Genomic DNA, 57,671 nt, shown 5'->3' with positions numbered 1-57,671 from the left:
ATGTTACAAAATGATTACATTCTAATATATTGCATAATACGCCTAAAAATTAACTTTTTATTTTCATAAATCTAAATTAATATATCAGAATGTATTAATTTGCCTTAAATTGCTTTTTTTCCAAATCTATATTAACTAATATATTGATAGGTTATTCACATTTTTACAGAACATCGAATGATTCATATTTGTAGAAGTTTTTTCCATGAGGAAGTCTCGAGGAAAGTGTGTAATATCGTATTCAGGTGATAGATCAAAAAGCTTGTAGAAAACTAAAGAGCATCTCGATACGTTGGGTTATGACAGAATTTTAGTTAAAATGAAGAGGGGGGACGAACAATAATTGTTCCTATCTAATCATTGTTCGCTTTTTGCCTCTTAATTACGTTTGTCGAAGCCTTTTTCTGCTGTAAACTTTGTTAGATTTCAAAAAATCTATTGTTTGTCTATACAGGCAAGTGTTTACGCTAATCCTATCCACTTTATGCTTCATGTCTTGCTACTCCGTTAAATAGTCCGTTACGGCACCAAGCGAGGAGCAAGAGACATTATGTGCATATTTACCTAACACACCCTTTTTATACAATGGGGGTGCTAACCACTCTTTCTTTCTTGCCTCCAATTCGCTCTCTGTAACCTTAAATGAAATCTCCTTTTTCTCAGAATCTATTGTTACCATATCGCCCTCTGCTAAGAAGGCAATTGGCCCCCCATCTTGCGCTTCTGGTGCGATATGTCCTACCACTAGCCCATGTGTTCCTCCAGAAAATCTCCCATCTGTTAGTAAAGCTACCTTTTCGCCCAAACCTTTTCCTACTAAAATTGCAGAGATTGATAGCATTTCTGGCATGCCTGGGCCACCCTTTGGACCAACGTAACGAATAACAAGTACATCCCCTTCATTAATTTGATTACTCATTACCGCTGCTGTTGCTTCTTTTTCAGTATTAAATACTCTTGCAGGACCACTATGCCGCTTTACTTTCACACCAGATACCTTCGCAACACCACCGCGTGGAGCTAGATTACCTTTTAATACAATTAATGGACCATCTTCACGTTTTGGCTTATTAATAGGCATAATAACATCCTGCCCTTCTGTTAATGAAGGTGTGTCAGCTAAATTCTCAGCAATCGTTTTTCCAGTTACTGTTAAGCAGTCTCCATGGAGATAACCAGCTTCATAAAGTAGCTTCATAACAGCCTGTACACCTCCTACCCGATGAAGATCCTGCATAACATATTTACCACTAGGCTTTAGATCTGCCAAATGAGGAGTTTTTTCTTGAATACGATTAAAATCATCAATTGTTAAATCTACTTCGATAGCATGTGCAATAGCTAATAGATGTAATATCGCATTTGTAGAACCTCCCAAAGCCATCACAACCGTTATAGCATTTTCAAATGCTTTTTTCGTCATAATATCCTTTGGAAATATTTCTTTTTCAAGCAAATGATAGACAGCTTTACCAGCTTCTTTGCAGTCTTTTGCTTTTTCGGCGGATTCGGCAGGATTAGACGAACTACCGGGCAAGCTCATACCAATAGCTTCCATTGCTGAAGCCATTGTATTTGCTGTATACATCCCTCCACACGCACCAGCTCCTGGGCAGGCATGACATTCAATGGAACGCAATTCCGTATCATCAATATCACCATTGTTATGCCTGCCAACACCTTCAAATACTGAAACGATATCAATATCTTTACCATTCACAGAACCGGGAGCAATGGTTCCACCATACACAAAAACTGCTGGTACTCCTGCATTTGCTATGGCAATCATACAACCCGGAATGTTCTTATCACAAGCTCCAATAGCAACCAATCCATCTAAATTCTCTGCGCCAACTACTGTTTCTATTGAATCACCAATCAAATCACGACTTGGCAATGAATATCTCATCCCTTGTGTCCCCATGGAGATTCCATCTGAAACCGTAATTGTATTAAAAATTAAAGGAACACCGCCTGCTTCACGTGCTCCTTTCTTGGCCTGTACAGCCAGATCATCTATATGTATGTTACACGGGGTGACCTCACTCCATGTACTGGCTACACCGATCATTGGCTTTTGAAAATCTTCATCTGATAATCCCACAGCCCTTAGCATAGCACGATTTGGAGCCTTCATTGCTCCCTCACTAAACACGTGGCTTTTAATGCGTAAATCTTTTTCCAATGGATTCCCCACCTTTCTTTCGAATTATTATATGACTAATTATCAAATAGTTCAATGAATTTTTTTAATTATGATGATTCAATGTCGTCATTCAAGTCGTTTTGTGAAAATCCGAAAAACCTGTATGCGAGTGATTATCACAACAGACGGATGCACATCAGTAACAGATTCTTTTTTCTTTTTGCGTACATGGGGATTTATTTTCGATCAGACATATTCTAGATAGGGGAGATAAGATTCTATTGCTTATGGTTGATTAAGTTGGTTGCAAATCTTTTATGTATGAAGCTCCTTTTATTTATAGTGGTTGGAGGACTTTTCTGGATATTATAAATAAATGGTACTGCGCGTTGGAACGGACTATTTCTTTAATTGATCTAACAAGATCGGATTGAGATAGCTTTAATCTATCTAGGAATAATTAAAAAACCTCTTGAAACGATGAATCAAGAGGTTGTTCCTATTATTATGCATCATAGCTATCAGGATTAGAGCCGCTTCGTTCGTTTTTATTTAAACTACTTATTTGCTTCATTTCACCTTCCGTTAACGAAAAATCGAATATTGCCGCATTCTCAATAATTCGCTCTTCTTTTGTAGATTTAGGGATAGTTATAACATCGTTTTGAAGATCCCACCGTAAAATAATCTGAGCCGTACTCTTTCCATATTTTTCACCAATTTCTGTCAATGTCGCATCCTCTATTAGTCCACCTCTTTTTAATGGTGACCATGCTTCAAGTTGAATACTCTTGCTCTTACAGTAATGATGTAATTCTTGTTGTGTCAAGTGTGGATGATATTCCACCTGATCAATTACTGGCTTTACGGTACTTCCTCTCATCAAATCTTCCAAATGATGCTGATGAAAATTACTTACACCAATTGCACGAACCCTACCATCTTTGTAGAGCTTTTCCATTGCCCTCCATGTTTCTTTATATAATCCTTTCACTGGCCAATGAATGAGATACAGATCAAGGTATTCCAATCCTAATTTTTCCATACTATCTTCAAAAGCCTGCATTGTGCGCTCATAACCTTGTTGGTCATTCCAAACCTTTGTCGTAATAAATAGTTCTTTACGAGCTACTCCAGATTCTCTAATTGCTTCACCAACACCAGTCTCATTGTCATAAAACGAAGCTGTGTCTATACTTCTATAACCATGTTTTATTGCAATCTTAACAGCTTCTTTAACCGTTCGTCCATCTTGCACTTTATATACACCTAATCCAAACCCAGGCATTTCCACACCATTATTTAACGTTACTGTATCTTGTAAGTGCTTTATCATCATTATTCCCCCATCCTTTTACTCATCTATCATACCGTATACAATGGGATAAAGTGAAACTTCAATCCGTGGGGAGTTTGTTTATCCCACGAATTTGGTAAGTATCACAAAGGTATAACCTAAAGGCCCTAGAACCAATCGGACATTTACTGGCAGTTGATACCCACTCCCCAAAAATAAGTTCTCTTCATTGCTTGAAGTGGGGGCTAACTGCCAGTTATATACGGGATAAATAATTGGTAAAAAACGGAATTACATTTATCATTACAATCCATTTTCATCTAATAAAGTCGAATGATCTATCTGTTTTTTTATTACTTGTGCAACCTTATCTATTGCAGTATGCTCTGTATCTATATAAATTGAAAAATCATTCTCCTGAAAAGACTCTATACACTTTTTCGTTTGCCGAAAACACCAGTTACCTTCAGCCTCTCCTCTTTTTCTTAACCGATTAAAAATTGTTTCTTCTTTAGCTGTTAAACAAAAATGTATAGTCTGCTCGTCAATCATTTTAAATCCGTTAAAGATATATCGAAAATATTCAGGCTCTCTTATTGTCATTGGTACAACAAGCGTTTTCTGATAAGTAGCAACGAGTAGCTTAGCAGTTTCAACTGTTAACACCTTCCACAAATGAAATTCTTGAAAATCCCCCGTTGTAGATTCAACTTGCTTGATGTTTTGCCGAAGAATATTCCGCAGCATAAACCCGACTTCTTCGGGATCAAAAATCATACTATTGTCCATTATCTTAATTAGTTCATTTGCTACACACGTTTTTCCAACTCCAAATGCTCCATTTATCATTAGTATCATTTTAATAACCCTTCCAACAACTTATTTCCCAGTACGAGAGAGAGAGGCAAATCATGAAAATAGATAGTGTTTGTCCTTTCCCTACTAATAAATATAACATTTTCATAAAGTGAAACTTCAATCCGTGGGGAGTTTGTTTATCCCACGAATTGGTAGTACCACAAAGGTATAACCTAAAGGCCCTAGAACCAATCGGATATTTACTGGCAGTTGATCCCCACTCCCCAATAATAAGTTCTCTTTATTGCTTGAAGTGGGATCTTACTGCCAGTTATATGCGGGATAAATAATATTAAAGAGGCTTAGACAAAACAATGTAGAAACAGCAGAAAAACGAACGATAATTACTTGAAATTAATTATCGTTCGTTTTTAAAGCCTAGGGAATTATAAAATTTGATTCTGTGGATAAATAGGTGCGTGTTGAGCTGCGTCCAGATCCAACGCCCAGAAACGAAGAACTTCACGAATCGTCCTATGATAAGTAATCATCAGCTGGCAAGCTCACGTGATTCCGATAATACTCCTATTGATAAAAAAGATTATTCGTATTTTGTAAAGTAGCTGTGTTTTGTCTCCGCCTCCGTCACTGTTTAATCGTGTTTTTCACTGTGAACTGTTCCCTCATGAATTGTTTCAGATTTAGCATGATCATGCACATCACAATAATATACAATGGTTTTCAACTTCTGATATATCTCACATGTCCGTTTGTGGCGCATAAAATTTTTCCAATACTTATATTCATGTGTACCTGTTTTTATGAATGACGTTTCCGTATGATATTCTTGCCAGTTATGTTCTGTATGTTTGTCAATTACATCAGGTGCAGCGTTTACCTCTGTCAATTGTACAAACAGCATTAGAAACATTATAAAACAAATGCCTATAGCCCTGTTCCTCATAACATTTCACCACTTTTGTTAGAATAATTTTCCTTTCTTTTTAAGATGGACATATACGGGAAATTTATACCCAATTAAAACCCAACGTACATCTCAACAGACATACGGAGAAATAAAAATTTATTAGGAGAACGTTGGAAGGGCTCTCCTATGAATAAAAATCATATTTATTGTATTACAATTGGTACAGGAATCGGTGGAGCTTATTACCATCACGAACTAATGGACGGATATTATCAACAAGCCAATTCAGTTGGCTATTTATTATATGATTCGGTCACGAAAACCAATTTTGAATAGAGGGCGGCTACTTCTGCGCTTCGTTCAATGATTAAACAAGTATTTGGAGAAGCAACTACCCAGAGAATATTTTTCAACGTGCAAAATCTGGAGAGCAAGCATGTATTTCTATGATCAATGATTGGGCAAAGCAAATAGCTGCGGGTCTGGCACAAATAATTTTACTATTTGATCCTAAATGTTTACTTATAGGGGGCGGTTTATCACAGCAAGGTGACTACCTGCTTAATTACGTTAAAACTTCTTACCTTCTTGTTCGTCATAACGATAAGCGTTTAAGGTTATTATCTCCCTTTTTCAATTGCTAATGCAATTGCACCTTTAACCCCTTGTTCATCTTTTAATTTAGGTGAAGCTATAAATTGTTCGATATCACCAACGTCTATGTAATTATTCATAAGATTGGTAAAAGCTTTACGAATTAGTTGATATAAACGTTCCTGCTTCATAACTCCTCCACCAATAATCACTCGTTGTGGGGAAAGTATTAAAGAATAATTCATAATTGCTTGAGCCAGATAACTGGCCTCTATTTCCCAGACATCTATACGATTTGAAAGCAAATGACCTTTTTGACCATACCTTTTTTCAATTGCTGGTCCCGACGCCAATCCTTCTAAACAGGCACCATGAGAAGGGCAAACTCCCTGAAAGTCATCGTCTACATGTTTTTGTACCAGAATATGTCCCATTTCCGGATGGCTTTTCCCTTTATACGTTTTTCCATTATTTACGAAACCAGCACCTATCCCTGTCCCTACAGTAATATATAAACAGCTGCTCACGTCCTTTCCAGCCCCATACATATATTCACCTAATGCAGCTGCATTTACATCTGTATCCAGATGGACAGGAATCGAAAAGTGCTTTGTCAAATGCTCTAGTAGCTGAAATTCCTTCCACCTTAGTTTAGGCGTATTCAGTATCGTACCATAGGTAGAACTTGTTGTATCTAAATCGACTGGACCAAAGCTACCTACACCTAAAGAACTAATGTTGTAGGAAGAAAAAAAGTCATAAACATGCTGTAACGTTTCTTTCGGATCACTTGTAGGAAATGTTACTTTATCCAATACTTTTCCAGATTCATTTCCTACCGCACAGACAAACTTTGTCCCCCCTGCTTCAATCGCTCCAACCAACATAACCTCTCTCCCCCTTAACTGAATCAGTCTTATTACGTATGCGAAACGATTAACTGAGCATTTCCATTTAGTTTAACATTCTCTATTCCAAAAGGTATGATAAAGTGATCGCCTTTTACGATTTCAAATGAATTGTCATCAACAGTTAGCGTAGCAGTCCCACCAATCACACTACACTGAAGAAAGTCCTTATCCATTTGTTTAGTTACTTGCCCAACTAATTCCCAGTGATAAACAGTAAAGTACTGTTCACTAACTAGCTCTTTAATCGTCAGATCAGCTATTTTTTCTACCTGCTGTTTTAACTCAGGCTCATAATGAGGAACGGTCGTAACTTGTTTCGCTTGTGTAAGATGCAGTTCTCTTGTATTCCCGCTCTCATCTCTCCGATCATAATCGTACACGCGATATGTTATATCAGAGCTCTGTTGGGTTTCAAGAATCACAATTCCCTTACCAATCGCATGAATGGTTCCACTAGGTACATAGATAAAATCCCCTGCTGCTACTTTTTTGCTTTTTAAGAGACTATCCCATGCACCATTATCAACGCTAGCTTCAAAATCTTCTCTAGTGTCTGCATGGTGTCCTAAAATGATTTCAGAATTTGGCTCTGCCTGTAATACATACCAGCATTCCGTTTTACCATAAGGATGCGCTTCAACAGACCGTGCGTATGCATCATTAGGATGTACTTGAACAGATAAATCTTTCGCTGCGTCTAATATTTTTACCAATAGCGGATATGCTTCCTTATTCATAGGATCTTTATGAAATAACTCACCATGTTCTTGCCAAGCTTCCGCCAAAGTCTTTCCTTTTAAAGGACCATTCATAATTCTACTTGGTCCGTTAGGGTGAGCAGATATTCCCCAAGCCTCCCCTGTCTTATTGGTAGGGATATTATAGTTATATAGATCACGTAATTTTTCCCCACCCCAAATACGTTCCTGAAAAACAGGCTTTAAAAATAAGGGTTCTCTATATTGCACAATTATTCCTCCTAGAAGCTATTAATAGCTATCATTATAGCAAACTTAGAAGTAGCTTCGTTAATAATTTTCAATAGAATTTAATGAATAGTAAGAACGAGTTGTAACAGGTTACCCAAAACTGCGATTCAGCCTCCTAGTTGGCGAAAAACTCAGGTGTCCCACATATTCAAATTCATTCCTGTATCCTAACGAATAGTATGAGACACCCTTATAAAGTGAAACATCAATTAGTGGGGGTTTGTTTTTCCCCTACTAATTGTTAGTAACACAAAAGTATGACCTAAAAGCCTTGGAACTAATCGGACATTTGACTTGCAGTCGATCCCCTAAATGAGGGTCTTACTGCCAGTTAATTGAAGGATAAATACATACTTTATTGAATTTCATCTAGTAGCTGATATGCCTCTTCTTTATTTGCTACATCTAAAAGCTGTTTTCTGAATTGATCGTCCATAAGCTTACGTGAAAGCATTTGTAGTATTTTCAAATGTTCGTCTCCTGCATTCTTTTCAGGGACCGCAATCATAAAAATTATTTTTGCAGCAGTATGATCTAAACTATTCCAATCAACACCATCATGTTTCATTCCAAATGCTACAGCAGGTTTATTAACAGCTGAAGATTTTCCATGTGGGATCGCAATGTTCATTCCCATACCAGTTGTTCCTTCTTTCTCTCTAGCAATAACAGCCTGTCTATATATCTCTTTGTCGCTTAGAATACCAGCTCTATCCATTTTGTTAATCAATTCATCAATAACTTCATCTCTTGTTGCTCCTTTAAGGTCCGTATCCACTAGATCAACGGTTACAATATCGGTTAACTTACGTATATATAATTTTTTATCTTGTTCATTTCTAGTGTTCAGAGAACTTATTTGATCATTAACTGCTTCGGTTTGTTTGTTAGATTGGCTATCGAGTGTAGAACTAACTACATCCTTTTTTAGTAGATTAACTAAAATAGCTGTAACTAATGTACCAATAACGGCAGCTAAGAAGAACATTAGTACATTATCAACCGCCCCTAACACAGCTACAATCGGACCACCGTGGGCTACACGATCACCTACATTACCTAACATTGCTAGCATAGATCCTGTCATCGATCCGACCACGATACTAGGTATAACACGTAATGGATCTTGGGCAGCAAATGGTATAGCCCCCTCTGTTATACCGAATAATCCCATTGTAAAGCTTGCCTTTCCTGCTTGTTGCTCAGCAGGTTGATACTTTCTTTTATTAATAAAAGTAGCTAGTCCCATTCCAAGTGGTGGTATACAAATGGCTACCGCAATTGGTCCCATGATTTCATAATTTCCTTCTGCAATCATTGCAGAACCGAATAAAAATGCCACTTTATTAAAAGGTCCCCCCATATCAACTGCAATCATCGCACCAAGAATTAGCGCTAATAAAATGGAGCTGGCACCTTGCATGCCCTCAAGCCATGCTGTTAACGATTCAAACACCTGTGAAACCGGCGCACCAATGACATACACAAATAATAAGCCAACAATTAACGTTGCTAAAATTGGAATAAATATAATTGGCATAACAGGTTGAAGAGCTTGCGGCACTTTAATTTTTTTAATAGCTAGCGTAATATAACCAGCAAGAAAACCAGCGATGATCCCACCAATAAATCCAGCACCCGCTTCACTGCCATAAAAACTACCATTTGCAGCAATGAAACCTCCAATAATACCTGGTGTCAAGCCTGGACGATCTGCAATACTAACCGCAATAAAACCAGCTAATATCGGAACCATAAAACTAAAGGAGGCAGCACCAATATCTTCAATCTTTTTCCAGAATGAATCTTCTGGTATTACGATTCCTCCAGGTGTTTGTTCACCGCCAAGTGTTAAAGCAATAGCTATGAGTAATCCACCTACAACAATAAACGGAATCATGTAAGATACGCCACTCATTAAGTGCTTATAGATAGGATTCTCTTTTTCCTTTCGCTTCTTTTTAACGCCTTCAGCAGAAGCTAATTGTGCTTGATAAACGGAAACATCCCCTGTTTGAATTCGTTTAATTAATTGTTCCGGATTTCTAATACCTTCTTGTACTCCTGTTGCAATAAGCTTTTTACCAATAAATCTATCTTTGGAAACCTCCTTATCACTGGCGATGATAACTCCATCAGCTTCCTCAATATCTTTTTCGGTAAGTGCATTTTCTACACCAATGGACCCTTGAGTTTCAACTTTAATAGTAACACCGAGTGCTTCACCTGCTTTTTGTAAATTCTCAGCGGCCATATACGTATGGGCAATACCTACTGGACATGCAGTTACAGCAACTATCTTCATAATATATCCTCCTATATCTGAAAAGATTCGTAATCGCTTTCTTGAATATAGTATATATCAGATAAACAAAGGATAAATGTCTCTTTTCTTCCACAACTACGGTAAGATTGTATTTTATCCCACATATAGCTAGCAGTAAAACCCCCACTGATTGAAATTTCATTAGGGAGATCACCCTGATCTTTTACTGTTTAAAGTAGGCATAATAGCTTAACTAGATTACATCTAATTGTAACTTTTTATATTCGTGATAAAGGACTGCTTATCTGGTGCTTTCATTAATGCATTAAACGTAATCGGATCTTGAGAAATAGAAGATATTTGATTAATAATTGTTTTTATAGGATTGGATTTATCATTGGCTATAGCAAGCATAAAAACAATTGATACCCTTTCGCTTCCCCATTCTATTGGTGTATCAAGAACGGCCACCGCTATGGAGGTTTTTCGCACTAGACTAGGGTCTCCGTGTGGGATAGCCACACCACCCCCAATAGATGTAGCAGATTTTTTCTCACGTAATAGGGCATGATGAACATATTCTTGCTTAATATTACCTTTAGCTAATAATTGGTTGCCAAGCATTTCTACAACTTGGTAACGATGCTCTGCTTTAACATTTATGAATAAGAGTTCTTCACTCATTAAATCGGCTAGAAAAGAACCTGACGAATTCGAACTATCACTTATCGTACCTTGTTTAAAGAATTGAGCCAATTTATCTTGATCCTCCTGTTCAAGTAAAGGAGAAATAATAATGGTTGGAATACTACTATTACTTAGTGCTGTCGTAGAAATAATCAAGTTAACCTCATGATGCTGAATGAAACGAGGTACTTCTGATTTACCTATTGCACCAACGATTTGAATATCCTTATATTGTTGTTCTATTTTCACTTGCAACAAATGAGACATTCCTACACCCATATGACATACAATTAATACCTTCGGAACCTTCCTCCTCTTCTTTTGGATTCTTTCAAGCGAAGCTTGGAAATGAAGAACAAGGTAAGCAACTTCATCTTCTGGAAGATTCACATAAAATTGTCTCTTTACATTTTCTATTGCTAACGTCACCATACTAAACATATATGGATACATCTTTTTAATATTACCTAACAAAGGATTTGTGATTGGAAATCCATATTTAAGTCGATGAATGACTGCATCTAAATGAATAGCTAAGCCATTCAATAATTGCTCATCTTCTTCAAAGGATATCATCGTTAACCGTTTAATCTTACTGGTTATTGCAGAAGCTACCTGTACAGTTTTCGGATGCTGTTTATTCAAAGGAGTTGATTGATCTTCCCTTTTTTTACAACTACGTACATGCCATGTAAAGTAAATAATTTCTGCTTTAGAAATAGATATACAAAACTTCAATTCCAATTCTTCTAAAAACTTTTCAGAAGCTTTATATTCTCTTGTTTTAAAAAATGCTTCGTCAGGAGTATTTGAAATAACGATAGATGCATGTTGTTTTGTTCGTTTCACCAATATAAGTGCATGCATCAAAAGACCGTCCAACGCACTATCTGCAAAAGGGATGCCACTTGATAGCCTCATATTGTCCAACGCATTATTTATAGTAGAAATTTCAAATGGTAAAAATAAATCAAATAGGTAATTTCTTGTGTTATCAACGATAAATTCTTGTAAATGTGCTAAAGCAATACGTTTATTAATCTCTTCACCTTCTATAATATGCCCTAGTTTCTGCCTAGAAGTTAATAAGAGATCAAAGTTCTTTATCCACTCAGCTATTCGTTTCATGTCAGCTTTAATAGCTGCTTTATGAATGTGATGTTCATCTGCCAATGTTTGTAATGTAACTGGTCGTTTACTCTCCAATAAGCGATAGGCAATTTTCATTGCTCGCTCATCTTCAGATATTGTCTCCGCAAATAGTTCCTGGAATAATTTTTTTCGTTCGACATTATTTATGTCTAGATAGACGCCTGTACCAGGCTTACGAACTATTGAGGCGGATGAGAAAGTCCTTACATAATCTTCAATCTGTTTAAGATCATTACGCACTGTCTTCTCTGAACATTGAACATGTGTTGCAAGATCCTGTATAAGAAATGGCTTACTATCATTTGATAATAATATCTCAATTAGCTCTCTCTGTCTGTTATTCATTGCAGCACCAACTTCTTACAAAGCTTGTCCGTTAACCAAAACAAACTGGAGAAGCTTTGTTGTATTTTACTGATTTGCTAGAAATTTGATACGATCTTTATTCGTAGCAAAACAGCTATATACAACTAGAATAGCAAAAGGAAGGACTTTTTTCCTTATTCACATCGTTCTTACTTTTTTAACGTAAGGCAGACATGAATGAATCAAAGGTCGATGCCTTGATTAATTGGTGTATCATTGTTTCCGAGTTTACCATTCTCCCCAACAGATCATACATATGTTGCAAGTCTTCCTGACTATCTTTCTTGACATTTAAAAGGCAGACAAATTGGACAGGTTTATTTCCCCAGGTAATTGCTTTTTTCAAAGTACAAACAGTTAAGAACGTTTTATTTGTTTGTGGAGTTATCGGATGTGGAATGGCTACTAGGTTGCCGAACGAAGTAGGAGCTATTGCTTCTCTGTCATATAGATTATCTAGATAGCTCTTATTTACATGTCCTAACTGAAGTAGCTTTTGATGTAAAAAATGCAATACTTCCTTCTTTGTTTCAAAATCTTTCTGTAAGAATATAAGATTTTCTTGAAAATAACCAGATATATTTCGTTGATTACCAATGAATTGCCCAATTTTTTTCATATCATTATTTCCAAGAATAGCATTTACTTCGATAACTGGAACTGATAAATTCTCTATAATAGGAACTGAACTAATAATCAAGTCAACGTTGTTTAAATTATAAGCTTTTAATTTATACAATTCTGTAATACCTACTACATCAAGACTCTGTCTGAATTGTGTTTTTACTCGATAGTAGATCAATTGTGCAGTCCCAAACCCAGAAGCACAGACAATTAAACATCGTTTAGGTCCGGAATTTAAGTTCCTTCTTTCGATAGCTGCACCAATATGCAAGGCAATATAGCCAATTTCATTTTCATCAATTTTGGTATCTGTTATTTTTTCAATCATTAAACCACCAAGAATAGCCGTTTCAAATGCTAATGGATACTTCTTTTTAATGTCCTCCAATAATGGATTTCTAATATTCATACCATATTTATAGCGATTAATTGCAGGTTTTAAATGCAAGCTTAGTGCAATAATTAGTTCCTTATCATGCTCAATACCTAAGCGATACTCTTCCTCAATTTTAGCTAACATTTTTTTACTAATAGCCAGAATAGTATCGTCAATCATTTGTTCGTTAAGCACGTCTACTTTTGTAGGCTGCGAAAGCATTTTCGTTCCCAATAAATGAATAGCAATATAAGCGGTCTCCTCCTTTGGGAAAACAACGTTAAAATGTTCTTCTACATCCTTTACAATTTTTAAAGCTACTTGATATTCACTCTGCTTTTCTATTTGGCTACGTTCACTTGGTTGTAAATTAACATGATTTCCACTACGAATTCTTTTGTAAGCGATCGCAATATGAATGAGAAGGTTATTAATAGCAATATCTGACATACTAATTTGATGTTGACTAATTTGCTGCATAATAATTGCTGATATGGCATGGAAATCTGTTGGCATCAAACTAGAAGATAAGCCTTTCATCCCATTTTCGGTACAATCACTACTTCGATCAACAACATATTCTGCCATACAAAAACGTAATTTAAGCTCGTCTCCTCTAAGCTCAAGTCCGTAATTAGGTCTGGAATGTAATTGAATAGAGTAATGATTTAAGATGGACTTTACCTGTTTTAAATCATTTTGAACAGTCGATTTACTCACGTACAATTCGTCAGCCAATTGCTCGATCTTTACATAATCATCACTAACTAATAGCTTTCGAATAATATAAGCTTCTCTTTCTTCAGGCGATTGAGGTTGTAGATAATCCTTTGACAATTCTGGATATGCAATATGGTGAAGAAATTGGCGAAATTTCTTTTCCTGAAAAACAACCAATTTATAACCTTTTCCCATAAGGGTTTGGATTTGTGCACCATGATTCATAACCAACGCATCTAGCTTTTTTATATCCTCCCTCGTTGTTCTAGATGTAACGTTATTTATATCAGCCAAAAATTCACCTGTAACAGGTGCATCTATAGTCATTAACTTTTTTAAAATTACTCTCATTCTCGAGGTAAGCATACCCATTTGCTCCTTACTCGGATCGATGTAATAAAGTGAAACCTCAATCAGTGGGAGTTTTGTTTATCCCCCACAGGATGGTTAGTACCACAAGGGTATGACCTAAAGTCCTCTAAACCAATCGGACATTACTGGCAGTCGCTCCCCACTTATCCATATTGGTTTCACTTTTTCACTTGAAGTTTGGGGCTTACTGCCAGTTATATGAGGGATAAAGGGCGTTCTGACTCGTTCAAAATCAAAACTCCTTAATCGATATTTTCATTAAAATCATTATCGGATAGCTAGCAGCTTTGCTGTCTAAAAACCATTATTTTCTGCTACATGCTTTATCCAATGCGCACTTTTCTTCGGTGTTCGTTTCATTGTCTTTAGGTCTACAGCAAAAAAACCATAGCGATTTTTATAAGCATTCATCCACGACCAATTATCCATGAAAGCCCATAAATGATAGCCTTTTACATTACAATTTTCTTGTATAGCCTGATGCACCCATTTCAAATGCTCTTTTATAAATTCTATTCGATAATCATCCTGAATTTCTCCATTTCTTAGAAATCGTTCTTCATTCTGAACTCCCATGCCATTTTCCGAAATAAAAGATTCAATATTTCCATAGTTATCTTTTAAATTTTTCAAAATATCATAGATTCCTTTTTCATATATCTCCCACCCACGATACTTATTCATTTTTCTACCTGGCATTTCATAGCTATCAAAATACATATCGGGCATAAACGGAGCATACGGGTTTGGTAAATACTCTTTTGCTTTCACACGACGAGGCTGATAATAATTCACACCGAGAATATCAACCTTGTTCTCCCTTAATAATTCTTTATCTCCGACTTCTGTATTCGGTAATAGTCCATGTTCATTTAAAATCTCTATTAGCTCGCTCGGATACTCCCCAAGGACCGCCGGATCCAAGAAGCTACGATTGAAAAATAAGTCTGCTATTCTAGAAGCTCTTAAATCAGCTGGATTATTACTTCTAGGATAGGACGGTGTTAGATTTAAAATGATTCCAATTTTACTTCCATTGTCATTGTATGTACGAAATGCTTCTACTGCCTTTGCATGTGCAATCATTGTATGATAAGCAACTTGAGTGGCCTTTTTAGCATCAACGATATTCGGATAATGAAAATCATACAAGTATCCACCTTCAACTGGAACAATTGGTTCATTAAATGTAAACCATTTTGTCACACGGTCGCCGAATAATTGAAAACAAGTCTTCGCATAGTCTACATATTTCTCAACTACTTCTCTACTTTCCCATCCGCCTTGCTGTTGCAGATCAAAAGGCATATCAAAGTGAAACAGATTTACAAACGGCTCAATGTCTTGAGCAATCAATTCATCAATTACATGATTGTAAAAGTCTGCCGCTTTTTGGTTTACTTCACCATAAGGCATAAACCTTGACCATGATATAGATAAACGAAAGGTATTATGACCAATTTCTTTCATTAATTTTATATCTTCTTTATATGTGTGATAAAAATTAGAGGTAGTATCAGGGCCAACTTCATCAAAAAATCGGTTTGGCTCCTTCTCATACCAATAATCCCAGATGTTTTTCGCTTTACCATCTTCTTTCGCAGCACCTTCTATTTGTGTTGCTGACGTTGCACTTCCCCACCAAAAATCTTCAGGAAACTGAAAGTTGATTGTCACCGCTAGTTCCTCCTCTTAACTTACTATTTATTTCTGTATATTTCGATAATCTCTATCGCAAGGTCCCTTACTGTCATTGATGTCATTAAATGATCTTGTGAATGAATAAGCATGACATTAATAACATTTTCTTCACCCTTTGCTTCCTGTTGTAATAGCTGGGTTTGGTATTCATGCGCCTTTCCTAGTTCTTCTCCAGCCTGTTCAACTAGTTCATCGGCTAATGTAAAATTACCGATCTTTGCCTCTTGAATGGCTTCCATTACGTTTGATTTTCCATTACCGGCGTGCAATATTATTTGAAATGCAATATTTGTTGTTTGATCCACGCTTTTCACCTCTTAAGACTGCTTAAAATACTGTTATTATGATTAGCTTTTCTTTACCTTCGTTTCTTTTTCATAGTAACTCTTGTCCATAATCTTTAAGAATGGCCACCAAATCGCAATTACTATAACTAAATTTACTGCCTGTAGTACCCCTCCTTGCCATGCATTACCTGTTGCTAAAAATCCATTTAAAATAACTGGTGTTGTCCATGGGACAATTACCCCAGCAGGTGGCGGAACTAATCCAGTCGACATAGCAAAATATGTAATAATGGTAACTACAACTGGAGCAACAAGCCATGGAATAATAATTAATGGATTCATGATAATCGGTAAGCCAAAGATAATAGGCTCGTTTACATTAAATACCCCGGCAGGTGCACCAAGCTTACCTAATTCCTTCAATTGTCTACTTCTACCAATTAGAAATATTAGAATGATAACAGCTAACGTCATGCCTGATCCTCCCATACCAACAAGGAAAGAGTCGACAAATTGCTTCGTCACAATGTTTGGTAATTCAGTCCCCGCCTGAAACGCTGATAAATTTTGATCATTTAATGCATACCAGATTGGATCAAATACTGAATTCACAATGATTTGGCCATGTAATCCAAAGAACCAGAAAACCTGAATCAACAGTACCGCAACAATAGTTGCTGGCAATCCACTACCAAGTTCAGTTAATGGTTGTTGGATTATAGTATAAATAAAATTCTGTACTGTCTCAAAATTGGTGTAACTAAATAGAATGCGGACTATTAAAAAAATGGATAATGTTAGGGTAATCGGAATTAATGCACTAAATGATTTTGACACTGCCCCCGGAACCCCAGCTGGCATTTTAATTGTCCAATCTTTTTGTACGAAGAAACGATATAACTCAGCTGAAATAAATGCAGTAAAGATACCAAGAAACATTCCTTGGGCTCCTAGACTTGCTGTAGGAATAACTCCAGATACTCCTTCTAATACCTGTGGCGTTAATATCAAGAAAGCTGCTAGTGCAACTACACCGCCATAAATAGCCTCCCCTTCGTAATGCTCTGTTAACTTATAACCAATCCCAACGATTACAAATAATCCCATTATGCTTAAGGTGGCAGCTGAAGCTGGTCCTAATGCATTTTGGTATGCCTTATAGGCTTCCTCACTAATCATACTATCGAGGAAGGGAAAATTTGCAATAACAACAAATATAGAACCAAAAATAATAAGTGGTAACGCAACCATAAATCCGTCACGTAAAGCGGATAAGTAACGGTTATTGTTTAACTTATCAGCAATCGGTAATAAGAAGTTCTCCAACATTTCCATAAACTTCCCATTCATCTAAATCTCCTCCTTTAACTATTTTCATTAAGCAATTCCAATGCCTTATTTAACACTGCTTCTCCGTCGATTCTTCCATAAGCAATTGGATCAATTACATCAATCGGTACATTCCATTCACTCGCCGCTTTAGAAAGTTTCTTTTTTAAAAAACGCATTTGTGGACCGATAAGTAGTACATCCGCTTTTTCCATTTCCTGCGTTATCTTATCTTGTGCCACAGCCCATATCTGAACCTCCATTTCCGTTTCAGATGCTATTTCTTCCATTTTTGCTACTAATAAACTCGTAGACATACCAGCTGAACATGCTAGAACAATATTTTTCATGGAAAATCCCTCCTATGTTGATGTTTGTTAACTTATCTATAAGTTTATACGAATACAAACAGCAACTACACCTATACTTTTTCCGTCATGAAACGGAAATAATTAAGCGCTTACACGTGATTACATAGCACCTCACCAGCTGTTTACCTCCCTTAATATAAGAATAACCTCCGTGTTTTCACGAATTTTGGAACGATATTACGTTATGAAATGGTTTTATGGACGTCTTGATCGCTTAAGAAGAGAACTAGAACGAAAAGGAAAAAGCGGTGCTTAAACATGGGTGATTATGATCGCATGGAACATTGAATACACGTAAAAAAGGGGGGTGAAGCGATTCAAAGACTCATCCGAGCCAATGAAAATGTTAATTTCAATAGTGTTGCAGAGGAAGCAGGTGCAGCAAAAGCAACATTGTACAACAATCCTGAAATTCGTGAGAAAATTGGATTATTAAGGAAGCGGAACTCGCAAATGCCAACACCAAACAATTAAAACGAGTAATGAATGGAAGCAATAAAAATGCCATTATAGATTCACTAAACGGAAAATCGAGAAACTAGAAGATGATAACCAACAACTACAAAAGCAGTTAAATGTAGCTTATGGGAAGGTGTAAGTTCTACTTTTTTAAAACTATTTAGGTTGAAGTAACGATACCAACAAAACATTCTCATACTATTTGGCAAACAGGCCAGATTGTAAATGATAGACATATTGAATACTGGATAAATTAATTTAATGCTAAGATCAATTTAAGCCCAAGATTATAGTGAGTGACTTTCTGATTGGGTAGGTACAAATAACAAAAACACTAAAACATATTTAAACCGCTTAGGTAAATAGGATTATTTAGATTTTTTAATGGTACCTATTACTAACGGATTTATTCGACATAGTTGGATAGTAAAATGTCACCCTTTGCTAGTTACAATGCTAGATTGAATAGGTATTATAATATCTGTCCCGTTAACTAGGCAGAACACAATCACAAGCAAAACTAGTGAATGTTTAGATAGCTAAAGGAGGACCCATTATGAAGTCTTATACTCGTATTAAAATCCCGGCAGGATTTTGGGCAGGCATACATCAATTAGGGATTGCCCCCCACGACGTGGCTCGAAAAGCACGACTACCGCTCACCATTATTACTGACCCAGTTGTCACTACCGATCAATATTTCGCGATTTGGCAGGCTTATTCGGATCTCATTGATGACACTGCCAAAGGAATTATCAAGCTTATGACCGTCTTTGAAACAGCGCATTATCCACCCACAGTATTAGCGACTTACCATGCTCGTGACTACCGTGACGCTCTAAAACGAATGGCACGGTACAAACAGATGTGTCCCCCTGAAAGCTTACATATCACCGAGGGAGGTGAGAAATGTACAATTGAACTAGATTGGTTGTATACCGAGCAACCAGGTCCACCGATGCTGGTGGGAATCACTCTGGCATTTCTTTTGGAGCTTGGACGTCGGGGCACAGGCCAACCGTTGATGGCGAAATTTGTCGAATTTACGCACTCAATGGGCGACCTACAGGCACTTGAAGCTTACTTCGGCTGCCATATCCGGATTGGCGCAAATTGTAACAGGTTGACGCTACATCGAAGAGATCTAGACCTCCCTTTTGTCTCGTACAACGAAGAGTTGCTGGAGATTCTGACACCCGTATTAGACAAATCGTTGGATGAGCAGCAACGCAGTCGCTCAATCACCGAAATGGTCAAGTGGATTATGAAACGTAACCTAACAGGAGGGCGCCCTGACATTCAGACTGTCGCAAGCGAGTTTGGGATGAGCGATCGTACCTTGCAGCGACGTCTTACTGACGAAGGCACGAACTTCAAGCATCTTTTGACACAAGTCCGACATGAGTTAGCTCGAGAGTACCTCGCAGATCCCTCGTTCGATATTAAAGAAGTAGCCTTCATGATTGGATATGAAGACCAGAACTCGTTTTACCGCGCCTTCCGCATTTGGGAAGGTGATACTCCCTTAAATTGGCGTACTGAACAATTAGGTACAAACTCAAGAAATTAACTTTGTCTTAAAAGTAAATTTTTTAACACTATATTAAAAAAGAATAACCTAATTATTACCCAAAGTGTAGAAGCGCGTTTATTTTAACTTATTATCATAAAAGATAAATGAAATGGAGAAATGTATTATGGATATGGGATTAAACAATAAAACAGCTTTAGTTACAGGATCAACGAAAGGTATAGGTAAAGCAATTGCCATTGAACTTGCCAAAGAAGGTGTCAATGTGCTAATTAATGGACGAAATTATGAAGAGGTAGAACGAATCGTAAATGAAATTAAATCGAATTTCCCGGCTACCTCTCCTCAAAATGCTACAGCCGATATTGTCGATATTCTACAAAGAGAAGCCTTATTCAAAAAATACCCCACTATTGATATTTTAGTTAACAATATGGGTATTTATGAGATTATGCAATATGAGGACATTGACGATGAAGCATGGGAAAAATACTTCCGTACTAATGTTCTTGCTGCAAATGGATTATCTAAGTTTTATTTACCTAAAATGTTAAAAAACGATTATGGTCGCATTATTTTTATTGCCAGTGAAGAAGCAATTATGCCTTCAGGACAAATGCCTCAGTATTGTATGACAAAATCCATGCTATTATCATTGTCAAAAAGCTTATCTAAATTAACAGTAGGAGCAGAAGTTACAGTTAATACAATCATGCCAGGACCAACACTCTCTGAAAATGTTCATCAAATAATTGAGGGTATATACTCTCATGCTGATATGACTTTTTCAGAAAAAGAGAAAGAATTTATGACTACAAACCTACCTCAATCTGAAATACAACGATTTATCAAGCCAATTGAAATAGGTAGATTAACTACATTTTTGTGTAGTCCTTATGCATCCGCATTTAAAGGTTCTCCAATCCGCATGGATGGGGGAATGGTACCGACTATTTTTTAGTATTTTTCTATTTCAAATATTGTATATAAGTTTAACAAAACGTAAAAGAATAGGATGCTCTAATACTATAGAAGGGCGCGATTGAAACAAAAGGAGGCTGAGGCCGCGACCGCGGAAAGCAAGTATATTTTCACGGTGCGGCGATGATACTCCTATTGATAACATGATTATTCGTATGTTGAGTAAAGAAGTTGTGTTTCGTCCCAGCCTCCTTATTTTATAAATTTTTCAATTTAGGTTTTGATAATCGTGGAACTGTTGAGACAGCTATTTCGATCGAATGGTTCCTAATTTTGGGCTAATTATCTCATTAGTGCTGTTCGATGATCATTTAAGAAAAACATTGATTTTTGCATTCCTAAGCTCGGAATTATCGAAGAAACAGCGTCATATGCGTTCACTAATCCATAACCATATCCATTATTCGGTGAATTTGGAAATTCGTTATCAGTTAATGGTGTGGCAGTAGCTAGTAGAGCTTCTTCTATTTCATTAACAGTTAAGCTACTATCAGCTTGTTTCATCAAAGCCACAACTGCTGAAACAGCAGGACCTGCCATTGATGTACCATTCCACCCGCCTTCATAACCATTGCCTGGAACACTAGAACGAATATTTACACCTGGTGCTGAAATATCGGGTTTAATTTCATCATAAGGGGACGGACCTTGTAATGAAAAGCTTCCTAGCGAATCATTAGAATCGGTTGCACCAGTAGCAAATGACTCTGGATAGTTTGCTGGTACCGCAATCGACTCTGGACCACCTGGATTATAGATCGACGTATTCCCTGCAGAGAATTCCGGGAATATTTCTGCTGCTCTCCAATTTCTTACAACGTCTCGATACCATTCATTAAGACCCGGACCACCTCCCCACGAATTATTTACAACATCGGGCGCCATATCAACGCGTGAATTTCCTTGTGCATCTGTAGGAGCTAAAACCCACTCCGCTGCTTCGAGAAGATCAGTATCGGTACCTCCAGTTGCTGAAAAGGCTTTTACAGCGATCCAATTTGCTCCTGGAGCAACACCTACTTGGTTTGAGCCATCTGGCTCACTACCTACCATTGTTCCAGTAACGTGTGTGCCATGACCTTGATCATCATAAGGAGCCGATTCCCCTGCTGTCGCATCAAACCAATTAAAATCATGATTCACTTCTCCGGAAGTATTATCATAGCCTCGATATTTTTCTTGTAGCGCTGGATGATCCCATTGAACACCTGTATCTATACTAGCAACGGTTACACCTGATCCATCAAATCCCATATCCCATACTGTGGGGGCTCCAACACGTTCAACATTCCATTCGACATTCGCGATTTTTGAAGCAGGTGCTTCTGCATCTTTTGTAATTGTAGTAAACAATTGTCTTCTTTCATTTGGCAGTATCTTTTCTACCTCCGTAAAAGCTGCAAGCTTATTGGCAACTTTCTTCGTTGCTGTGACAGCCATTCCGTTTACAATATGATACGACTTAAATGTGTCTACATTTCCTTTTTCGACTTCTGCTTCAAGGAACTTCCTAACTTTCTGTTGAGAATTTAAGGATGTTTCCTTTAATTCTGTTAAAACGGCAGTTCGTTGGGTTAATTCAGCCTTCTTTGCAGATAACTGCGCTTTCTGACTAGAGGCTTTCGCCCGTTCAGCTATTTTCATAGTATCTGCTTTTTCTTTAAATTTGACTAGGAAGGTTAACTTATCATCGCCCTTAAACTCTTTAATCAACCGCTTACTGACTTTTTCTTTTACCATTTGGTTCGACATACCGTTCGACTCTGCATTCGTTACTCCAGGTACAATTAATGAAAATGTCAATAGTACTGTTGCGGCAAAGCTAAATGCTGTTCTCATTTGACGTCTACGTTTAGCTTTCATGACCATTCCTCCCATCAATTTTTGACACATTTCCAATGCAGATAAGAATCAAATCCATATAGAACACTTTGCCTCCTTTCTTCACTCATTTCGTTCTTATCTGACTATGATGCTTTTCTATCGTATCTAGGTTGTTACTCAATTATAGAAGATGAAAAAGGGAGAAATATGTCAAACAACGTCGAAAAAAATTCTCATTTTGAAGATTGATAGATTAGTCATAAATTTTCTTAAAATATTTCTAGGTATTTTTAAATAGATTTGCATCATAGATATCCAAATAAAGCTAGCATATTATTTGATTTTAACGTAATTACAAATTTATATCTAAATAATAATAATTTTCTATTTTTTAAGAAAAATGATAAAATAAACCTATACATCCTTCTTCATTTACCATTTCACTTTCTTAGCGAAAGAAAATAAAGACTTTGTAAGTAAATGTATAGGATTTATTATTTTAATTTATAGTTCATATGTTTTTATCGATGAATAACTAGGGAATATAATAAATATAATAGAACGTTATATTAATGAGCAAAGGAGTTTTATAATGGCTAAATCGATTATTGTTACAAACCCAGCTACTGGAGAAACTATTAAAGAAATTAAGAAACATAGCAAAGAAGAAATTCAAGCAGCGCTAAAAAAAGGACATGACTATTTCCCAAAATGGTCAAAGGTTAATGCCCATAAAAGAGCCGAATTATTAAATACGTGGGCGAAAAAAATTCGTGATGCCAAAGATGACATTGCCGAGCTGATGACACTTGAAAATGGAAAACCATTAAAAGAATCCTCTGGTGAAGTAGAATATGCTGCAAGCTATATTGATTGGTACGCAGAAGAAGCAAAGCGAATATATGGTAGGACCATTCCAGCAAATACGGAGTCCAAACGCATTATTATTAGTAAACAACCCGTTGGTTTAGTCGCCGCGATCACTCCTTGGAATTTTCCAGCAGCCATGATGACTCGTAAAGCTGCGCCAGCACTTGCTGCAGGTTGTACATTCATTGTTAAGCCAGCCTCTGAAACACCATTGACTGGCATACGAATTATTGAATTAGCTCATGAAGCTGGCATCCCAGAAGAAGCAATTCAATACGTTTCTGGTTCTGGTAGTATAATTGGTGACCTATTTACCAACAGCGACTATGTACGAAAAATAACATTTACTGGATCTACATCTGTTGGAAAAGAATTAATAAAAAACAGTGCCGATACAGTAAAGCATGTAACGATGGAGCTTGGTGGACATGCACCATTGATTGTAGCCAAGGATGCTGATATCGAGCTAGCAGCCAAACAAACAGTAGCTACGAAATTCCGTAATGCTGGTCAGACCTGTGTTTGTGCAAACAGAATCATTGTTCATGAAGATGTCGTTGACAAATTCGCTGAAAAGTTTGTTGCAGAAGTAAAGCAGCTTCAAGTAGGAAATGGATTACATGAAGGTGTTGATATCGGCCCAATCATTAATCAAGGTGGCTATGAAAAAATCATTTCTCACATTACTGATGCCAAAGAAAAGGGTGCACAAGTACTGTTAGGAGATCAATTTGATGCAAATGACGACAAAGGATACTACTTTGTTCATCCAACTGTACTTAAAAATGTAACTGAAGAAATGGATATTATGCACGAAGAAACATTTGGTCCTGTTGCTCCAATAACCACGTTTACAGAAATAGATGAAGCTGTAGCGATGGCGAATCACACACCGTTTGGTCTTGCTGCCTACTTCTTTACTAATGACTATCGCACTGGCACATATCTTCATGAACATTTAGACTATGGAATTATTGGCTGGAATGATGGTGGACCATCAGCGGCACATGCCCCATTTGGTGGAATGAAAGAGAGTGGACTAGGACGTGAAGGCGGCTTAGAAGGAATCGAACCTTATTTAGAAACTAAATACCTGTCTATTGGAAACTTAAATTAAAGCTTTCGCTTGAACAGCCGCTTATCAATTATGTTGCTCCATCTGTAAAGCATCTCTAGATACTAGCTGATTCTCATTATATGTAAGGCTCTCTCACTTAGCAGCAGTTGCTAAACGGAAGAGAGCCTTTGCTTATCTGATAAACGTAAACAAGATAACGAAGGAATCATCCAAAGACTGAGAACCAACTGCAAATCTCTCTGATTATTTGTTGTATCTATATTGATAACCCTTTTTAGATCGTGGAGATAACTTCCTCGCTCTAATAGCCTTGTGACATCAGAACAATTATGATGACTGTTTAATTTAGTCACTTCACCCCCCTATTTTCACTCAGAATATTTAGTTATTATAGCCGCTATTCTTTCCTTTTCCTTTCGATACCAACTTATAATACTATTAAGGTAAAGAAGGGGGACATGTTACATGAAGCGTCATTGGCTGTTTTTGATTATCATTGGATTATTTTGCTTCGTAACGGCTTGTGGTAAATCACCCACACAATCAGATAGTGTTGCACACTCAACGTCTTCAAATGGGCAACTGGATGTTCATTACATAGATGCTGGCCAAGCAGATGCGACGCTATTTCGCTATTCAGAGGATCAACAAACCTATACGATTTTATATGACACTGGTGATTGGAAAAGTAATGATGTAAACGAATATTTAGCGTCCCAAGCTATTAATAACATTGATTTAATCATTATTAGTCATCCAGATGCTGATCATATTGGACAATTAGCAGAAATCCTTCAAACATACGAAACAGAGGAAGTATGGATGAGTGGTAATGAAAGCTCTTCTCAAACCTTTCAAAAAGCTTTAGAAGCAGTAATTGATAGTGGCGCTAACTATGAAGAACCTCGAGTAGGAGAGCAGTTTGTAATCGGGCCATTGGAAATCGACATCCTCTATCCTAAAGAAATCACAGGTGAAGCAAATAAAGAGTCTCTTTCCGTTCGATTATCATATGATCAAATGCGTTTTTTGTTTACAGGGGATGCAGGTAAAGCAGAGGAAAGAGAAATGCTTACGATGAATGATTCGATCGATGCGGATTTTCTCCAGCTTGGACACCACGGTTCCAATACATCTACCGCAGCTGAATTTGTAGAAGCAGTTAATCCACAAGTAGCTATTTATAGTGCAGGAAAGGATAATAATTATGGACACCCACATAAAGAAACAATAAAAAAAATCAAAAATGCTGGAATTGACTTATATGGTACAGATAATGATGGTACCATTATCATAACTACAAATGGAACAGAATATCAAATTTCTACGGAAAAAGGGAAAGATGAATGTATTGCCATTAACCAAGCTTCACATGATGACTTACAAAATATTATTCATATTGGCTCAGAGCGGGCAACTGCATTAATTGACTTACGACCGTATCAATCACTAAATGATTTGACAAAGATAAAAGGTATCAGTACTGCAACATTAGATGATATAAAAAAACAAGGATTAGCTTGTATGAAAGGAGCCGACAAATGAAAGGTGTCTTAGATCGCTTTGAAGATAATGAAAAAGCAGTCATCTTAGTGGAAGATAAACAAAAGGAAATTCTTATCGCTAAAAACCTGCTTCCAAAGGGAAGTGAAGTAGATACCTGTTTTGACATTACTGCTAAAGATGGAAAATATCAATTAGAAATAGACAAGGAATGTACAAAACACCAAGCAGAGAAGATATCAGAGCGCTTGGGAAAACTTCGCCAACAAAGGTCAGATAGTAAATTTAGAAAGAAATAGCGACCACAAAAACAGGGATTTAATTATCCCTGTTTTTACATGCCAATATGTTATTTGTAGCAGTATTTTATGAATCAAAACAGAAGTATCTGCTACTCTATCTATAAAGTGAAACTTTAGTAGGGATTTTGTTTATCCTCCACTGATTGTTCGTACCCCAAGGATATGACCTAACGGCCTTGGAACCAATCGGACATTTACTGGCAGTCGATCTCCTACTTATCCATATTGGTTTCACTTTATTCCTTGAAGTGGGAATCTTACTGCCAGTTATGTGCATGATAGATATGCACGGCTAATTTTCTCCATCATGCTGCAAATCTAATACGATTCGCGAAGCATATGTTGGTGTTTCTACGTTTACAGCCGTTTGTTTTACATGCAATTCTGCTGAAAAGTTTTCTCCCTCTATTTGATAATCGATGCGCTCGATCACTGGACTATTCCCAATTAAAATGCTCCCTCCTCCCTTTTCTAACTCTCCAGCTATTTCTCCATAGGGGATAGAAAATAACAGGCGGTGATCTTCTTCTTCAACAGCATAATTGCTGACTGTCTTATTTAAATCAAACACAACACGTGTATAGGAATCATGTACTCCAAAGCGAATATTTTGAACTAAAATTGCTGATATATCTATAGAACGTTCTGCTTTTTGCTTTTGGTAGATTGCAATAATTTTACCAACACCATCTTTTAGCGCATGAAATTGGCTATCCTCAACATACCCTAATCCATCTGTAACTTTCCAGTTAATATCATCCGAATTTATTTCTAATTTTTCTCCATTCTTATCAAAGCCTTGTAACGATAAAGGAATGCTTTGTCCAATTGCCGCGGATAAATCTAACGGTAAGATACCAAGTACTGTTTTCCCTTTATAAGGCTTTGCACCCTTCGGATAGGGTCCATAAAGTAAGTAGTGATTTCGTACCTCAAGCTTCCATTTCATTAATTTCCTTTGCCAACTATCTATAATTTTCTCTATCGATTCATTATTTCGAATCATCGCTGGCACTTCTGGGTCACCAATAAGATTGGCGTATTTATCTGTCATCATAAATTGATCTGGGTCTTGATCACGCATCGCATCAAGAAGCTGTAATCCTAAATTTACTAAATCTATTTTCTGCCGATCAATTATGTGTACCTGTACACCACCAATGCGCTCCCCTTCATATTTACCAAACATTGGTGTGAAGTAAGCAGAACGAAAACGGACGCCATCTATGTTTCTATCATTCATTTCTTCTGCTAATTGATTCCCATTAATCCAGGGTGCACCTACAAGCTCAAATGGCTTTGTTGTTCCTAGACCAGTTGTTAATGTTGTATCATCCAATAGTTCTGTTCCTGCATATAAATAAGCTGTTTCTTGCGCTGGAATATTAGGAGAAGGTTGAATCCATGGTAACTGTGTGTCTTCAAAATGCATGAAGCGCTTCCAACCTTTCATTTTCGCTACTTTTAACGATACTCCCAAACTATATTCATGATTCCACATTGTTGCTAGTTCACCAACAGTCAGGCCGTGACGTACAGGCAAAAGAAATCTTCCCATAAAACTAACCGTGTCCGCTGAACGAAGAGGTCCCTCTACTCGTTCGCCACCAATTGGATTTGGCCGATCCAGAACAATAATCTCTTTCCCCTGTTCTGCGGCCGCTTCCATTGCAAAACCAAGTGTATAAATATAGGTATATACATTAGAACCGATATCTTGGATATCAAATAACAATACATCAATATCTTCAAGCATTTCTTCTGTCGGCTTCCATGTTGGTCCATACAGGCTGTAAACAGGTAAACCCGTCTTTTCATCTACATACGACTCAACATATTCACCCGCTTCACGGTTACCACGAATACCGTGTTCAGGACCAAAAAGTGCAGTTAGATTTACATCTGGATGTTCATACAATAAGTCAATTGAACTTTTTAAATTTCGATCAACGCCTGTTGGGTTTGTAATTAGACCTACTCGTTTTCCAGCTAACCAATTCAAATGTTCTTCTAATAAGACTTCAATACCTGGCTTTACTATTCGCTTTTCTTTACGACTCGCTTCTTTATCTGCATGAACGGTTTGCTGTTGAAATATGACAGCAAGCAATGCAATTGTCGATAAACATAATACCTTGATTTTCACCAAAACACTCCCATTTCATGAGTAATTTTTCAACCATGTAACAATACCTTGCACTATGTATCATCTGATCTAATTGATTCCTCTTCCTTTACAAGCTGGCGATCATACATTTTGAAAAACGGATAATAAATGACCATCGCTACAATAATATTTACAATCATCAATAGACCACCTCGGAAATCCCCCGTTGTTAAAACGCCTGCGAACGGGGGTGGTGTTGTCCATGGTATGATCACATATGGCTTCCCTACCAAACCAATTGACATAGAAAAATAGGTTAGGATTCCAACTGCAAGTGGTGCAAGAATAAAGGGGATAACAAGGATCGGATTCATCACGACTGGAGCACCAAAAATAACTGGTTCACTAATATTAAAGACACTTGCCCATACTGACCCTCTTCCCAAGCTTTTTAAATGCTTGGATCGCGCGCGCCAAATAAAGAGCAGCGTCAGGGCTAAGGCCATACCAGATCCACCAACAGCCCACCAAATTGCCATAAACGGCTGGCCAACAATATGAGGCAATGCCTCACCAGCTTGATGTGCCGCAACATTTTCTTCCGTTAAGCTGTACCAAATTGGTGCCATTACACTGGCAACGACGGAGATACCATGGATGCCAAACGACCATAGTAAATGAATAAGAATAATCGCTATAATAGCTCCCCAAAAGCTTCCTCCTAATAGCTGTAAAGGCTCTCTTAATACAGCACCTACGACCCCATGCAAGGACAGGTCCCAAGCGATTTTTAAAAACAAATCGACTCCCCAAACAATAGCAATAATAGCTGCACCTGGAATTAATGCTGTGAATGCCCGCCAAACAGACGGCGGGACTCCATCTGGCATACGGATGACAATATTTTTTTTCGTAAAAAAACGATACACTTCAACCGTAAATATAGCTAATAAAATTGCAATAAACAGCCCTTCACTGCCCATTAAATTTAGAGGAATATTCCCTTCTTCTGTTAGAGGTGTTGCTACAAAGAATGCTGCAACACTGAGCACACCTGCAGATAGACCGTCCAGGTTATAGCTTCTTGCTAAATGATAAGCAATCGCAAATACAGCAATCAATCCTAATAGCCCAAATGTTGCGTTTACAGGTATACTTAGAGTTGGTGTAAATGGCTTCATAAATTCTGTCCAGGATTTAACAGGCGGTGAAGAAATAATTAAAAAGATACTCCCAATGATTAGTAACGGCATCGTAGCAATAATTCCATCGCGAATTGCCCGTAAATGTCGCTGCTCAGCTAGTTTTCCAGCAACCGGCATAAAGTAATGCTCCATAAACGCTTGAAATCTCCTCATATACTCTCCCCTCCATTCTAGCGTAATAACTCCAAGGCTTGATTCAAAACCTTATCTCCATCCATACTCCCATATGCTTTCATATCAATTACTGCAAGTGGTACCCCAACAGCTTTTGCTTTTGCTGATAGTTCTCTTTGTTTATATCGAATTTGTGGTCCAAGTAAGATAAGATCCGAGGTTTCAAGCTGCCCCTCTAAGTCATTAACCGAATGTGCTTCAATTTGGATGCTCACCGATCTTGCTTTAGCCGCTTTTTTCATTCTCTCTACGAGCATACTTGTACTCATCCCTAATGCACATAACAGCGTAACTTTCATACATGATCGCCTCCGAAATATAGAATTGGCTGGAAATAGGCTTCATTTGCAATTAACATATCTTGTAATAATTCATGTGCTTTCTTTGCAGATGGAATTAACGGATGAATTGTCAATGCTTGTAAAGCAGTTCCTATTTTTCTTGTTACGGCAGCCTCCACGGTTAACTCTTCATATGCCTTAACAACTTGCAATAATCCCCTTATTTGTGGCGAAACATTTCCTGTTTGAATTGGTGTAATTTGCTGATTTTCAACTATGCAATTTACTTCAATGCAGACATCATTAGGTAAACAAGAAATGGCTCCATTATTTCTAACGTTTACTGTGTGAATTTGCTTATTATCTAAATGAATTGAGGTAAGGAGGTTTACAGCCGCCTCCGAATAATAGGCACCTCCACGTTGTTCTAATGCATCAGGTTTTTCCATAGTAGATGGATCTTCATAAATCGTAAATAGCTCTTTTTCGACTTGTTGGACTTGATCAGCTCTTGTGTAGCCTTTCTTGTAATTCTTTAACTGCTCAGCTAAAATTTGGTCTGTCTGATAATAGTATTTATGATAGCCGCAAGGGATGGCTCCGAGTGATTGAAGAAATATGGGATCCCATTCAAGTCCTGGAATATTCTTTGCTTCATAACTCGCAGATACACCAGCTAACACATCGTTTAATCTTGATTTTCCTTTAATATAGAAATCGGTTATCCAATTTAAATGGTTGATACCGACAAACTGGATACTTACATCCTTCATCGGAACTTGATAGTCCTTAGCAAATTTTTTATAGAAGTTTATTGGATTATTACAAAGCCCAACGACTTTAACATTGCTATGCTTCAAAATAGCTTCTGTTATAATACCTGCCGGATTAGTAAAATTGAGCAGCCATGCCTCTGGAGCTAGTTCTTCTATGTCTTCACAAATATCCAGCATTACCGGAATCGTACGCAATGCCTTCATAAAGCCGCCAGCTCCGGTTGTCTCCTGACCAATAACCCCGTGCTTGAGCGATAAATATTCATCTGATCTGCGCATGTCCAATTGCCCCACTCTAATTTGTGTAATCACATAATTAGCATCTTTTAGAGCTTCACGACGATCTAATGTTTCAACGATCTTGATAGAGCAATCAGCTTGTGCTATCATTCGTTTTGCTAAGCCTGCGATAATCATTAACTTTTCTCTTCCTTCTAAAATATCTACAAGCCAAATTTCTGAAACGGGCAATACATCGTAATTATTAATGATTCCTTCTATTAATTCCGGTGTATAAGAAGATCCTCCCCCAATGATGACAATTTTTAACGATTTCATATAATACTTCCTCTCTGTAGTAAAAGTCCTTGGTAAAGTTTATTAACGAGGGAAGTGATTTAGTAGAAGTTTCGATATTTGTTAGAGGATTGTGCGAATTGAGCAACAGCATGAAGTACGTTATCATTTTTATCATACCGTGTGCTTTTATTACAGGATTTGTGGATATGCTCATACTTGGAGTGCTCGTAATCGATTCTGACGTCGCAATCGGGAGGTAGTAAATAGAAAAATGGGCAAAATCATTCGTCGATGACTTTACCCACCACTAAACGTAGTATGTTTTTCTCTTATAGCTTCATTATATCTGTTTCTTCCTTCACTACATTTCCTGATTTTTGTAGGGTCACTTGCTCCCCTTCACTTAAATTTGTAAATACTATCGGAGTAATGATAGGCAATCCTTTACTTTGAATGAAAGAAAGATCTGCTTTTAAAATAGGTTGGCCTGCTTGAACAGCGTCACCTTCTGTAACAAGTGCTTCAAAGCCATCTCCCTTTAAATTTACTGTATCAATACCTACATGAATGAGTATTTCCTTTCCTCCTTCAGACATCATTCCAATTGCATGCTTGGTCGGAAAAACATTTACAATTTTTCCGTTCACTGGAGCAACGACGGTCCCATCTTTTGGCATAATAGCAAAGCCATCTCCCATCATTTTTCCAGAGAACACTTGGTCTGGCACTTCTGTAATTGGTAGAAGCTCACCAGTCATCGGAGAAACAATTGATTCATCCTTCAACTCATTTTGCATGGCAGCCGGATTCACTTCTTCTATTTGCTGTTTTATTTCAGCTTCTTGATTAACCTCTTCTTCCCGAGGTATTTTTCCTGAAATAATATCTTGCATTTGCCCCTTTATCGTTTCTGAACGTGGGCCAAAAATGGCTTGAATATTATTTCCAACCTCTAGTACTCCAGAAGCTCCTAGTTTTTTCAATTGCTCCTTGTCTACTTCATTGATTGAATTAACCGAGACACGCAAACGAGTAATGCAAGCATCCAGATGCGAAATGTTCTTTTCTCCACCCATTGCTGCTAATACATCATATGCAAACTCACCTGTTCTACCTTCCTTAGTTGCCGCCTCTTCTCCATCTTCCTCACGTCCTGGTGTCATTAGGTTAAATTTCTTAATGAAGAAACGGAAAATGACGTAATAGATAACTGCAAAGATCAATCCAAGTATAATCGTAATCCACCATGGTTCTTGACCTGGCAAAATTCCAAATAACGCGAAATCAATCGCCCCGCCGGAAAATGTATAACCGATATTCACACTAAATATGGTCATTAATACGAAGGATAGCCCATCTAATACGGCGTGTAAAAAGAATAGTAATGGTGATACAAACATAAATGAAAATTCAAGTGGTTCTGTTATACCTGTTAAGAATGACGTTAATGCTGCTGATCCTAATAAGCCTGCTACGAGCTTTTTCTTCTCTGGACGAGCAGCATGATACATCGCCAAAGCTGCAGCTGGCAAACCAAACATCATTATTGGAAATTCACCAGCCATGAAATTACCCGCTGTAATTTCTACACCATCTTTTAATTGGGCAAAAAATATCGTCATATCACCCCGCACCAAGTTTCCAGCCTCTGTGGTATACGAACCGAATTCATACCAGAAAGGTGCATGGAAAATATGATGTAGGCCAAACGGAATAAGTAAACGCTTTATAAAACCGAAAAAGAATACAGCGAGATAGGTTCCTTCTTCAATTAACCAATACGACGCGTCGTTCATTGCTTCTTGGACAGGTGGCCAGATGAACAGCAAAACAAACCCTGCTACAAATGACATAGCCGCGGTCGCAATCGGTACAAATCGCTTACCAGCAAAGAATCCTAAAAATGAAGGCATTTCAATATCATGATAGCGATTATAACAAAATGCGGCGATTAAACCGACAATAATTCCACCAAAAACACCAGTTTGCAATGTCGATATTCCTAAAACAGATGCGAAACTAGGGTCAGATTCAAGCATATCTGGGGTTACACCAATCCAAGACCCCATTACTTGATTCAGTACTAAATAACCAACAAGTGCAGCAAGTCCAGCAGCTCCATCACTTGCTAAACCTATTGCAACACCAATTGCAAAAATTAACGGTAAGTTATCAAAAATAATTCCACCAGCATCTTCCATCACTGTAGCAACGAGCTGTATCCAATCTGCTCCTAAAAATGGCAGATATTCAAGCATTGTTTCCTGCTGTGCTGCATTACCAAAACCTAAAAGCAGACCTGCTGCTGGTAATAATGCAACTGGAAGCATGAGTGCCTTACCAACTTTTTGTAATACACCGAAAGCCTTTTTAAACATGTTTATTCCTCCCTCTCTTCAATAAATACATAAAAAGTACAACATCCTATCTGCCAACTTAAACCACCATATCCTAGTAGTTACTTTATCTTTGCTTGTCCTCTAATACATCAACCATGTTGTGGTCTTCTTTCCATCCAAAATGAAGCTATAGGTATGAGAAGTATAAGTTGAAGCTAGATTATACAAACGTAAATTTTGTACTTTCCTGTTTTGAAAAAACCAACAAAAAAAGCATGAGCAGAGATCACCAATAAGGAGATAAGGAAAAACAATTCCTTACCCTCTTATTAGTAATCTTTCCACTCATGCCTGATCGTATCAGTAACACGTAAAAGTTTTATTCATATTTTTGATATAAGCGTTGCAAATGCATCGTTAAATACACAGCTTCCGCTTCATATACTGGTTTTTTCATTGTTTGCTGCATAATTTTAACAAGCTTCCAAGCAAGATTATAGCATGTAGGGTACTCTTTTTTCAATAGAGAAGCAATTTTTTCAGGCTCTTCGATGACCTCACCTTTTAAAACTCTCTCAATTGTATAGCGAATATGCCTTACAAGCCTAATATATTCTATACCTTCACGATCTATCGTAATCTTTAATTGATCTTCTATCATATCAATTAACTGGGTTACTAATTGCGAATATTTATTAACCTCGGATAGGTTCTTATCTGAAATGGCACTATGCACATGTAATGCAATAAAACCTATTTCACCTGCTGGCAAGTTAATTTGGAGACGGTGATTAATAAATTCAACTATTTCGGAAGCAATTTCATATTCAAAAGGATAAAGTACTTTCGTTTCAGATAGAAACGGATTTTTAATTTCTAATCCCTTCTTCAACCGATTTACTGCAAAAAGAATATGATCAGTTAGCGCAACATGTACAGCTTCATTCAGCATCTCATTCGCCCTATTCCGAATCATACCGATCGCTTGGATAATCGATTGCAGCAGATTCTCATCGATGTTTGGGAGTAGTTTTTTATATTGCTCCTGCTCTTTTTCATTTCGCAGGACAAATAACTTTTCAACTGCTTTTGCATCAATCTTTTGTTTCTTTTTATGGTGAAAACCGATACCATTTCCAATTAACACTACTTCTGATTGACGCTGGTCTAAGGCAATTAATACATTATTATTAAGAACTTTTTTCACGGTAAATGTATTCAAAGTTGTCCGTCCCCTTAAATCGGTATTTTTGCAGTGTGTTTGATTATAACATGTTTCATCTTTAGGAAAAACTATCTAGCAGGGGTATAAAAGATTATGAATGAAGTTTCCAATAAAAGGGTAGTAAATAACGATGTTAATTGGATCACACGTTAAAGTTTATGAATCATTAGCAAGGAAAAAAAAGCATCCAAATTCTAGCTGATAATCCGGATGCCTTTTTACACTTATTCCCAAAACCTGTCTTGGTAAAAATAGTTAGGTTTCTTTGTTGTATTATCGTATGGTTTATGAAAAATATGTGTAGTTGCAGGTGACAGTGGAGGAATAAGCCATGCCCATTTACCAGTCACGCTTCTTCCATGTTTAGCTTCTTGCTTCTCAAATATTTCAAATTGCTTCGCCGCTGTATGATGATCGACAATCGAAACACCTGCTTTTTTATAGGACGCAAGAACAGCAGCATTTAATTCTACCAGTGCACGATCTTTCCATAATGTACTTAAGTGCTTTGTATTTAACCCCAATTGACTTGCAACAAGCGGAAGAAAATTATAACGATCTTCATCTGCAAAATTTCTTGCACCAATTTCAGTACCCATATACCAACCATTGAAAGGTGAAGCCACATAGCTTAAACCACCGATCTCCAAACGCATATCAGAAATAATAGGAACTGCATACCATTTAACTTCTCTTCCAGCAAAGATGTCAATGGTTGGATGCTGGATAGGTACCTCAATAACTACATCATCTGGGATTTCCTGCCACTTTGGAGGTTGATCGTTCACTTGAACTACCAATGGTAACAAATCAAAATGTGTACCTTTCCCTTCCCAGCCTAGCTTTTGGCATACCTTGGTAAACTCTATTGAAGCAGGATCTCCAACAATTCCTTCATCCGTTTCATAGCCTGCATACCGCAGCAGCTGATGATTCCAAATCTTTACTGGACTAGCTCCGGATTGAATCACCTCGGGTTGAAAAATGGTAATCATTGGTTTAACTTTACCACCGTTCGTTGCTTTCTTTATATGGTCAATAAGATAAGCAAACACTTCTTCATTTGTTGTTGCCTTTCTTGCATCAATGACGTCCATTCGTTCCCAAAATAAGCGGCCAATACAACGATTGGAATTACGCCAAGCCAATTTAGCACCGTACATAAGCTCGTCATAAGTATGTTGGTACGTACCATACACATCTATTTCTCGTTTTACCGCCTCACACCTGTTTTTAAAATCGGTAAATGCTGTCTCTAATTCCTGATGATACTGTGTAAGATAAGCCTCTGCTTCTTCCCAAAGTTTTAGTTTATTCATTTCCGTATGCCTCCGACTTTTGTCTCTATTCAGTCTACCAAATCTCTATCTATTTTGTGTGACAAAGTAGGAACAATCCATTTAAAATGTGTATCATTTCTAATGTAAGCAAAACCTTTTCTCCATATATCTTTTAAGGGAAACAAGCGAAAGATTAATTTGACATGATATGAGAGGAAAGAACAAAAGCGCAAGCACCCGATTAGAAACGTAGCGTCTGAAGCGAGTCAACGGAGATAGAGGAGTCACGGTGAGTTTGAGTTTCTGGGCGCTAAAGCTGGACGTGGCTCAACACTCCCGGATTTGTCCACATGGGCTAATTTTTTAATTTCCTAAACTATGAAAAAAAGCAGCTAGGAAAGCTGATAGAGAGGATTCTTTGCAAATAACAGAAAGAAAATTTGAATTCCATATCAAAAGGAACCGGGAAAGACGACAGTAGGACCTTTCCCGATAATAATAAAGGAATCCTTAATGGACTTTTCTTAATCCTTAGGTAAAAAAATTTTTAGTCTTCTTTTTGATAATTTAGATCAATTATAATTTCGTTTTTATTGATTGAGAAATTCACATTCCAACTTGGATATATTTGAAATTCTTGATTTTCTTCTACTTCCAAAATAGCATGTATTTCTTCGTAATCGTTTGAAATGAATGCTATTTTTTTGTATCATTATTAATGAAAAACATTAATTTCAAAATTTATATTATTCATTTGCTTACCTCTTTCAATTTTGAGATTAACATAAAGCGCTAAGGCATTCAGGAAAAAAACATAGACTGGGACAAAACACCTTCTTTACTCAAAATACGAATAATCATGTTATCAATAGGAGTATCATCGCCGCACCGTGAAATTATACGCGCTTTCCGGGCACGGCCTCAGCTAACTTGGTAAAGAAAAACACGTTACCAAGTGGATCTTCGGACTCGTGCTGTTCCCGCCGGAGTCTCGCTTATTTCAGGTGCTAAATGAATGATTCTGATCAAAAAACGACAAGATAATTAATTTAAACTAATTATCTTGTCGTTTTTTATTGTTTCTTCATTCTTTTGTCTCAGTCTCTTTTTTATTCTACAGGGTTTGTACCCCTTTTTTGTAAATCTAGCTAAAAACCTTTTTTGCTACCGTATGCTTTTTCACTTCATTTCGATCCACTTCATAACCAATTCCTATAGCGTCCTGAACAGTCAAGACACCATTTTTTGCTACAACTTCTGGTTGGATAATATCCTTTTCCCAATACCTAGATGATGATGCTGTATCTCCAGGAAGTGTAAAATTAGCTAATGCTGCAACCGCTATATTATGCGCACGTCCGACACCTGATTCCAGCATTCCACCGCACCACAATGGGATTCCTGCATTTTCACATAAATCATGAATTCGTTTCGATGCTGTTAATCCACCTACACGACCTATTTTTAAATTAATTATTTTACAGCTGCCTAATTCAATTGCTTGGCGAGCATCCTCAAACGAATGGATACTTTCATCCAAACAAATTGGTGTATTAATTTGTTTTTGTAATTTTGCATGGTCAATTAGATCGCCAGCTGTTAGTGGCTGCTCAATCATCATTAAATTAAATTCATCCAGTGCTTTTAATAGGTTGATATCGTCTAACGTATATGCAGAGTTTGCATCTACCATTAATGGGATATTAGGGAAATGTTTTCTTACCTCTCGCAAAACCTCTATATCTTTTCCTGGTTTAATCTTTATTTTAATTCGCTTATAGCCTTCATCCACTTTCTCTTGAATTGCTTGAATTAGTTTTTCATAACTATCTTCAATCCCCAAACTAATTCCAACTTCAATACGTTTCTTCGTGCCTCCAAGACTTGTAGCTAATGATTCACCACATTGCTTCGCATATAAATCCCATACTGCCCCTTCTAACGCAGACTTGGCCATATGATTACGCTTATACGGCTTAAACAATTCTTGAAGATCATCCGGATGAGTAATTTCTTGATTAACAACAAGCGGAATAAGAAACTTCTCTAGCATATACCAACTTTGTAATGTGAATTCCTCGCTATATAAGGGCCGTTCAGATGTAACCCCTTCTCCCCAGCCTGATATTCCATCATCGCCTTTTACTTCAACCAACAAAAATTCTCTATTCTGCTCCGTTCCAAAACTAGTGGTAAATGGATTTTTCATTTGCATTTGCATCTTATATAAAACTACTTCATTTATTCTCATCTAAAATTCACTCCTTTTTATATTGGTCCCCATCCAATCATAACAGCTATGGTTAAATAAACAATTCCAATAACACACCAAATGACTACTAAAGGTAACACAAATTTAATCCATTTCACCCACGATACACCTGCAATTGCCAAGTTAGCCATTAAGATACCAGAAATTGGGGTGATCACATTTGAAAATCCATCCCCCATTTTATAAGCTTGAACAGCTACTTGTCGGGGTATTTCCATAATATCTGCAAGTGGCGTCATAATCGGCATAACAATAACGGCCTGTCCACTTCCAGATGATACGATAATATTAAAAAGAAAATTCGCGAAGAACATGACAATAGCACCGATGACGCTCGTAAATGGTTCCATAACTGTTGCCATTCCTTGAACAATAGTGTCTAAAATTTGTCCATTCTCTAGAATTACTACAATTGATCTTGCCATTCCAATAATTAATGCTCCGTATACCAGTCCTTTACAACCATTAAAAAACTGTACTACCAATTCATTTGGGTTAATTCTGGCAATAATTGCTGTACCAATCGCTATAATAATAAACATAGCGGCCATCTGATTCAACGACCAGGCATACTGAAACACTCCAAAAATATATATTCCAATCCCCAATGCGAGCCATAATAAAACCAATTTATGTATACCTGTTAATTTAGATGGGGCAGCATCTACACTTTTTTCATCATATTTTGGAAAGCGGTTTCCGCCAAGTACACTCTGCATTGGGTCTTTTTTGACACGACTAGCATACCACCATATATAACCTATTGTCGAAGCAAGTACCGTTAAATAAATTAGCACCCGAAAACCAATACCAGAAAACAATGGTACTTGGGCAATCTGCTGGGCCATTCCAGTAGTTAATGGATCAAGAAAAGCGGTATTAAACCCTGCATATGCTCCAAGATAGATAATGGAGACACCGACTACGGCATCCAACTTCATAGAACGGGCTAAAATAATCCCTATTGGGATAAACGCAATAACTGCATTTACGATAATACCTAAAGCACCAAAAATAGAAAATAGACTACATACAATAATAATTAATAGATATTCCTTATCCTTTGTCTGATTAATCGTCTTCATAATTAACGCATCAATCGCACCTGTGTATTCAATTACCGCAAAAGCTCCGCCAATAATAAGCACAAGAAAAATTAACCCCGCTGAATCGATCATACCCTGTTGGATTGCTGTAAATATTTGAATAAATGATGCTGGTTGTTGTTCGCTTTGTTGATAGCTATCAGGTATTACAGTTGTAATATCATTGACAGTCTCTCTGTCAAATGTACCTGCTGGTATAAGGTATGTCGCTACAGCTGCAATAATTAAGATTGCAAATAAAATAACATACGCATCTGGAAGTCCTAGCTTTCTCTTTGTGCTTTTTAACTTATTAGTAGATTTTTTCATTATTTCCCTCCTTTTTAATTTTCAAAATATTATCAACTTGCATTGTATTATAATAAAGGATATAATTTATTGCAATATAAAATATTGGAAAAACTTTAAAAAAAGAAGGTGAATTCTTTTGACGGCTAATTATGTAAGAAAAACAGAATTAGAATTTTCGAACCTTACAAAGGGTCTAAAGAAAGTCGCCGATGCTTTACTCTCTGATCCTATGGTATTTGCCATTCACCCAGCCAAAAGAGTAGGAGAAATAATTAGTGTTAGTGAAACAATGGTTATTCGCTTCTGTCATTCGATTGGTTATAGTGGTTATAGTTCTCTGCAAAAGGATGTAAGAAAACACTTATTAGAGGTCAAACAACAATCCGATGAAAAACTACAGGAAATGAGCAACTATTATGTCGAAAGTATGCTAAAGGACATAAGCATACTGCAAAATAATATGGAGAAGATTGCCATTGATGACATGGAAAAGATTATCGAAGCGATTATTAATAGCGAAAAAGTTGTCGTTGCTGGTTACCACCACTCCTTTACATTTGCGCATTGGTTTTACTTTAATTTAAATTATATTTTAGGAAATGCCGACCTATATAGACCGGAGACGGATGCTGGTTTGCTTGATCTATTACCTGTTAAATCTTGTATCATTGTTTTCTCATTTTACAGATATGCCATTGATACCATACGCCTAGCAGAAGAAGCAAAGGAGAAAGGTATTAAAGTCATTGCAATAACCGATTCTAGAGTTTCACCGGTTGTGGAACATGCAGATATAACCATTCTTATTTCAGTTAGTCAAAATACGTTATTCAGTAAAGGACCTGTTACCATAGCAATTGTTAACGCTTTATTATTTGAAGTCGTGGAACGTGTAGAAAAGAGAGGGAAAATTAAATCAACTTATAAATACTTTATAAAGGATGGAGAAGATTAACATGAAAGACTTAGAAAAACAGGTTAAAGATACATTTAACTATTTACATCAACATGCAGAAATAAGCTGGGAAGAGGTGGAAACAACAAAGTATATTGCTAATATCTTAAAAGAAAATGGGTGCAATGTTAACACATTCGTAGATCATACTGGGGTAGTAGGTGAATATGGAAACTTTAAAGATAATTTGCCGATTGTAGCTGTTCGTGCAGATATTGATGCTCTTTGGCAAGAAGTTGACGGCAGCTTCCAAGCCAATCATTCATGTGGACATGATGCCCACATGGCAATGGTATTAGGTTTACTATGGAAGCTACAGCAGTCACCTGAGCTGCATAAACAAATTGCAATAAGATTTATCTTTCAACCTGCTGAGGAAAAAGGTGCTGGAGCATTGAAGATGGTAGAAAAAGGTGCTGTTGATAATGTTGAATATCTATTTGGTGTTCATCTTCGCCCTCAGCAAGAATGTAAAATGGGAAATGCTACCCCAGTAATCGTTCATGGAGCAACAAAGATGTACAGTGCAGAAATAAGAGGACATGATGCCCATGGAGCAAGGCCACATTTAAATATTAATGCGATTGAGGTCGGTGCACAAATTGTTAATCTTTTAAGTAAAATTCATTTGGACCCAAGAGTTCCCCATTCTGTTAAAATGACAAATTTCCAAGCAGGTGGAAAGAGTTCAAATATAATTCCAGGGAATGCTTCATTTTCACTGGATATGCGGGCGCAATCAAATGAAATTATGGATGAACTTGACAATAAAGTACTAAATATTTTTGAAGCAATGAAAAATTTATATGATGTAGAAATTAAATTAACAAGTACAGAAGGTATTGCAGCTGCAAGAACAAATGAACAGGCTACTTCTATTATGAGAGAAGCAATCAAAAAAGTACTCGGTACTGAAAACGTAGATCCACCACTAGTAACACCAGGCGGAGATGATTTCCACTTTTATACAATAAAAAGACCAGAGCTAAAAGCGACGATGCTTGGCTTAGGCTGTGATTTATCCCCTGGTCTTCATCACCCTTATATGACCTTTAATAAGGATGCGTTAATGAATGGGGTTCACATCTTGTTTGAAGCGATCAAGGAAGTATATCAGCATTAAACCTTAAGGCTGGGACAAAACACAACTTCTTTACTTAAAATACGAATAATCATGTTATCAATAGGAGTATCATCGCCGCACCGTGAAAACATACGCGCTTTCCGCGGGCACGGCCACAGCTAACTCGGTAAAGAAAAACACGTTGCCAAGTGGATCTTCGGTCTCGTGCTGTTCCCGCCGGAGTCTCGCTTATTTCAGGTGCTAAATGAATGATTCTGTGCAAAAAACGAACATTTCAACTAATCATTGTTCGTTTTTTATTGTTTCTTCATTCTTTTGTCTCAGCGTCTTATCCTTATTTGTCAATAATCTAGTGCTGCTGAACGTAGTTTTCTTCTCACCTCTCTTCCCCAGCTTTTCACCGCATCGGTGGAAACACCTTCTCTGTTCGCGATCTCTTTTATAGATAAATCCTTAACAATAAACAACAATACCCATTTCCATTGATTTTCCGTTAGTTCTTTTTTTATATCTTCTAAGTCTGTGTTTTCATGAAAGTACTCCGTTTCCTGATTACTTATTGGATACATTCTACCGCCAGCGCGAACATAATTACCATGTGTTCTTTTAAGGAACTGATGAGCTTCATACGTATCGTCATTTTCTCTTTCTCTTGTTTTCTTTCGAATTAAATCGATCATACGATTACGAATGGTATAATTAAAATAGGTAGCTAATGGTCCTTTATCTGGCTTATAGTTCTCATAAGCGTTCCACATGGCAACAAGCCCCTCTTGATAGAATTCCTGATGCGGATCATTAATATGAAGTTTATGAATATGGTAATGGATTCTGCGTTCATTCTGTTCAACAATCTCTTCAAAGGTCATATGGAGAGCCTTTTTTCCTTTAACCATCTTTATCCCCCTAACAACTCTATTTAATCCTATTATCGAATGAACAAAGAGGATAGTGGCATTTTTATTTATTTTGTTCTCGTCATTTTCTTATCTATCTAAAAAAACATCTCATTCAACAGAATGAAATGTTTTTGTGAGCCAGTTCCTATCTTAACGGTCTTTGTACAGTTGAACAATCTGTATGTGATATGACAAAATGAAGAAAGATATTTGTTCCTCACGCAATTCTACTTTTACTCAACCAGTTGGAGGTTTTGTTCCCCCCACTGATGGTTCGTACCATAAGAGTATGACCTCAAGGCCCTTTAACGAATCGGACATTTCCTTGAGTTGATCCCACTTCCCATATTGGTTTTACTTGATTGCTTGAAGTGGGAGTCTTACTACCAGTAATATGTGAGATAAACTAATCCCATTGTACAATTTAATAGATATCACCTATCATCCTATTAATTTACGTTAACTAACACAAAAAGTACATAGATAATTTAAAAAAATCTGATTTCCACAAAGGAACTCGCTATAATTACCCTCTGATTTATAGAAATGCGCTTCATATAGTTACCAGAGACAGTAATGCATGCTTTATCTTATAATGGTCCGCTTTAGTTATTACCCATCTTCTCTTTTTTTAAATTCCCTTTATTTATAATTTTATCAACTTACTTATAGCAGGTTTATACATGAAAGTGAAGAAGTCCTGTTTTTTATTTGGATGCTCAATCCTCGAGAGGATCAAGCGCTTTTTTCACTTCTCGTTATAAGCTATTAACAAAATTATTAATATTTTTATAAACTAGACCATTTATAATCGCTTATTTTCCACTGATTATCAATGTTACTTACTATGAATAGCACTTTGTAGTGTCCATATAAATCAGCAACTGCTGTCTGTGTCACTTTAAATTTAGTACTGGAGAGTTTTGTAATACTATATTCTTCCCCCTCCCGGAAGTCAGGTTCGCCATCCATAGGAATTAAATATAAGCCATCGCTTTTTTCCTCTAGGCGGTTAGACCATATCTGTTCTGCAACATTTCTTGTCATCATATTATTTAAGCGTGTATACACATCTTCTTTAACAACAAATGTGTTTTTAAATTTATAGGATTCTGGTTCTAATTCTGCAATAACTACATCAATGCTCGAATTAAATTGCCTTAGTTTATGAAGTATAACTTCTTTTTCCTTATCCGAAATGGAAGGTTCATTTTGCTCTTTATCCGTTGATTCACTTTCTTGATCTTTCTGATGTTTATTATCAGTCTGATTCGTAGATTGTTTTTCTTGATCTTCTTGATGTTCCTTATTACCATTTTGATCCGCAGATTGATTCTCTTGATCCTTCTGATCATTTGTTTCTATTGCATTTTCTTTTTCGTCAGACTCATCTTTATTTTCAGCGACTTCCTTGTCAACTTCATTCTGTTTAGGTTCTTTCTCTTTCATATTGTCTTCTCTTTCTATTAATTTCTTACTGGATTGCATCTTTGTAGAAAAAGGAGCAGGAGAAAATTCATAAATCTTATTGTCTATTACTTCATCTTTAAGTACAGGCCCGATTAATAGAAATACTAATATAAGCGCAAAAACTAGTGACGAGACATATAACGAATACTGCTTTTTCTTCTTTTTTCTTAGAATTTCTTGTTCATCATTAGTAGTAAAATGAATATTCTTGTTTAAATATTTCTGTATTTCTTTTTTAATATGATTATCAAACTCACTCATCATATATCCCCCTCTCTACTAATTCTCTTTTTAATAATTTCCTTCCTCTAACTAATCTTGATTTGACTGTATTCATTTTTAAACCATTAATCGTACTAATCTCCTTTAAAGACATTTGCTTATAATAATATAAAATAAGAACATCCTTATATTTAATTGGAAGCTGTGCAATTAACCGAACTAATTCATTTGATTGCTCTTGTTTTTCTACTTCCTCATGAATTGATTCTGTTAATAGTCCTTTTATTGTACTAATGACAGGTTTATAAATTATATTTCTAAAGCTCCATTTCCGTTGATAATCCTTACACTTATTAATCGTGATCCTATATAACCATGTTTTATAGCTTGATTTTTTATTAAAACGGTGAAAATTCTTATAACAAGATATAAAAACTTCTTGAACAATATCCTCACTTTGCGAGATATCATTTACATACAAATAAGCAATTCGTTTTAACTCATCTCCATATAACCCCATAAGTTCTTCTAATAGAATTTCATTAGTATCAGATTCACTTAAAATCTCTTTCTCATTAAACAAACCTTACTCCCCCTTCCATATATTAGACGATTATAAAAAAAGATATGGTGCGTTATATCCAAATTTTTAATAATCATCTAGTGTTAACGAAAAAAACCTTAAACACCATTGTATTTAAGGTTTTTTTCTAATTATATACTTGGATTATTATTTCTTTTGAAAACAATAATAACCAATCTTTTTATTATCATCCCTTATAAATCCTTTAGCTCGATATCCTTGCTTAAACAAACAATTAAACACCGCTCTTGTTTTCATTCGCCAGTCAATTGCCAGTTCTAACTGATTGCTTTTTATTTCTTGTATATTATTTGGCACAGAGACAAAATATGCATTCTCCTTTAAATTCTGATCGGCATGCAGGTTACTAATTGGCATTCCTTCTTTTTCTAATAGGAGTACTTGTTCTTCAATTACTGTCTGGACGTTCTCTAAGCTTTTATCCTCATTCCAATGCCATTCTATAATAATACGATCTGTTGCCATCCCCCGGTTCAATCCATCATCCATATCTCCATAGTAATTTTCCTTATACTTGACACCAGTCGCCCCTAATTTATTCATATTTAAGTAAGCATTTAAACTTTGCAATGGATCAAAGGTCCAAATCATTTTCTCATACCCCATTTGATCAGCAATCTCAGCTTGCTTACGCTTCATCCTTTCTCCTAGGCCTGCCTTCCGATAATCAGGTAGTAAACCTAGCATATGTGAATATAAATACACTTCCTGCCCATCATAGCCAGTAAAGCTATAGGAAAAACCAATTAATTTATCTCCATCGTATGCTCCTAACATTAGCCCTCCATTATTTATCGCTGTGTAGGTTTGATGTACAGGGGTTGCATTTCCCCAAATTTGATTTTCTAAATGAAGAATACTTTCTAACGCATCCATCTCTGTTATCTTTTGAATGACGATATTTCGTTTCATAAAATTCCTCCTCTGCAAGCTGATCTGTTCAGTTTATTTTCTAAATATAAAAGAAGTAGGTGTATCATTCAAGTAAACCTTTTGCTGTTTTAAAAGTGACACTTCAATCAGCTATAGTTTTGTTTATCCCCCGCGATCGTTAGTACCACAGGGGTATGACCTAAAGGCCTTAGAGCCAATCGGACATTTACTGGCAGTCGCCCCCCACTTACCAATAGTGGCTTCTCTTTTTGCCTGAAGTAGGTTATTGTGGGGGGGATAAATAGTAAGTTGACCATATAAAGCACTTACTATAATTAATATACTAACGTAAAACAAATTGAAATAAATTCATCTTAATGAACGATCTATTTATTATAAAAATCCCCGAAGCATAAAAAATCCTGCTCGTTCAGCAGGATTTTTTTCCATTACTTATGGTTGCGTATTACTCTCTTCATTCGTTGCTGGAGTATCTTTTATATTCTCCATTTTAGCTTTTGCCTCTTGGACGATTTGATCAAGCTCTGAAAGTATGGCTTGATCCAATTCTTTCGTTTTGCTTTCTTTCATGGACTGGATAAGCTGATTTGAATATTGCTGCAAAGCCTTTGTTCGCTCTAAAATCTCATTCTCTACCTTTTCATCCAGTCTCTGTTCAGCTTTCGCAATTTCTACTTTTAATGCTTCTTCCAAACGCTTTGTTTGTTGTTGTTGCTCTGCTAAGATAGCAGCATCTATTTTTTCAATAGATTCATCCTTTTTCTGTTGAAACCAACTAGTAAGTAAACCATTAATGTCTTGATCAGCGAAAACAGCTGTAAAACTTCCTCCCATTAAGGTTACAGATATAATTACAATGATCACTATTCTTATTCGGCTTTGGCGCCTTTTTTGTTTTCGAGTTTGGATTCTGTTTAACAACTGCTTTCCCTCCTTAGCATCTATCTATTTCAACAGAATAGATAATTATTGATGAATACCCGATATAACTTCATCAAGAGCTGCTTTTGCTTCATCTTCAAGAGCCTGTGCTGTTTCCGTAATAATAACTTGTTGTTCTTCAACTAATCCTGCTAATAATTCCGTTACTAACTCACGAAGATCTTCAATAGCCCAATCGACTTGATTTTTTAAGTTCCTAATTGTAATTTCCTCATTTGAAGCCAATTCTGCTTCTAGTTGCTCTTGTGCATTTTGCACAGCTGCCTCTAGCTCAGCTACAGCTGTTTCTTTAGCCTCTGTTAAGTCTGTAGTTACTTGATTAACTGCTGATTGCCCAACTTCTCCAGTATATGCTGTTAAATCTTCCGTAGCATAATTTAAACCTTCTTCTTGTAAACGTTCAATTTCTAAATAACCATCAATTAAAACATTATAAAATTGCAATCCCATATCTTCTAGTATCTGCTGCGCTTCGCTATCAAGTGACTCGATATGCTCTAGCTTTGTCGCAACTATTTCCTCTAACGAAGCATTTGTTTTTTCTACTCTTGTTAAATCAATATCGAGAGAGGCATCACTTTTTAACTGCTCATACTCAGCCTCAAGCTCCGGTAATTTTCCCTCCCCATAAGCAGTTACCTCGTCTTCAATTCTCTCTACCGAATCATTAAACATAGCATTGTACCATTCACGTAATGCTGATCCTGCATCCGTATTAGCAAATACTATCCCCGCACCAGATAAAACACCAACACCAATAATACCAGCAGCTATCTTTCCTTTTAGTGTACGTAAACCTAGCTTCATTCTACATACTCCCCTTCTTTTCTTTTATATTTGATAGAAATCATATGATAGATCCCTAATCATATAACCAATCTTGTAAAGACGAAGTAACATCTTCCTTAATCTCCGTATGAATCTCCGATTTTTTTCTAACCTCATAGGCTTTCAATACGTCACCCTCTAGGTTCTCCTTTGATTCTTGTAAACGGACGTAATAAGATTGTAAATATTGATTAATCTCCTTTTTATTTTTGGAACTAACACGTTTTGATAGCTGTGTTAACCGATCTGCTTTGTTCTTAATCGTTTGTTCTTTTTCTTCAAGAAGAGATCGCTTTACACTTAAACTCTTCTCTTTCAACCACTGGTTGATTCCTTCAACCGTTTCAAAGTAATCTGTTAACCAATGTTCCTCTCCTCGATCAGCCGAAGCACTCATATGCCAAGTTGCACCCGTTGTAAAGAGAATGATACAAACGCCCCATAGTAATCGTTTTTTCACGACCAACTATCCTTTCGTATTATTACTTATCTATCATTAACATTTATTTACTCCCTCTTTGATACTATAGTAACAAATTGACCTTCTATTAAAATCTGAAAATTATACTATTTTTAAAATAGTATAATAGTTTTAAGCCTTGGATTAAAAACTAACTTCAAATCCAATTATAGGTATAAACACATACATAAATCAGAATTTTCTACAAAAATCGATATAAGCTGCAATGGATTAAAAATTTCTTGTTTAAATAAAGGACTTTTAGCTTATAAAGTGAAACTTCAATCAGTTAGGGATTTTGTTTATCCAGAATTGGTTTCACTTGCTTGAAGTGAGGGTCTTTTGCCAGTTATATGTAGGATAAACTTAATGGAAGAAGATATATTAAATCGAAATAAATACTTCTATTACGCATTTCTGAATCAATTACACCGTTACTTATAGTAAAATACGTTTTTATAAATGCAGTATAGTGAATCATATTAATGGCTACCTTACCTTCATATTAGTAAAATAATAACAATTATCTATTGAAAGGAAGTGAAGTATTGCCACTAAAAATAGGAATAGATGCAGGTGGTTCTTTAATTAAAATTGCTTATTACCATGAAGGATCGTTACACGTTAAATTATTCTCCAACCACATGAAGAAACAAGTAATTAATTGGCTTCCCTCTACAAATACCTCCATTTATTTAACCGGTGGTGGTAGTAGGGAATTACAAAACGATTTACCAACAAGCGCTATTGTCATTGATGAATTTACAGCTGTTTGCAAAGGTACAAATTATCTATTACAACAAGAAAAAGAGACTTTACTAGAAAAATATATCCTCGTAAGTATTGGTACTGGAACCTCTTATTTTTTAGTGAGCAGAAATAATTTCACTCGTCTATTCGGGAGTGGAATTGGTGGAGGTATCTTTATGGGACTTGGCTATCTATTAAGCGGTAAATCTGACTATAATGAGCTTGTTCAGTTGAGTCAGATCGGCAATCATAAAAATAGTGATGTATTGGTAAACGATATTTATACATCCACGGAATCACCTCTTGAAAGGAATTTAACAGCTGCCAACTTTGGTAAAGTCCAGCAGGCAAATGAAGCCACTTCTGCTGATTATCTGGCTAGTCTTACACAATTAATTGGTGAAAGTACGATTCTGTTGGCGTCACAAGCAGCCATGGCCAATCAAACGGATAAAATCGTGTTTACTGGTAGTACCTTATCGTATAACAAACCGTTAAAAAAGGTATTATCCGAGTTTCAAGCCATGCTTCCATATGAACCCATATTTCTCGATAATGGCCCATATGTAGGAGCAATTGGTGCCTTTTTATCATGAATAAATAGGTTTGAATTTAGAATGAGGTATGTTCCAGTTACCCTATATAGATAACCCCTTGATCAGATTTTATATCTATTTAGTAAAGCTTGGAGATATGGATTCTAAAAACCCTTTATAGCGGAAGGAAAAAAATTGAGCCGTCGACTGCCACAAAACAGCAACATCTGCTGCTTTCGTGGTTAATGGTATGGACTCACAGATAGCTAAAGCGTTGACTGCAAGTGACGGCTCATAATCTGATATTTTATTCCATTATAGAGTTATCGAAACAGAGAAAAATGTTCAACAGTATGATTGGAAGAGTTAGGTAATCATTCATATCAAATTACTAAGCTTTACAAATACATACAAAAAGTATAGAATGATCAAGTATATTATTTACCTAGGTAAATATATGAGGTGATACAATTGAAAGAATTATTGAATCGAGATTTGCTCCATTTACTAAACCAACGATTTCGATTTTTCACAAAAGAGATGAACAATCGGCTTAGTGACCATGGGTTATTTGCATCCCAATGGTCCATTATTTTTTGTATTGATCGTTTTGGTCCTATGACACAGACAGAAATATGGAAATACTTAAATATCGAAGCACCTACTGTAACAAGGACATTATCTCGTTTGGAAAGAAGCGGCTGGATTACTCGGAAACAAGGCACAGATAAACGGGAGCGCGTTATCGAATTAACCGACTATGCTAGCAATAAGATACCTATTGTTAGAGAAACAATGGATCAATTTGATAACGATATGGTAGCAAGTCTAACGTACGATGAAAAAGTACAACTATATACATTATTAACTAAATTAGCAACAGGAGAGAACAACCTATGAGTCAAGAACCAAAAATATGGACAAAAAGTTTTATAAGTATTTCAATGACACAATTCCTCATTTTCTTATCCTTTTATACGTTAATGACAACTCTTCCTATCTATGTGATTGACAATTTAGGTGGTACAGAAGCAGAAGGTGGTTTAGTTGTAACCGCCATGTTATTGGCAGCGATTATCGTCCGCCTTTTTTCTGCGAAGCTATTAGACAAGACAGGGAAAAAAAGGGGACTATTAATAAGTGTAACGATCTTCGCAGTCACCTCGTTTTTATATCTAATTATTGATGCCTTCATGCCATTATTAGCATTGCGATTCATCCATGGGTTATCTTTTGGTATTATTACTACTGCTACAGGGGCGATTGCTGCCGACATTATTCCACCATCACGCCGCGGTGCTGGACTTGGATATTTTGCTATGGCAATGAACTTAGCCGTTGTCATCGGTCCATTTATAGGTTTAACCTTATTACAATATACGAGCTTTCAGAACTTATTTATAATTTTAGGAATACTAATGATCGTGGCTATTATGAATTCAGCGATGGTTAACGTTCCTAAAGAAAAAGTTGCTCCGAAAGCAATCAAGCAAAGGTTAACGATTCATGATTTTATAGAAATGAAAGCAATGCCAATTGCATTAATAAGTAGCTTAGTTGCGCTGGCTTACGCTAGTGTGATGTCCTTTATTTCCGTATACACTAACGGCTTAGGACTTGCTTCTACAGCGAGTTATTTCTTCGTCGTCTTTGCAGCAGTCATGCTATTATCAAGACCATATCTCGGAAGATCATTTGATTCGAAAGGTCCTAAATTTGTGATACTCCCATGTTTATTTCTCTTTGCTATTGGACTTGTATCATTGAGCATCACTAATACACCTTGGATGCTACTACTATCTGCTGCGTTAATCGGTCTAGGTTATGGAACTTTATTACCAAGTTTTCAAACAATGGCAATTCAAGCTGCTCCAAATAACAGAAGCTCGCATGCTACATCTACTTTCTTTATATTATATGATTCAGGTATTGCTGCAGGGTCCTTTATTTGGGGAATTGTTGTAACAGCTATTGGATTCTCTAATCTGTATCTCATCTGTGCAGTAATTATCTTAGTAGCTATTGGTCTATTTCATATGTATCATTCTAAGGTAAATAAAACAAAAATGAAAAACGAGATAGCATAAAAGGCAACGTCAAAGTAATTCTAATTAAGGAATAAACGTACAACTAAATAATGGAGTACAACTAAACCACTCTGGAAAATATACATCGCTTTTACCTGGCGCCTACGTATATTTCCAGAGACATCATCCATTCTTACAATGGATTGTTTTTATTATGTCCCAATTCCTCTTGTTGATTAGCTTATTCCAATCATAACCGCAATCACTAATGCAACTGCAGCAATAGATAGCCAGATTAATATTAGCTTCCAAACAAACTTGACCCATCTTTCATACGGGATTCCCGCTACTGCTAAGTACCCCATTAACGCGGCAGAAGTAGGGATTATAGAATTACTTATCGCATCACCGTATTGATAGGCGAGTACAGCTACCTGCCTTTCAATACCCAATATATCTGATAGTGGAACCATCAAAGGCATAGTTGTTGCAGCCTGACCACTACCAGAAGGAATAAAGAAATTAAGAATAATTTGCACCACATACATTCCAAGGACATTCAGTGTATCTGGCAGATTAGAAATGGCGTTAGATAATGCATATATAATTGTATCGATGATGACTCCATTTTCCATCACTACAAGAATGGTTCTTGCAAAACCTACGATTAATGCACCAAATGCAACAACTTTCATCCCATCAACAAAGGAAGCAAAGGTTTTATTAATGCCCAATCCACCAATAATCCCAGAGAATAAACCAATAATGATAAATGATGCAGCTAGTTCTGTTAAAAACCATCCCCAATTAAATACGCCATACATATTGATGAATACACCGACTCCAAGCGCGAGTAAAACTAAACCGTGGCGGAAGTTGAACATAGCTATTTTATTTTGCTCCGTTGCAGTATCGTATTGCTTTGTCTGTATATCAATGTCATACATTACAGATATCCGTTGATCAAGCTTAACCCTTCTCGCATAACGCATTACATACCAAATTGCAATGGATAATATAAATAAATATACAACGAACCGAAAGAGGAATCCTGAGAAAATTTGCACTTCTGCAATTCCTTGTGCTACTCCTACTGTAAACGGGTTCATCATACCACCGATAAATCCACTAGCAGCACCAAGCGTAATCATTGCTGTCCCCACAATTGTGTCATATCCAAGTGCACGCGCAATTGCTATCCCAATTGGAACAAATATGATACTTTCTTCAGACATTCCTGTGGTGAATCCTAAAATCGAAAATATAAGCATAATGACTGGAATAAGAAGCCTTTCCCTCCCTTCCATCCTATAAACTAATTTATTAATGCCCGAATCAATTGCTCCAGTAGCTCTGATACAGCCAAACGCTCCACCTACAAGAAAGATATAAAAGATAATTTGAGCACCTTTTTCCATTCCTTGTGGAATTGCGGTAAACACTTCAAAAAAGGTGATAGGGGTTTGCTCTACCCGTTGATAACTATCTTCTACTACAACTTCTCTCCCGCCTACTTCACCTCGTTCATATTGTCCAGCAGGAATGAGATACGTAGCAACTGCAGCCATAATAATAATTGAAAATATGATTGCATACGTGTGAGGAATCCTCCATTTCTTCTTCATATCAAATGATCACCTCTTCAAACGCTTTACTTAAATGAAATAGCGTGTCTTCTTTGATATGTATACCTAAACCAGGTCGATCTGTCATATTCACTTTAGGAAGTGAATAAGTTAAATCTCCAATATCTGTTGTGAACTTTGTCGGACCTGAAAGCTCAGTTGAAATAATATTTTCCTTTGCTAGAGCTACATGAAAGCCTGCAGAAGATGCGATACTTGATTCGACCATCGAACCTATTTGGCATTTTATTCCAAACAATGACGCCTGTGTAGCAAGCTGATAAGCCGGATAGATACCTCCACATTTCATTAGCTTAATATTGATATAATCCACTGAACGATGCTCTATCAAGGTTCTTAAGTCTTGCGGTGACACCATACTTTCGTCTGCCATTAAAGGCGTATTAGAGCTTTCTTTTAATGATCGAAATAAGGATACATCCATTGCCTTAATAGGCTGTTCTATCCACGTTACTCGAAATTCAGATAAGCGCTCAATCATCTGTTTAGCTACTTGAATACTACCCCATCCTTGATTAACATCGATACGAATTAATATATTAGGACCTACCGCCTCACGTACGGCTCGCACTCGCTCTATATCTGCTTCAAAATCAACACCTAATTTCATTTTAATTTCATGATATCCATCTCGTATTGCTTCCTTGGCTTGTTTAGCAAGTACATTCGGTTCTAGGATACTAAGCACCATAGGTATGGTCGGGTCCTCATGCTTTCTTCCACCTAATAGCGAATAGATTGGTAGATTACTATATTTCCCTAATAAGTCATAGCAGGCAATATCCAAGGCTGCCTTAGCAGCCCCATTTCCAACTAACTCGCCATCCATTGTGGTATGTAACTGTTGTATATTCCTAGGATCTTTACCTAATATAGCTGGAATTAGTTGATACTTTAGAGCTGCCAATACACTGTGCACGGACTCCCCTGTTACATGTTCGTCTGGCAAGCTTTCACCATATCCAACCAGACCATTGTCTGTATACACTTTTACAATAATTGCTGGCATGACATCGTATCTTGCATACGAAATAATAAAAGGTTCTTTTAATGGTAACTCTATTTTATGAATATCTACTTTTGTAATTTTCATCGTTTATCCTCCAAGCTTATAACGTCGTTAATATGTCGTTAAATATAAAAATAAAGGAATTTTTATTACTTGTCAAATTTTCCGAAAATTTATAACGGATTAGTTTTCAACTAAACCCGTTTCCTTATCTCTATTTCTAGCTCCTCGGAAACCTTGTAAACATTGCGCGGTCTACCCTTTTTAAGCCCTTGCTCTTGTCCAATGATTTCTACTAACCTAGCTTCATACAAGCGTTTAACAAATCGTTCTGAAGTGCGAATGGACACTTGTGAAAATATTGCTAATTCACGAACTGAAAAGAATCCAAACTGATGTACCTTCAAAAAAGTAAAGAATCGTTGCATGGTCCTTAAATTTGTATTCGTTTTATTAATAACATGATGTAACCACTGATCTGTTGTTCTAATCTTTTCACGGCGAGTTTCTCCAAAAACCGGGCCGATAAGTTCTTTGTTATCAGTGACTACATAACCATTGCTCCCCATACCATTAATAGCAGTTTGTAATGCTAACAATGCATTTTCTTCCGCTTCAAAAAGCTGCTTTCCATAACCAACACCAAAAGCAAAGCTTTGTTCCAAGTCTGACTCAAGCTGCGTTATCCACTCAAGATTAGACCTAGTTAATAGAAAATCCTCAATGGTTCCTCTTGTCGTATAACAAATAAGCTTATCTTTTCTCTTTATCGAATATTCGATACCTGGTAAAGGTTTAATGGTATTCATTATGATTTCAAATTGCTTTAAAGTAAGAGGTGTCTTATCTTTAAGTGAAATATATAATATAGATAGCATCCCGTCTTGTAATTGAGAAAATAGTACTCGTTTACTTGCTTCATATAGTATCTCCTCTATGTTTCTTTCCGTATCAACCATATAAATGACAGGTACATTCCTTTTTTTCAGTAAATCATAAACATGATGAATACTTGTAATTGCCATCTTTGTTTGCTTTTCTATGTACAATGTTTCATGAAACGCTGTTATCTCTTGAATTGATAGCTTTTTTTCTTGTGAATCATTATATATCCACTGATAATCATACACATGTAGTGGATTTAATTGAAATGTTATATCGTTTTGAATATCCAACAAAATGGATCGGTCAGGTAAATCAATCGATAATTCGGAAATACGTGCATTAAAATTAATCAGACACGTTAAGATAGAAGCAGCTATCATGTATTCATGAAAAGGTGTTATGATAAATGGTTTATTTTCACAGTTACGATCACGGTAATAAAAAGATACAATTCCAGAAAAACATATAATGTCTGTCTCCTTCGCAGCTTGACGGTGTAATTTACTTATCTCCGAAGGCTTGCCATATAGATAAGTTCTTACTTGAATAGTTGGATGTTGTCTCGCTATCGTTTTAACTGTTTTTACGGAGTGTTCAGATCCAATATACCCTATGGTTATCGCCATGTTTCAAGCTCCTCTCTAACAATATTGTAAATGATTAGGAAATATAAACCAATATTTGCTTTTCAGGATTATACGGAGAATACCCACATTATCTTAATTACAGAACAAAAGCGCAAGTGCCCGATTAGAAACGTAACAAAAGAAGCGAGACAGCGGAGATAAAGAAATCACGGTGTGCTTGCAAGCCGATGATGACTTAGATTAGGGCGTTTCGAAGTCGCCTCGTTTATGGTCGCTAGAGCTGGACGGTGGCTCAACATCCTCCTCTTTATCCACTTGGGCTAATTTTATAATTTCCTTGACTACAAAGAAGGAATCACCATGACAGAACTGTTGGTGATTCCTTGTATACCGTGTACCTATTAGGTTTGTTGGATAAACTCAACACATTTTTCAGCAATTAATTCTTTATCAAAATCCAATGTCGCAACATGATAACTATTCTCCAATAAAATGATAGAACGTTCCTTTGATGATATAGATCGATAGATTTCTTGTGAGTTTTCTGGTGGAACCACATGATCCACAGTAGAAGAAAAGATTAAGGTAGGTATCTCAATAGCCGGGAGCTGGTCTCTTACTTTTTCAGCTAATTTTTTGAGTTCGCCCATCGATTTTACTGGTGTTTGTTCATATGCTAACTCTTTAACGTTCTCTTTTTTAATATCAGAGCCTATCCCATCAACAAATCGCTTGTCAGTTTGCGATAATTTGTCATAATACTTATTCATATCTGGCATATGAGTAGCCGCATTTATTGGGATAATTCCTTTTATTTCTGGATGGTTTTCTGCGAGATATAGTGTCAATGTTCCTCCCATTGAAAGTCCAGTTACATAGACTTCGGTGCAGGTAGATTGTAATTTTTCTAGTCCTGCTTCTACCGTTTGAACCCAATCGTGATACGTCGTTTTTTCCATATCTTCTGGAGTTGTACCATGACCAATTAAACGAGGACCAAAAACTGTAAATCCTGCCTCAGCTAGTTTTTCACCTAGAAATCGCATGCTTTGAGTAGAACCAGTAAACCCATGAATTACCAATACTCCTGTCTGATTACCAGCGAAATAAAATTCTTCAGCACCTCTTAAAACGTCATTATTTTCTAACATCTTATGACCTCCTTTAATAAAAAGTGGGGATTTTATATATCCCTCACTAATTGTTAGTACCACATGGGTATGACCTAAATGCCTTTGAACCAATCGGACATTTACTGGCAGTTGATCTCCCTCTTATCCATACTGGCTTCACTTTATGTGATAATTGTTCGATTATTATGTGGGAGCAAGCACTTATGAAATTGAATGACTATAGTAAATTATACCATATTAGAAGCTAGAAACTTATTCTATGTTTCTAGCTACTATGATTTTTGAACAAAAGCGCAAGTGCCCGATTAGAAACGTAACAAAAGAAGCGAGACAACGGAGATAAAGGAATCACGGTGTGCTTGCAAGCCGATGATGACTTAGATTAGGGAGATTCGTGAAGTCCTCGTTTCAGGGCGCTGGAGCTGGACGCGGCTCAACACACTCATATTTATCCACATAGGCAAATTTTATTTAGAAAACCTGAGCAAAATTCGCTCAGTCCTTATCACTAAATGCTCAGATTTACGCTTCCTCTAGTAGCTATTATGGAATAATAGCTACTGCTTGCTTGACCAACACTCCGGCTGCCCACTTCCCTTTCCGTGGGGTTTGTCCTTCAGCTAAATTTTTTAGCAAAACCCGCTCAAAAAAGTGGATCTTCAGGTCAAACATTTCCCACAGGAGTTGAAGTGGCCGGCCTTCG

General features: G+C 36.7%; 46 protein-coding genes and 1 pseudogene. 13 read left to right on the top strand and 34 right to left on the bottom strand.

Annotated elements, in window-relative coordinates; all coding sequences use genetic code 11:
• Nucleotides 1-499: 499 nt before the first annotated feature.
• From ilvD to RVS70_RS08020, 4 genes are all read right to left on the bottom strand, one after another.
• Nucleotides 500-2,185 (bottom strand): dihydroxy-acid dehydratase, encoded by a 1,686-nt coding sequence (gene ilvD, locus RVS70_RS08035; RefSeq protein ID WP_026679839.1) that lies wholly within the window; start codon nucleotides 2,183-2,185, stop codon nucleotides 500-502.
• Between the two features lie 466 nt (nucleotides 2,186-2,651).
• Nucleotides 2,652-3,482 (bottom strand): aldo/keto reductase, encoded by an 831-nt coding sequence (locus RVS70_RS08030; RefSeq protein ID WP_121605773.1) that lies wholly within the window; start codon nucleotides 3,480-3,482, stop codon nucleotides 2,652-2,654.
• Between the two features lie 264 nt (nucleotides 3,483-3,746).
• Nucleotides 3,747-4,301, bottom strand: a complete 555-nt coding sequence (locus tag RVS70_RS08025; protein WP_281950091.1) for an AAA family ATPase — start codon at nucleotides 4,299-4,301, stop codon at nucleotides 3,747-3,749.
• Nucleotides 4,302-4,893: 592 nt separating this feature from the next.
• Complete coding sequence (locus RVS70_RS08020) at nucleotides 4,894-5,205, bottom strand: hypothetical protein (protein ID WP_051388436.1); 312 nt, start codon at nucleotides 5,203-5,205, stop codon at nucleotides 4,894-4,896.
• A gap of 150 nt (nucleotides 5,206-5,355) precedes the next feature.
• Here RVS70_RS08020 and RVS70_RS08015 point away from each other — a divergent pair, with 150 nt between their 5' ends.
• Nucleotides 5,356-5,505 (top strand): hypothetical protein, encoded by a 150-nt coding sequence (locus tag RVS70_RS08015; RefSeq protein ID WP_161629287.1) that lies wholly within the window; start codon nucleotides 5,356-5,358, stop codon nucleotides 5,503-5,505.
• 41 nt (nucleotides 5,506-5,546) lie between these two features.
• The gene (locus RVS70_RS23380; RefSeq protein WP_414617170.1) at nucleotides 5,547-5,813 is read left to right on the top strand and encodes an ROK family protein; all 267 of its coding nucleotides are present in this window, start codon (nucleotides 5,547-5,549) and stop codon (nucleotides 5,811-5,813) included.
• Here the strand turns inward: RVS70_RS23380 and RVS70_RS08010 are convergent.
• From RVS70_RS08010 to RVS70_RS07970, 9 genes are all read right to left on the bottom strand, one after another.
• Complete coding sequence (locus tag RVS70_RS08010; RefSeq protein WP_321132842.1) at nucleotides 5,790-6,650, bottom strand: ROK family protein; 861 nt, start codon at nucleotides 6,648-6,650, stop codon at nucleotides 5,790-5,792. The two genes, RVS70_RS23380 and RVS70_RS08010, sit on opposite strands and share 24 nt — an antisense overlap.
• A gap of 32 nt (nucleotides 6,651-6,682) precedes the next feature.
• Nucleotides 6,683-7,642: a mannose-6-phosphate isomerase, class I gene (gene manA, locus RVS70_RS08005; RefSeq protein WP_034679528.1), complete on the bottom strand. Its 960-nt coding sequence runs from the start codon at nucleotides 7,640-7,642 to the stop codon at nucleotides 6,683-6,685.
• A 376-nt stretch (nucleotides 7,643-8,018) separates the two neighbouring features.
• A complete protein-coding gene (locus tag RVS70_RS08000) occupies nucleotides 8,019-9,968 on the bottom strand; it encodes a PTS fructose transporter subunit IIABC (protein WP_321132841.1) in 1,950 nt (649 codons plus the stop codon).
• Nucleotides 9,969-10,193: 225 nt separating this feature from the next.
• Complete coding sequence (locus RVS70_RS07995) at nucleotides 10,194-12,113, bottom strand: BglG family transcription antiterminator (protein WP_121603722.1); 1,920 nt, start codon at nucleotides 12,111-12,113, stop codon at nucleotides 10,194-10,196.
• Between the two features lie 178 nt (nucleotides 12,114-12,291).
• A complete protein-coding gene (locus RVS70_RS07990; RefSeq protein WP_321132840.1) occupies nucleotides 12,292-14,220 on the bottom strand; it encodes a BglG family transcription antiterminator in 1,929 nt (642 codons plus the stop codon).
• A gap of 300 nt (nucleotides 14,221-14,520) precedes the next feature.
• Nucleotides 14,521-15,903 (bottom strand): glycoside hydrolase family 1 protein, encoded by a 1,383-nt coding sequence (locus RVS70_RS07985; RefSeq protein ID WP_321132839.1) that lies wholly within the window; start codon nucleotides 15,901-15,903, stop codon nucleotides 14,521-14,523.
• A gap of 23 nt (nucleotides 15,904-15,926) precedes the next feature.
• Nucleotides 15,927-16,232 carry a PTS lactose/cellobiose transporter subunit IIA gene (locus tag RVS70_RS07980; RefSeq protein ID WP_026682575.1) on the bottom strand — a complete coding sequence of 102 codons (306 nt, stop codon included), beginning with the start codon at nucleotides 16,230-16,232 and terminating at the stop codon, nucleotides 15,927-15,929.
• A 42-nt stretch (nucleotides 16,233-16,274) separates the two neighbouring features.
• On the bottom strand, nucleotides 16,275-17,564 hold the full coding sequence (gene celB / locus RVS70_RS07975; RefSeq protein ID WP_166530222.1) for a PTS cellobiose transporter subunit IIC: 1,290 nt from the start codon (nucleotides 17,562-17,564) through the stop codon (nucleotides 16,275-16,277).
• Nucleotides 17,565-17,578: 14 nt separating this feature from the next.
• Nucleotides 17,579-17,893, bottom strand: coding sequence for a PTS sugar transporter subunit IIB (locus tag RVS70_RS07970; protein ID WP_026682577.1), 315 nt, complete (start codon nucleotides 17,891-17,893; stop codon nucleotides 17,579-17,581).
• 309 nt (nucleotides 17,894-18,202) lie between these two features.
• Between RVS70_RS07970 and RVS70_RS23375 the strand changes: the two genes are divergently transcribed.
• The 3 genes from RVS70_RS23375 (at nucleotide 18,203) to RVS70_RS07955 (ending at nucleotide 20,865) form a co-directional block, all read left to right on the top strand.
• A complete protein-coding gene (locus tag RVS70_RS23375) occupies nucleotides 18,203-18,388 on the top strand; it encodes a DUF6262 family protein (RefSeq protein WP_414617169.1) in 186 nt (61 codons plus the stop codon).
• 541 nt (nucleotides 18,389-18,929) lie between these two features.
• Nucleotides 18,930-19,943 (top strand): AraC family transcriptional regulator, encoded by a 1,014-nt coding sequence (locus tag RVS70_RS07960; protein WP_166530221.1) that lies wholly within the window; start codon nucleotides 18,930-18,932, stop codon nucleotides 19,941-19,943.
• Between the two features lie 127 nt (nucleotides 19,944-20,070).
• A complete protein-coding gene (locus RVS70_RS07955) occupies nucleotides 20,071-20,865 on the top strand; it encodes an SDR family NAD(P)-dependent oxidoreductase (protein WP_026682579.1) in 795 nt (264 codons plus the stop codon).
• 356 nt (nucleotides 20,866-21,221) lie between these two features.
• Here RVS70_RS07955 and RVS70_RS07950 read toward each other — a convergent pair.
• Nucleotides 21,222-22,748 (bottom strand): annotated as a pseudogene (locus RVS70_RS07950) (S8 family serine peptidase); the annotation flags it as partial.
• A 553-nt stretch (nucleotides 22,749-23,301) separates the two neighbouring features.
• On the opposite strand from RVS70_RS07950, the gene RVS70_RS07945 reads away from it, so the two are divergent.
• The 3 genes from RVS70_RS07945 to RVS70_RS07935 all read left to right on the top strand — a co-directional run bounded on the left by RVS70_RS07945 (nucleotide 23,302) and on the right by RVS70_RS07935 (nucleotide 26,459).
• Nucleotides 23,302-24,696 (top strand): NAD-dependent succinate-semialdehyde dehydrogenase, encoded by a 1,395-nt coding sequence (locus RVS70_RS07945; protein WP_321132838.1) that lies wholly within the window; start codon nucleotides 23,302-23,304, stop codon nucleotides 24,694-24,696.
• A gap of 426 nt (nucleotides 24,697-25,122) precedes the next feature.
• Nucleotides 25,123-26,202, top strand: coding sequence for an MBL fold metallo-hydrolase (locus RVS70_RS07940; RefSeq protein ID WP_026679746.1), 1,080 nt, complete (start codon nucleotides 25,123-25,125; stop codon nucleotides 26,200-26,202).
• Nucleotides 26,199-26,459: a DUF3006 domain-containing protein gene (locus RVS70_RS07935; RefSeq protein ID WP_026679747.1), complete on the top strand. Its 261-nt coding sequence runs from the start codon at nucleotides 26,199-26,201 to the stop codon at nucleotides 26,457-26,459. Before RVS70_RS07940 ends, RVS70_RS07935 begins: the two co-directional genes overlap by 4 nt.
• 295 nt (nucleotides 26,460-26,754) lie before the next feature.
• On the opposite strand, the gene RVS70_RS07930 is transcribed toward RVS70_RS07935, so the two are convergent.
• The 9 genes from RVS70_RS07930 to RVS70_RS07890 all read right to left on the bottom strand — a co-directional run bounded on the left by RVS70_RS07930 (nucleotide 26,755) and on the right by RVS70_RS07890 (nucleotide 40,055).
• Nucleotides 26,755-28,608: an exo-beta-N-acetylmuramidase NamZ domain-containing protein gene (locus RVS70_RS07930; protein WP_080668606.1), complete on the bottom strand. Its 1,854-nt coding sequence runs from the start codon at nucleotides 28,606-28,608 to the stop codon at nucleotides 26,755-26,757.
• A gap of 53 nt (nucleotides 28,609-28,661) precedes the next feature.
• Nucleotides 28,662-29,927 (bottom strand): PTS cellobiose transporter subunit IIC, encoded by a 1,266-nt coding sequence (celB, locus tag RVS70_RS07925; protein WP_321132837.1) that lies wholly within the window; start codon nucleotides 29,925-29,927, stop codon nucleotides 28,662-28,664.
• 17 nt (nucleotides 29,928-29,944) lie between these two features.
• The gene (locus tag RVS70_RS07920; protein WP_026679749.1) at nucleotides 29,945-30,247 is read right to left on the bottom strand and encodes a PTS sugar transporter subunit IIB; all 303 of its coding nucleotides are present in this window, start codon (nucleotides 30,245-30,247) and stop codon (nucleotides 29,945-29,947) included.
• On the bottom strand, nucleotides 30,244-31,563 hold the full coding sequence (locus RVS70_RS07915; protein WP_321132836.1) for a 6-phospho-beta-glucosidase: 1,320 nt from the start codon (nucleotides 31,561-31,563) through the stop codon (nucleotides 30,244-30,246). Before RVS70_RS07915 ends, RVS70_RS07920 begins: the two co-directional genes overlap by 4 nt.
• Before the next feature lie 290 nt (nucleotides 31,564-31,853).
• Nucleotides 31,854-33,902: a glucose-specific PTS transporter subunit IIBC gene (gene ptsG / locus RVS70_RS07910; RefSeq protein ID WP_321132835.1), complete on the bottom strand. Its 2,049-nt coding sequence runs from the start codon at nucleotides 33,900-33,902 to the stop codon at nucleotides 31,854-31,856.
• Between the two features lie 340 nt (nucleotides 33,903-34,242).
• Entirely contained in the window at nucleotides 34,243-35,085 is an 843-nt protein-coding gene (gene glcT, locus RVS70_RS07905) for a glucose PTS transporter transcription antiterminator GlcT (RefSeq protein ID WP_321132834.1), read from the bottom strand.
• A 227-nt stretch (nucleotides 35,086-35,312) separates the two neighbouring features.
• Nucleotides 35,313-36,407: a nitric oxide synthase oxygenase gene (locus tag RVS70_RS07900; RefSeq protein ID WP_121603730.1), complete on the bottom strand. Its 1,095-nt coding sequence runs from the start codon at nucleotides 36,405-36,407 to the stop codon at nucleotides 35,313-35,315.
• A 1,105-nt stretch (nucleotides 36,408-37,512) separates the two neighbouring features.
• On the bottom strand, nucleotides 37,513-38,619 hold the full coding sequence (gene menC, locus RVS70_RS07895; protein ID WP_026679577.1) for an o-succinylbenzoate synthase: 1,107 nt from the start codon (nucleotides 38,617-38,619) through the stop codon (nucleotides 37,513-37,515).
• 17 nt (nucleotides 38,620-38,636) lie between these two features.
• Complete coding sequence (locus RVS70_RS07890; RefSeq protein WP_026679578.1) at nucleotides 38,637-40,055, bottom strand: YfcC family protein; 1,419 nt, start codon at nucleotides 40,053-40,055, stop codon at nucleotides 38,637-38,639.
• 118 nt (nucleotides 40,056-40,173) lie between these two features.
• On the opposite strand from RVS70_RS07890, the gene RVS70_RS07885 reads away from it, so the two are divergent.
• Entirely contained in the window at nucleotides 40,174-40,992 is an 819-nt protein-coding gene (locus RVS70_RS07885) for a MurR/RpiR family transcriptional regulator (RefSeq protein WP_034678022.1), read from the top strand.
• A gap of 1 nt (nucleotide 40,993) precedes the next feature.
• Complete coding sequence (locus RVS70_RS07880) at nucleotides 40,994-42,115, top strand: M20 peptidase aminoacylase family protein (RefSeq protein ID WP_321132833.1); 1,122 nt, start codon at nucleotides 40,994-40,996, stop codon at nucleotides 42,113-42,115.
• A 302-nt stretch (nucleotides 42,116-42,417) separates the two neighbouring features.
• Here the strand turns inward: RVS70_RS07880 and RVS70_RS07875 are convergent, their stop codons facing one another.
• The 7 genes from RVS70_RS07875 to RVS70_RS07845 all read right to left on the bottom strand — a co-directional run bounded on the left by RVS70_RS07875 (nucleotide 42,418) and on the right by RVS70_RS07845 (nucleotide 48,395).
• Nucleotides 42,418-42,972: a sigma-70 family RNA polymerase sigma factor gene (locus tag RVS70_RS07875; protein WP_051388213.1), complete on the bottom strand. Its 555-nt coding sequence runs from the start codon at nucleotides 42,970-42,972 to the stop codon at nucleotides 42,418-42,420.
• Nucleotides 42,973-43,764: 792 nt separating this feature from the next.
• A complete protein-coding gene (locus tag RVS70_RS07870) occupies nucleotides 43,765-44,706 on the bottom strand; it encodes a hypothetical protein (RefSeq protein WP_205388877.1) in 942 nt (313 codons plus the stop codon).
• Nucleotides 44,699-45,250 (bottom strand): sigma-70 family RNA polymerase sigma factor, encoded by a 552-nt coding sequence (locus tag RVS70_RS07865; RefSeq protein ID WP_051388214.1) that lies wholly within the window; start codon nucleotides 45,248-45,250, stop codon nucleotides 44,699-44,701. The genes RVS70_RS07870 and RVS70_RS07865 overlap by 8 nt, the downstream gene beginning before the upstream one ends.
• A 147-nt stretch (nucleotides 45,251-45,397) precedes the next feature.
• Nucleotides 45,398-46,183 (bottom strand): GNAT family N-acetyltransferase, encoded by a 786-nt coding sequence (locus RVS70_RS07860; RefSeq protein ID WP_026679584.1) that lies wholly within the window; start codon nucleotides 46,181-46,183, stop codon nucleotides 45,398-45,400.
• Between the two features lie 414 nt (nucleotides 46,184-46,597).
• Nucleotides 46,598-47,086 carry a hypothetical protein gene (locus RVS70_RS07855; protein WP_026682276.1) on the bottom strand — a complete coding sequence of 163 codons (489 nt, stop codon included), beginning with the start codon at nucleotides 47,084-47,086 and terminating at the stop codon, nucleotides 46,598-46,600.
• 45 nt (nucleotides 47,087-47,131) lie between these two features.
• Nucleotides 47,132-47,914, bottom strand: a complete 783-nt coding sequence (locus RVS70_RS07850) for a hypothetical protein (protein ID WP_321132832.1) — start codon at nucleotides 47,912-47,914, stop codon at nucleotides 47,132-47,134.
• Nucleotides 47,915-47,969: 55 nt separating this feature from the next.
• Nucleotides 47,970-48,395, bottom strand: coding sequence for a hypothetical protein (locus RVS70_RS07845; RefSeq protein ID WP_026682274.1), 426 nt, complete (start codon nucleotides 48,393-48,395; stop codon nucleotides 47,970-47,972).
• Between the two features lie 548 nt (nucleotides 48,396-48,943).
• Here RVS70_RS07845 and coaW point away from each other — a divergent pair.
• The 3 genes from coaW to RVS70_RS07830 all read left to right on the top strand — a co-directional run bounded on the left by coaW (nucleotide 48,944) and on the right by RVS70_RS07830 (nucleotide 51,768).
• Nucleotides 48,944-49,741, top strand: coding sequence for a type II pantothenate kinase (gene coaW / locus RVS70_RS07840; protein ID WP_051388392.1), 798 nt, complete (start codon nucleotides 48,944-48,946; stop codon nucleotides 49,739-49,741).
• A gap of 411 nt (nucleotides 49,742-50,152) precedes the next feature.
• Nucleotides 50,153-50,581 carry a MarR family winged helix-turn-helix transcriptional regulator gene (locus tag RVS70_RS07835; RefSeq protein WP_051388391.1) on the top strand — a complete coding sequence of 143 codons (429 nt, stop codon included), beginning with the start codon at nucleotides 50,153-50,155 and terminating at the stop codon, nucleotides 50,579-50,581.
• Nucleotides 50,578-51,768, top strand: coding sequence for an MFS transporter (locus tag RVS70_RS07830; RefSeq protein ID WP_321132831.1), 1,191 nt, complete (start codon nucleotides 50,578-50,580; stop codon nucleotides 51,766-51,768). The genes RVS70_RS07835 and RVS70_RS07830 overlap by 4 nt, the downstream gene beginning before the upstream one ends.
• 176 nt (nucleotides 51,769-51,944) lie before the next feature.
• Here the strand turns inward: RVS70_RS07830 and RVS70_RS07825 are convergent, their stop codons facing one another.
• The 4 genes from RVS70_RS07825 to RVS70_RS07810 all read right to left on the bottom strand — a co-directional run bounded on the left by RVS70_RS07825 (nucleotide 51,945) and on the right by RVS70_RS07810 (nucleotide 56,986).
• Nucleotides 51,945-53,333 (bottom strand): YfcC family protein, encoded by a 1,389-nt coding sequence (locus RVS70_RS07825; protein WP_166530250.1) that lies wholly within the window; start codon nucleotides 53,331-53,333, stop codon nucleotides 51,945-51,947.
• Nucleotide 53,334: 1 nt separating this feature from the next.
• Nucleotides 53,335-54,447 carry a mandelate racemase/muconate lactonizing enzyme family protein gene (locus RVS70_RS07820; RefSeq protein ID WP_026682269.1) on the bottom strand — a complete coding sequence of 371 codons (1,113 nt, stop codon included), beginning with the start codon at nucleotides 54,445-54,447 and terminating at the stop codon, nucleotides 53,335-53,337.
• 110 nt (nucleotides 54,448-54,557) lie between these two features.
• Nucleotides 54,558-55,874: a hypothetical protein gene (locus RVS70_RS07815; RefSeq protein WP_321132830.1), complete on the bottom strand. Its 1,317-nt coding sequence runs from the start codon at nucleotides 55,872-55,874 to the stop codon at nucleotides 54,558-54,560.
• Nucleotides 55,875-56,236: 362 nt separating this feature from the next.
• Nucleotides 56,237-56,986 carry an alpha/beta hydrolase gene (locus RVS70_RS07810; protein WP_026682267.1) on the bottom strand — a complete coding sequence of 250 codons (750 nt, stop codon included), beginning with the start codon at nucleotides 56,984-56,986 and terminating at the stop codon, nucleotides 56,237-56,239.
• Nucleotides 56,987-57,671: the final 685 nt, after the last annotated feature.

It is taken from the genome of Virgibacillus sp. M23 (assembly GCF_034190895.1).
Classification (GTDB): domain Bacteria; phylum Bacillota; class Bacilli; order Bacillales; family Amphibacillaceae; genus Virgibacillus; species Virgibacillus salarius.
This window is presented reverse-complemented; position numbering and strand designations above follow the sequence as displayed.

Coding starts and splice junctions, on each gene's coding strand:
- RVS70_RS08030 (WP_121605773.1), bottom strand. CDS start 3,482: ATGATAAAGCACTTACAAGATACAGTAACGTTAAATAATGGTGTGGAA.
- RVS70_RS08025 (WP_281950091.1), bottom strand. CDS start 4,301: ATGATACTAATGATAAATGGAGCATTTGGAGTTGGAAAAACGTGTGTA.
- RVS70_RS08020 (WP_051388436.1), bottom strand. CDS start 5,205: ATGAGGAACAGGGCTATAGGCATTTGTTTTATAATGTTTCTAATGCTG.
- RVS70_RS08015 (WP_161629287.1), top strand. CDS start 5,356: ATGAATAAAAATCATATTTATTGTATTACAATTGGTACAGGAATCGGT.
- RVS70_RS08010 (WP_321132842.1), bottom strand. CDS start 6,650: ATGTTGGTTGGAGCGATTGAAGCAGGGGGGACAAAGTTTGTCTGTGCG.
- RVS70_RS08000 (WP_321132841.1), bottom strand. CDS start 9,968: ATGAAGATAGTTGCTGTAACTGCATGTCCAGTAGGTATTGCCCATACG.
- RVS70_RS07995 (WP_121603722.1), bottom strand. CDS start 12,113: ATGAATAACAGACAGAGAGAGCTAATTGAGATATTATTATCAAATGAT.
- RVS70_RS07990 (WP_321132840.1), bottom strand. CDS start 14,220: ATGCTTACCTCGAGAATGAGAGTAATTTTAAAAAAGTTAATGACTATA.
- celB (WP_166530222.1), bottom strand. CDS start 17,564: ATGAATGGGAAGTTTATGGAAATGTTGGAGAACTTCTTATTACCGATT.
- RVS70_RS07970 (WP_026682577.1), bottom strand. CDS start 17,893: ATGAAAAATATTGTTCTAGCATGTTCAGCTGGTATGTCTACGAGTTTA.
- RVS70_RS07960 (WP_166530221.1), top strand. CDS start 18,930: ATGAAGTCTTATACTCGTATTAAAATCCCGGCAGGATTTTGGGCAGGC.
- RVS70_RS07955 (WP_026682579.1), top strand. CDS start 20,071: ATGGATATGGGATTAAACAATAAAACAGCTTTAGTTACAGGATCAACG.
- RVS70_RS07945 (WP_321132838.1), top strand. CDS start 23,302: ATGGCTAAATCGATTATTGTTACAAACCCAGCTACTGGAGAAACTATT.
- RVS70_RS07940 (WP_026679746.1), top strand. CDS start 25,123: ATGAAGCGTCATTGGCTGTTTTTGATTATCATTGGATTATTTTGCTTC.
- RVS70_RS07935 (WP_026679747.1), top strand. CDS start 26,199: ATGAAAGGTGTCTTAGATCGCTTTGAAGATAATGAAAAAGCAGTCATC.
- celB (WP_321132837.1), bottom strand. CDS start 29,927: ATGAGGAGATTTCAAGCGTTTATGGAGCATTACTTTATGCCGGTTGCT.
- RVS70_RS07920 (WP_026679749.1), bottom strand. CDS start 30,247: ATGAAAGTTACGCTGTTATGTGCATTAGGGATGAGTACAAGTATGCTC.
- RVS70_RS07915 (WP_321132836.1), bottom strand. CDS start 31,563: ATGAAATCGTTAAAAATTGTCATCATTGGGGGAGGATCTTCTTATACA.
- ptsG (WP_321132835.1), bottom strand. CDS start 33,902: ATGTTTAAAAAGGCTTTCGGTGTATTACAAAAAGTTGGTAAGGCACTC.
- RVS70_RS07900 (WP_121603730.1), bottom strand. CDS start 36,407: ATGAATAAACTAAAACTTTGGGAAGAAGCAGAGGCTTATCTTACACAG.
- menC (WP_026679577.1), bottom strand. CDS start 38,619: ATGAGAATAAATGAAGTAGTTTTATATAAGATGCAAATGCAAATGAAA.
- RVS70_RS07890 (WP_026679578.1), bottom strand. CDS start 40,055: ATGAAAAAATCTACTAATAAGTTAAAAAGCACAAAGAGAAAGCTAGGA.
- RVS70_RS07880 (WP_321132833.1), top strand. CDS start 40,994: ATGAAAGACTTAGAAAAACAGGTTAAAGATACATTTAACTATTTACAT.
- RVS70_RS07875 (WP_051388213.1), bottom strand. CDS start 42,972: ATGGTTAAAGGAAAAAAGGCTCTCCATATGACCTTTGAAGAGATTGTT.
- RVS70_RS07870 (WP_205388877.1), bottom strand. CDS start 44,706: ATGAGTGAGTTTGATAATCATATTAAAAAAGAAATACAGAAATATTTA.
- RVS70_RS07860 (WP_026679584.1), bottom strand. CDS start 46,183: ATGAAACGAAATATCGTCATTCAAAAGATAACAGAGATGGATGCGTTA.
- RVS70_RS07850 (WP_321132832.1), bottom strand. CDS start 47,914: ATGAAGCTAGGTTTACGTACACTAAAAGGAAAGATAGCTGCTGGTATT.
- RVS70_RS07830 (WP_321132831.1), top strand. CDS start 50,578: ATGAGTCAAGAACCAAAAATATGGACAAAAAGTTTTATAAGTATTTCA.
- RVS70_RS07825 (WP_166530250.1), bottom strand. CDS start 53,333: ATGAAGAAGAAATGGAGGATTCCTCACACGTATGCAATCATATTTTCA.
- RVS70_RS07820 (WP_026682269.1), bottom strand. CDS start 54,447: ATGAAAATTACAAAAGTAGATATTCATAAAATAGAGTTACCATTAAAA.
- RVS70_RS07815 (WP_321132830.1), bottom strand. CDS start 55,874: ATGGCGATAACCATAGGGTATATTGGATCTGAACACTCCGTAAAAACA.
- RVS70_RS07810 (WP_026682267.1), bottom strand. CDS start 56,986: ATGTTAGAAAATAATGACGTTTTAAGAGGTGCTGAAGAATTTTATTTC.